Raw genomic sequence first — 56,194 nt, 5'->3', positions numbered from 1 at the left:
CACATTACTCCACTTTCCACCACAGTCAACGCAAAACAGGCCAATATTCCCCCATTTCTGGCCCTTGTCCCCCAAATGGCGCGGGAGCGGGCGGTGGATGGAAGTGGAGGACCCGGCGCTGTTTCGGCGCGAACCTGACTGCCCGACGGCGGTGCCAGGCCGCCGTCGGGCTCTCATCTGACGCGGGCCGCGGGTCCGCGGTCCCCGGGCTCCCCAAACGAGGTAGCAGCGGTAGCCGGCTTGGGCGCTCAACAGACCCCCGGCGCTACCTGGCTCCGGGTTAAAAGCAGAAGACCCGCCGGGGCGGGTCTTCTGCTGCGGTCATACTGACCGTGGGGAGGGAAATGGAGGACGGCACGGCCTATCGCCGTGGAACCGTTCCCGCAGGCGCTGCCTTAGGATTCGTCGCGGCGACGCTCGTCCCAGCGTTCTTCGAGGCTGGACATAAAGGAACTCCGGGGCTTCCCGGACTTACCAGCGCCAGATGCGGAGCGCTGCTTGCCACCGGACGCGTTACGCATAGTGGCGAAGTACACACCTGCGCCCATAACCACGAAGCCCAGGACACCGACAAAGATGTTCGGGACTGTAACGCCGACCAGGAGCACGGCGATCCCCGCGAGGGCGCAGAGCACCCCAATCACGATGTGACGGGTGGACCACGTCCGCCCGGGATCCGAACCCATGGAATTCGCGAACTTCGGATCGTCCTCGTGCAGCTGCTTCTCCAGCTGCTCCAGCAGCTTCTGTTCGTGCTCCGAGAGCGGCATCACGACCTCCTTAAGTAGGCCAACGTCCGGGCTGGTCCCATCCCGTACTACTGCTCCGATAACGACCGACATGCCCGGGAGGTTCCCGCCCCGCCGACGATGGCGGAACGCGAACACCGGCATACGGGCCATTGGAACTGCAGCATGTCCAAGAAGTCCGGCAATAACTGAGAACTATGTACATATAAGGATAGTTTGTCGGGGGCTGTTCTGAAAGACGGCCATCACCTCCCTGAAACCCGCAGGCAGCGTGCCGGCGTCCTGCTAGGACCCGTTTCCGGAATCCAGCAGACTCGCCGGGAGGACGGATTTGCTTCCGAACTTCCGGCTGACCTCGTCCAGGGTCTGTTCTGCTGCCCGCCAGTTGTCATCCCGACGGTCAAGGCTCAGCTGGAGGGACGTATTGGCGGTGTCTTCAAGCTGCTCAGCCCGGATGCCAACCAGCCGCACAGTCATGGGACGGCTCCCCAATGACTCCAAGAGCTGGATGGCCACGGCATAAATCAGCTGGGCGCTGTCGACCGGTGTGTGCACAGTGCGGCTCCTGGTGATGGTGGAAAAGTCGGCGTAGCGGAGTTTCAACGCCACCGTCCGTGCCACCATCCCCGAACTCCGCAGCCGCCCTGCCGTCCGGTGGGAAAGCCGCAGCAACTCCCGCGCGATCAGCGCGTGATCGCCCGTGTCCACGGCGAACGTCTCCTCAGCCCCGATGCTCTTCTCGAGCCTCACGGGGGTCACAGGCCGCGGATCGATCCCCCACGACAGACGGTATACGTGCTCACCGGTGGCGCCCAGCATTTTCTTGAGGGAGGACACCGGCGTGGCCGCCACGTCCGCCACCGTCCGGATGCCCATCCGGGCAAGGACGTCAGTAGTCTTCGCGCCGATTCCCCACAAGGCCCCGACAGGCAGGCTGTGGAGGTAGGGCACTGTCTCGTCGGGTCCAATCAGCAAGAGCCCGTCCGGCTTGCAACGCGTGGACGCAATCTTGGCCACGAACTTGCTGGCTGCAATGCCCACGGAGGCCGTAATGCCCAGTTCGGCAGCCACCCGGCGCCGGATCAATTCACCGATGACGCGCGGGGGTCCTAACCGGCGGATGGCGCCGCCGACGTCCAGGAAGGCTTCGTCCACACTCAGCGGTTCCACGAGATCGGTGATGGACTCGAAGATTTCCATCAGCTGGGCGGAAACCTCGTAGTACAGCTTGTGGCGCGGTTCAATGATGACCGCTTGGGGGCACATCCTGGCGGCGACCACCATGGGCATGGCGGACTTCACCCCGAACGCGCGTGCTTCATACGACGCCGAGAGGACCACTGATCGGTCCGCGGGAAATCCAACGATCACCGGTTTGCCGCGAAGTTCCGGCCGCGTGCGAAGCTCCACGGAGACGAAGAAGGCGTCCATGTCCACGTGCATGATGCAGTTACGCCGGAGCTCACGAAGACCCGCTTCGGTGTACTGGATGTTCCGCTCAGGCCCCACACCGGCAATTGTATCGGTTGGTACTGACTAAACTGGAGGCTGAATCCGGCATCAACACCAGGAGGACAGTCCCTGTGACCGTCATGAGAAGTCTTAAGCCAACAGGATTAGCGGCACTGGCCGCGGGCGCTCTGCTGGCCCTCGCTGCCTGCAGCCCCGCGGAGCCCGGAGTGACATCATCCTCCCCGGTTACCTCCTCACCGGCGTCGGACGGCGCCAGCATCACCGCGTCCGCCAGTCCGACGGCGTCGCCGGGAACTTCCGCCACCGTTGGGACAATCGTCGCAGGGTTCCCCGAAGCGCTGCTTCCCCTGATGCCCGGCGCCACGGTTATTTCGAGCAGCTTTGACAAGACCTCAACGCCGGCCACCGCGGCACTCGTGGCAAGCATCAATGCCCCGACGGCCGCCGTCGTGGATTTTTACACAAAGCACCTGGAAGCGCAGGGATTTAAAGCCGTCCCCGGCGACGCGGTGGGCGCTGTTGCTTCCAAGGACTTCGTCCGGAACGACTCCGAGACGGTCAACATCGCCGCCGTCGAAGCGGCCGGTGTCTCCACGTTCACCATCGGCGCCAACGTGGCTGCTGAGTCGGCCAAGTGAGCGTTTCGGAGCAGCTAAGGGTTGAACAGACTGCATTCGTCGCCGCCGTGGCCGGTGAGCTGACAGACTTCCTCACCACGCGGCAATCCCTGATGGCCGCCATATCACCCGATATCGATCCCATTGTGGGTTCCATTTCCAACCTGGTGACCGGAGGCAAAAGGCTCCGTGCGCTGATGTGCTACTGGGGATGGCGCGGCGCGGGCGGCGAGCCGGCGGCCCAGGAAATCGTGACGGCGGGATCGGCCCTGGAGCTTTTCCAGGCAGCTGCCCTGATCCATGACGACATCATTGACCGCTCGGACACACGGCGGGGCGGCCCCAGCGTGCATCGCCGGTTTAGCCAGCTGCACCACGCGCAGGGCTGGGCTCTGGACAGCGAGCGGTTTGGGCAGGCAGCCGCGATCCTCACCGGGGATCTTTGCCTCTCGTTCAGCGAGGAGGCCTTCACGGACATCGGCGCACAGGCGGCTGCCGGCAGCAGGGCACGGCTGATCTTCAACCTCATGCGTGCCGAGGTGATGGCGGGGCAGTATCTTGACATCCTCGAGGAAGTGGCCGGACCTGTCCGGGACCGGGCCGGAGCGGTGACACGGGCACAGTCCATCATCAGGTTCAAGTCCGCCAAATATTCCACTGAGCACCCGCTGGCGCTTGGCGGCGCCTTGGCGGACGCTCCGGACGAGTTGCTCCGGGGCTACTCGGCCTTCGCGTTGCCGCTGGGCGAGGCGTTCCAACTGCGCGACGACGTCCTGGGCGTCTTTGGAGACCCTGTCACCACAGGCAAGCCGGCAGGTGACGATCTCCGCGAAGGCAAGCGGACCGTACTCATTGCCCTCGCGCTGGGCCAGGCATCAAGCGCAGAATCGGCGTTTATCGATGCGAGGTTGGGCAGCCCTGACCTGGGCGACGCCGATGTGGCCGAGATCCGCCGGATCATCGAAGAGTCGGGGGCGCTTCAGGCCACTGAAGTGCTGATCAACGAATTTGGCGCCGCGGCGTATGACGCACTGGAACAGCTGCCGCTGGAAGAACTGCCCAAGACTGCCCTGCGGAAGCTGGCGGAAGCGACGGTCAGCCGCGCATCCTGACGTTGGCGCCCGGCTTGGCCACGTCCGCGGGCCCGGCGCCGTCCGTGCCCTCGGTGCTGCTTACCAGGCCAGGGTCTGGGCCCGGCGCCTGATTTCCGTCTTGCGGCCTTCCCGCAATGCATCAATCGGCCGGCCGCGGAGCGACTCGTCGGGGGTAAACAGCCAGACGATGAGATCCTCGTCGGAATAGCCGGCGTCCGCCAGGACCACAATGGTCCCTTTGAGGCTGTCGACAACCTGGCCGTCCAGGATAAACGCGGCCGGAACTGAACGTATCCGGCGCTCCCCGACCCGCAGGGCCGCCAAAGCGCGTTCATCAATAAGGCCATGGACTCTCGTAATCGAAACGTCCAACAACTGCGCGACATCCGGCAGGGGCAGCCACTCGCCCACAAGGCTTTCTACGTTACTCACGGATCAAGGTTGCCACGGCCGGAGCCCTGCCGCCTAGTCGGGATTGGCCGCCACTGCCGCCAATCGCCCGACACTCCATAAAACTCTTCATTCTGCGTGGGGCGGAATTCTTGTGCTATGCGAACTTTCGTGAGAGATTCACATAGATCACATTTGAAACATCAATAACTTAAGTAACACTAGTATCAATAGTCACATCGCATCTCCCGCCCACGGCAGTTGAAGAAGAGGATTCTTTCCATGACGACGTCCCGCTCGCCAAAGCAGCCCTCCAGGCAGAGCCTGCCCATGATTGCTGTCACCACAGCAGCGCTTCCTGCGGTTGTCCTGTCGTCGTTGGCCCTCGCCCAGCCTGCTGCCGCAGAGGCCCCTGCCCGCGTTATCCCGGCAACCCTTGCCGCCGCGATGAAGGCCCAGGCCGCCGAACCTAAAGCTGCCCTGATCCCGGAGGCCTCGGTTTCCACTACTATTCCGGCTGCCTTCCAGCCCATGCAGCCGGCGGCTCCCGCGGAATACACCATTGCCCGGGGCGACACCATCAGCGGAATCGCCGGCAAATTCGGGCTGGACACGTACGAGGTCCTTAAGCTCAACAACCTTCAGCCGAACACCATCATCTACCCCGGCCAGAAAATCAAGCTGTCAGGCACGGGTTCCGCCCCCGCCCCGGCTCCTGCGGCCCCTGCCGCGGCCGCTCCGGCCAACGCCGGAGGCAGCTACACCGTAAAGTCCGGCGATACGCTCGGCGCCATCGCGGCCCGGCACAATGTCAGCCTGTCGGACGTTTTCCGCTGGAACGGCCTGAACATGCGCTCCATCATCTACCCCGGCCAGAAGATCACAGTCGGCGCAGGTGCTCCCGCAGCCCCGGCTGCACCGGCTTCGGCCGTGCAGCCTACCTCCGCTCCCGCAGCGCCCGCTCCCGCTCCCGCTCCCGGCGGTTCATACACGATCAAGGCCGGCGACACCCTGTCAGCGATCGCCTCCCGGCACGGCGTCAAGCTCTCGGACATTCTGGCGGCCAACCAGCTGAGCATGACTACTGTCATCTACCCCGGCAACAAGCTGGTCATTCCCGGCGCCTCCCTTCAGCCCGCTTCGTCCACCGCGGCCGCCCCGGCCGCCCCGGTGGCGCCCGCCGCCCCGGTGGCGCCCGCCGCCCCGCTGGTGCCGAGCTCCTTCCTCGGTTTCACCTACCCCGCTGCCGTTGTAAGCTCTGCCAACGAGAACAAAGCCTTGCTGAACGCCTCTCCCGTACCGTCCCGGGCCGAGATGCGCGCAATTGTGGCCGACACGGCACGCCAGATGGGAGTGGACCCCACCCTGGCCCTGGCCTTCGCACACCAGGAGTCCGGCTTTAACCAGCGTGCGGTGTCACCTGCCAACGCGATCGGCACCATGCAGGTCATCCCGTCCTCCGGGCAGTGGGCCTCAGACCTTGTAGGGCGGAAGCTGAACCTGCTGGACCCCTACGACAACGCGACGGCCGGCGTGGCGATCATCAAGCGGCTTATCGCCACCAGCAAGGACCTCGACACGGCAATTGCGGGGTACTACCAGGGCCAGTACTCTGTCAGCAAATACGGCATGTACGACGACACCAAGACCTACGTAGCTGCCATCAAGGCGCACCAGAAGAACTTCGGCTAAAGAGCCACCGCGCCATGATTCCCCGGGCTTGCTGAAGCCGGCCCAACGGGGTAACGATAAGGGTCCGGACCGCACGTCGGTTCGGACCCTTTTCCATGCGGGATTAGGATCGTAGGGTGCAGGAACAAGTGTCAGACCGTCTCGTTGGAACGCTGGTGGACAACCGCTACGCCGTCCGCTCCAAACTCGCGCGCGGAGGCATGTCCACCGTATATCTGGCAACGGATCTTCGGCTGGAACGCGATGTTGCCCTGAAGGTCCTTCATCCCCACCTCGCCACCGACGAGACGTTCCTGGACCGGCTGGGCCGCGAGGCGAAAGCCGCCGCGAAGCTGTCGCACGCCCATGTGGTGGGGGTCCTTGACCAGGGTAACGACGGCCAGACGGCTTATCTGGTCATGGAACACATCAAGGGTCACACCCTCCGGGACGTCATCAGATCCAAAGGTGCGCTGCCTCCCCGCCTGGCCCTTGCCCTGATTGATCCGGTAGTGCAGGGACTGGGCGCAGCCCATGCGGCAGGGCTGATCCACCGGGATGTGAAACCGGAGAACGTCCTGATCGCGGACGACGGCCGGATCAAGATCGGCGACTTTGGACTGGCCCGGGCAGTAACGACGTCCACGAGCACCGGGACGCTGATCGGTACGGTGGGTTACCTCTCCCCCGAGCTTGTGCTGGGAAAGCAGGCTGACACCCGGAGTGATATCTATTCAGTGGGCATCATGCTCTATGAGATGCTGACCGGCCAGCAGCCGTACGACGGCGAGGTCCCCATCCAGGTTGCCTACAAGCACGTGAATGAAACGGTCGGTCCGCCGTCGGCCTTGGTGCCCGGCCTCGCCGCCGAGGTGGATGAACTCGTCCAGTGGTGCACCGCAAACGATCCCGAGAACCGCCCGGTGGACGGCAACGCCCTGCTGCAGGAACTCCGCCACATCCGGACCAACCTCACGGATGCCGAACTGGACCTCAGGCCGCCTGCCGCGACCCCAGAAGGCCAGCAGAACCAAACCGAGATCATCGCCCGCACCAACAACCCCACCGCCGTGATGTCGTCCTTCTCCCGGCCGCAGCCACAGCACCCGCCGCATGCTCCGCATGCCCTGTATCCGCCTGACGCCGACTACCGGCCAGGCGAACAGCTCCGGCCGGAAGCGCACTACAGGCCAGATGCTCAAGACACCGTCCCGGCAGCGATCCCCCTCAGCAAACGCGCCCGCCGCAAGCTCGACAGGGAGGACGAGAAGGCAAGGTCCCGGGCTGCGGCGACCCCGGTCCGGAGTCTAAGGGAGGGGAACCCGCGGCGCCGCGGCGCCCTCTGGGTGATGGTTCTGGTCATCATCGCGTTGCTTGCCACAGGAGCCGGCTGGTTCTTCGGTATGGGCCCCGGGTCGCCGGGCACCATTCCGGCGGTCGCCAACAGGTCAGTGGCCCAGGCCCAGCAACTGCTAAGCGATGCGGGGTTCCAGTCGCGTACCAACGATGTCTTTGACGACGACGTTCCGTCCGGCCTTGTGGTGGGCTCCGACCCGACTGCCGGCACAGAGACCAGGAAGTTCCAGCTCGTGTCCCTGTTTGTTTCCAAGGGGCCGCAATTGTTCGAGCTCCCGAAACTGACCGGCGGAACACTTGACGATGCGAAAAATGCCCTGAACCGGGCTGAAATGGCGCTAGGTACCGTCACTGAACAATTTGATGACGCCGTTGCCGCCGGCGTTGTGTTGGCCCAGGATCCCGCCGCAGGAACCCCGGCCCGCCATGGCACTCCGGTAGCCCTGTCCGTCTCCAAGGGCCCGCAGCCGATCCCCGTTCCGTCAGTCGTCGGGCTGGAGGAGGACGCCGCCGTCAAAACCATCGAGAAGGCCGGGCTGAAGGCCGATGTCGCGAAGGACAAAGTCAACGACAGGCACGTGCCCAAGGGGTCGGTTGCCGTGCAGTCGCCTGCGACCGGCACGCTGACCAAGGGCGGCACGGTGACGCTGACCATTTCAGACGGACCCAAGCTCGTTGAAGTCCCCAGTTTCATCGGGAAACAAGCCAAGGAAGCCGAAGAGGCGCTGCGTGCGCTGGGCTTCGAGGTACGCGTGAACAATATCCTCGGCGGCTTCTTCGGCACGGTACGGGATCAGGACCCGGTGAAGAAAAAGGTGCTTGAAGGCTCCGTCGTGACCCTCACGGTGGTGTAGCCAGCGGACTGCCGGCCACACCCCGCGGACGTCCGTCTCCGACTGGAGCGCTCAGTGCTTGGCCAGTGCTCCGGCCACCAGGAACGCCATTTCCAGGGACTGCATGTGATTCAGGCGCGGATCGCAGACCGACTCGTACTTGTCGAGGAACGACTCCTGGTCCACCGGATCGGCACCGCCCAGGCATTCGGCGACGTCGTCACCGGTCATCTCCACGTGGAGGCCACCCGGAACCGTGCCCAAGGCATGGTGGACTTCGAAGAACCCGCGTACTTCGTCAATGACGTCGTCGAAATTCCGGGTCTTGTAGCCGTTGGGCGAGGTGACGGTGTTGCCGTGCATCGGATCGGTGACCCAGAGGACCTTGGCGCCGGAGGCGGTCACCTTCTCCACAATGGCGGGAAGCTTCTCGCGGATATTGCCCGCGCCCATACGCGTGATGAACGTCAGCCTGCCCGGCTCCCGCTCTGGATCCAGCTTGTCGATGAGGCGGAGGGCGTCGTCGCCGGTTGTCGATGGGCCCAGCTTCACGCCAATGGGGTTTCGGACGCGTGAAAGGAAGTCAACGTGCGCATGGTCAAGCTCGCGCGTACGCTCCCCGATCCAGAGGAAATGCGCCGACGTGTCATACGGGAAACCGGTCCGCGAATCGATGCGGGTCAGTGCGCGCTCGTAGTCCAGCAGCAGGGCCTCGTGGCTGGCGAAGAATTCCACCCGCTTGAGTGCTTCGAAATCAGCCCCGCAGGACGCCATGAACTTGATGGCGCGGTCGATGTCACGGGCCAGGGATTCGTAACGGGCGTGCGCCGGGTTTTCGGTGAAGCCCTTGTTCCATTGGTGGACGGAGCGCAGGTCCGCGAAGCCGCCCTGCGTAAAGGCCCTGATGAGGTTCAGCGTGGAGGCGGACGTGTGGTAGGCCTTGAGCATCCGGGCGGCGTCATGGCCACGGGACTCGGGGGTGAACTCGTAGCCGTTGACAATGTCGCCGCGGTACGCCGGGAGGGTCACGCCGTCGCGGGTCTCGTCGTTGGAAGAGCGGGGCTTGGCGAACTGGCCGGCCATCCGGCCCATCTTGATGACTGGCATCGCTGCGCCATAGGTGAGTACCACTGCCATCTGGAGAATGGTCTTGACCCGGGCGCTGATCTTATCCGCGGTTGCGGCTTCGAAGGTCTCGGCACAGTCGCCACCTTGCAGAAGGAAGGCTTTGCCCTCCGCTGCAGCCGCCAGCCGTTCCCGGAGAACGTCCACTTCGCCGGCGAAAACCAGCGGCGGGAGAACGGAAAGCTCCCCGACAGACGCGTCGAAAACGTCCTTGTCCTGCCAGCTGGGCTGCTGGGAAACGGGAAGGTCACGCCAATCATCGAGGCCAGGATAATTGGCTGCTCCGCTCTGGGCGGTGCTGGACAGCGAAAAGGCAGGTTTTGCAGATAGCTCAGTCACTATCTAAGACTAATGTGCGCGGCTGGCTTCAGGACACCTGACCGTCACGCGTACCGAGAGCGGCGTCACAGTCAGTCCGCTGCCGGGTCTTTACCCTCGGCATCAGTCCCCTCGGCACCGCCCTCAGGATCGGCGCGTTTCGCGGAGGCGCCCCCAGCCCCGGTTGCTGCTGCGCCCGTGAGGCGGAGCTTCACCACTGCAGCGTACTCGTCCACGTACTCCTGTCCGGAGAGCCGCATCAGCTCGAACATGATTTCGTCGGTGACCTTGCGCTGGACCAGCCGGTCCTCCGCCTGGTCTGCGTACTGGCTGAAGTCCAAGGGTGCACCGAAAATCATGCCGATGCGCCGAATGTTCGGCATCCGCTTGCCGATGGGCTGAACCTTGTCCGTGCCGATCATGGCCACGGGAATCACGGGCACCCCAGCCTGCAGGGCCAGCCTGGCGACGCCCACTTTGCCCCGGTAGAGGCGAGCGTCGGGGCTGCGGGTCCCTTCGGGGTAGATGCCCAGCAGTCCCCCGTTTGTCAGGACATCCATGCCGGCGTTGAGCGAAACAGCCGATGCCGCGCCCCCGGACCTGTCCATGGGCAGCTGGTTGGTGAGCCTGAAGAACATGGCCGTCAGCCTGCCTTTGATGCCGGTGCCGGTAAAGTACTCGGACTTGGCCAGGAAAACAACCGGTCTGCGGACCATCAGGGGCATAAAGATGGAGTCGGAGAAAGAAAGGTGGTTTGAGGCGATAATTGCCGCGCCCTGCGCGGGAACATTGTCCAGGCCCTTGACCCAGGGGCGGAAAAGAAGCCGCAGCACCGGCCCCAGGAAGATCCTCTTCATGACCCAATAGAACACGTGACGAACCTCTCCGGAAACCAGCCGGCCGGCCCTTCGTCGGGCCGGGCGGGCACTGCAGTGCAACCCTACTCTAGTGAGATTTGTCGAGAACAATGACACGATGGTGTTATGACAGAAAGCAGCATCGCGCCCCGGCCGGCCGCTTTCAGCTACCCCGGCCACGGACCCAATGCCACCACCGGGATTGCCATCTGCCACGGCTTTACCGGCAGCCCGCTCAGCGTCCTGCCCTGGGCAGAGAACCTCGCCGCCCAGGGATTCGCCGTGTCAGTGCCGCTCCTGCCGGGCCATGGTACGGATTGGCGGCAGCTCGCCCGCTCGAACTGGCGTGACTGGTACGGGACTTTCGAATCTGCGTACCTGCAGCTGAGCGCCCGGACAGAGAAGTGTTTTGTGGCCGGCCTCTCGATGGGCGGCGCCATAGCGCTGCTGACTGCCGCCAGGCATCCCGTGGCTGGCGTCTCCCTGGTGAATCCCGGCCTCAGCTTCTACGACCGCCGCGTGCGGGTCATCGGCGTTCTCAAGTACTTCCAGCGCACCACGCTGCCCCTTCAGGAGGAGCAGCCGACGGCGGACGTCACCAATGACGGCGACTACTCACGGACTCCGTTGGCAGCCGTGCACGAGCTCAAGAAGCTTTTCGGCACAGCCACCCGCGGGCTGCACCAGGTCACCGCCCCGGTGCAGGTATTCAAGTCCCAGTCGGACGTCGTCGTGCCGGCCACCTCACTCCTGATGTTAAGGCAGCGTCTGGGCCCACGGCTGGTGGAGGTAGTGGACCTGCACAACAGCGGTCACGTGGCCACCCTGGATGTTGATGCGCCCGAGATTTTTGCCCGTTCCAGCGACTTCTTCCTTGCCCATGCGCCCGGCACTGCACCGTCAGCCCGAACCGCCGCCACACCTCACACCACCACGGAGACTTCATGACCGGCGTACCGGACCACAGCCCTTTCAGCAGTACCGCCAACGGCGACGGAGCCCGGATCGGGGTGGTCCTCTCACACGGATTCACGGGCAGCCCGCACGGGCTGCGCGCGTGGGCCCAGTCGCTTGCCGACGCCGGCTTCGCGGTACGCATGCCGCTGCTGCCCGGGCACGGCACCAGTTGGCAGGACCTTGCGCGCACGCGCTGGCCGCAGTGGCACGGAGCCCTGGACGACGCCTACCTGGAGCTCGACTCCCACTGCGACCACGTCTTCGTCGCGGGGCTGAGCATGGGCGGTGCCCTGGCCCTGAGAATTGCCGCAACCCGGCCCGTGGCGGGGGTGATCGTGGTAAACCCCGGACTGGTGATTGATGATCCCCGCGCTCCACTGGCCGGCATCCTGAAACTGGTCCTGAAGAGCACCCCGGCCATTGCCAATGACATCCTCAAGCCCGGGATGGACGAGGGCGCCTATCCGCGGACGCCTGTAGCTGCCGCCCACGAGCTGAACAAGATGTTCAAGGACACCGTCCGCCTGCTCCCCCGCATTACCGCACCCACCCGGGTCTTCCGGTCCACCGTGGACCACGTTGTCTCTGACACGAGTGTGGCAGCCCTGCGCCGCGGCCTGACCAACGCTCCATTGACACTGACCACCCTGGAGAACAGCTACCACGTGGCAACACTGGACAACGACGCCGAGGAGATCTTCCAGGGGTCCGCCGACTTCATCCGGGCGGTGGTTGCCGGCACGGCAGCAGCCCAGGTTCAGGAGGGCACCGCCCATGAATAGGCCCGACTCCGGCTCACCGGACCAGAGCGCAAACCAGGACGATGCTGTGTGGCTGGACTTGGTGGCCCGGCTCGAAGAGAAACCTGCCACCCCGGCCGGCACAGCGGACGCCTCCCCGGGGCCCGCCGCCGCGGGCATTGACCCTGAAACTCCTGGTCCGGCCGGCCCGGAGGCCGTGGCCGGGACGGGCAGGTCCGCGACGTTCCGCGACTTTGATCCGCTGGGTCTGGCGGGAACAGCCCCCACCGAACGGTCCGCAGCCGAACGGCAGGCGGCGACGCCGGGCGCCGGTGACGGCGGGCAGGTCGACGCCGGCGAAGGGACCGGCGGTTACGGCCAGGACGGTACCGCCGCCTTCGGCCCGCGTGACTATGGCGTGGAACACGACGCCGGGGACTTCGTTCCGGAAGAGCCGCCAAGCCTAGCCGGGACGGATCCCCTGACCATGCTTGCCTGGCTTGGCGCAATTGGTGCGCCCATTGCCTTGCTGCTGGCCGTCATGTTCTGGCGGTCCGCGCCGCTGCTGGCGATTGTGGGCATGGTGGCGGTGTTCATCCTTGCAGTGGTGTACCTCATCATGAAGCTGCCCCAGGAAAAAGACGAGAACGACGACGGCGCCCGCGTCTAAGGAGCGTCCGTCACCGCATGCGGCTGCTGACGCGGGACAGGTCGGCTGCCCCGATAAGACCCGCGTTGGGTCCGAGCGCTGCCAGTTCGATGCCGGCCGCCGGACGGAAGCCGCGGCCCGTAAGGTTCCGGGCGAAGGCTTTGCGGGCGGGCTCCACCAGCAGGTCACCTGCCGAGCAGAGTCCCCCACCGATCACAAACAGTCCGGGATCCAACGATGCCGCCAGGTTCGCCAGTCCCAGGCCCAGCCATTCGCCCACTTCAACAACGAGTTCGCGGCAGGCCGCGTCACCGGCGAGTGCCAGTTCGGTGACAATCGCCCCGGTGATCTGCTCCGCATCACCGCCGACGGTGGCCAACAGTTCCTGGGCAACCGGAGAATTGGCGCGCGCCAGGATCCTCGCTTCCCGGCCCAGGGCGTTGCCAGAAGCATACTGTTCCCAGCAGCCCCGGTTCCCGCACTCGCAACGCTGCCCGCCGGGCATGATGATCTGGTGGCCGAACTCGCCGGCTACACCAAACCGGCCGCGCTCAACCCGCCCGTCCATCACCATGGCGCCGCCGATACCGGTACCGAGGGTGATGCATACCAGTCGGTCCTCCCCCTGCCCCGCACCAAAGCGCCATTCCGCCCAGGCCGCGGCGTCGGCGTCGTTCGTCAGCAGCACAGGACGCCGCAGGAGTCGCTGAAGGTTTGCCCGCAACGGCTCGTTGCGCCAGGCGAGGTGCGGACTGAAAAGCACGGTTCCGCCGTCCAGATCCATCCAGCCGGCCGCACCGATGCCCACTGACCAGACCCGGTGGCCGGCTCCCAGTTCGTCCACGAGCTCGACGATGACCTGCTCTACCGCACGCGGGTCGCTGCCGGGGGTGGACCGCCGGGCCTCGCTCAGGATCCTTCCGTCGGCGTCCACCACGCCGGCGGCGACCTTGGTGCCGCCGATATCGATGCCGATTGCCAGCCCCTTACGCCCGAGCCGCAGGTGCTCGCGGAACGTTTCCACTTGCCGGGGCCGGGGCCTCAATCCCAGCGGCCGCCGCCGCCAGGGGGCAGGACGTCGGAGCGGAGCGACTGGCTCGCCGGGGGGCGTTACATACATAGTGCTTCATTCTAGGCCGCCCGGGGCGGGCAGAGCCGGAGGCCGGGCCCGTGGCCGCCCCACTCCTCTTTGACTCCTATGTTACTGGCCAGTAGGTTTATTTCTGCACGGCCAAGTTGCAGGGCGTATTAGTCTTTAGGCATACCCTGTGCGGGTCTATGGATATCAAAGGAGCTATAGTGCGCGAATTCAGTGTTCCGCCCCTGGTTGTTGTCCCACCGGAAACCAACATCACCGATCTTGTGCTTCGGCAGGCAGCCAAGCCCAGCAACCCGGCACTCTTCTCGCGGCTGGACTCCGCAGGCACCTGGCGGGACGTCTCCGCCACGGATTTCCTGGCGGACGTCCAAGCCCTTGCAAAGGGCCTGATGGCCAGTGGCGTCGGAGCCGGCGACCGGGTGGGCATCATGTCCCGCACACGCTACGAATGGGCCCTCATCGACTTCGCCATCTGGTTCGCCGGTGCCGTCTCAGTGCCCATCTACGAGACCTCATCGCCGTCGCAGGTTGCCTGGAACCTTGGTGACTCCGGTGCAGTGGCCGCGTTCGGCGAGGCTGCCCACCACGAGGACATCATCCGGCAGGCGGCCACTTCGGAAGGCCTCACCGCCCTCCAGCACGTCTGGCAGCTCGAAGGCGGCGGACTGGACGCCGTCCGCGAGGCCGGCCGGGACGTCAGCGACGCCGACCTTGAGGCCCGCCGCTCATCGGCGCGGCTCAGTGACGTTGCCACACTGATCTACACGTCCGGCACCACCGGTCGGCCCAAGGGCTGCGAGCTGACCCACGGCAACTTCGTTGAGCTGTCCGACAACGCGCTGGCACTGCTTGGCGACGTGGTCAACGAGCAGGCAAAAACCATCATGTTCCTGCCTCTGGCGCACGTCTTTGCCCGCTTCATTTCGGTGCTGGCCGTGGCCGCCGGGGCCACCGTGGCGCACACCCCCGACATCAAGAACCTGCTGGCTGACCTGCAGAGCTATCAGCCCACGTTCATACTGGCCGTGCCGCGCGTCTTCGAAAAAGTGTACAACTCGGCCCTGACAAAGGCAGAGGACGGCGGCAAGGGTGCCATCTTCCACAAGGCCACGGAGACCGCCATCGCGTTCTCCAAAGCCCGCCAGGCCGGGCACGTTGGCCTGGGGCTGAAACTCAAGCACACAGTGTTCGACAAACTCGTTTACGGCAAGCTGCGCGCTGCGATGGGCGGGAACGTGGCCCATGCTGTGTCCGGCGGCGGTCCGCTCGGCGAACGGCTGGGCCACTTCTTCCAGGGCATCGGCCTGCAGATCCTTGAAGGGTATGGCCTGACCGAGACCACCGCCCCGATTTCCGTCAACACGCCGGCCCTGATCAAGATCGGTTCCGTGGGGAAGCCCCTGCCGGGCAACTCCGTCAGGATCGCCGAAGACGGCGAGATCCTGGCCAAGGGCGTCTGTGTGATGCGCGGCTACTACAAGCGCGATGACCTGATGGCGGAGACATTCACCGATGACTGGTTCCGCACCGGCGACATCGGACGGCTCGACGAGAGCGGCTTCCTGTGGATCACCGGCCGCAAGAAGGAAATCATTGTCACGGCCGGCGGTAAGAACGTGGTTCCGGCCCTGCTGGAGGACCAGATCCGGGCGGATGCGCTGGTCTCCCAGGTCCTGGTGGTGGGTGACAACCGGCCGTTCATCGGCGCCCTTGTGACACTGGACCAGGAGGCGCTGCCGGGCTGGCTCCAGCGGCATGGACTGCCGGCCACCACTACGCTCGACGAAGCGGTCGAGAACCCGGTGGTCAAGGCAGCCGTGCAGGACCTGATCACGCATGCCAACGCCTCGGTGTCGCAGGCGGAAGCCATCAAGTCGTTCCGGATCGTCGCATCGGACTTCACGGAAGCTTCCGGCCACCTGACGCCGTCGATGAAGGTGAAGCGGGCCCAGGTGATGAAGGACTTCGAGACAGTCATCGAGGAAATGTACGGCGCGCCGCGCGACTAGCGGATATCCATCCCCAGCAAACAACAGCGCGGGGTCACTTCCCGCCCCTCCGATGCACTCGGACGGGCGGGAAGTGACCCCGCGTTGTTTCTAGGGTCTACTCGACGACCAGGAGGAGGTCCCCGCCCTGGACCTGCTCCACCGCTGAAATGGCGAGCCGCGAGACTTTGCCCGCCGTCGGCGTCGTGATGGAGGCTTCCATCTTCATCGCTTCGATGGTGGCCACCGTGTCACCGGCGTTGACCGTGTCACCGGCCTTGACGGTCACCGTGACGGCACCGGCGAACGGCGCGGCGACGTGGCCCGGCTGGGCCGGGTCTGCCTTCTCGGCAGCCTTGACGTTGCTCACCACGGAGCGGTCACGGACCACAACGGGGCGGGACTGGCCGTTCAGGGTGCACATGACCGTCCGCATGCCCTTTTCGTCGGGCTCGGAAACAGCTTCCAGCGAGGCAATGAGCCGGACACCCTTCTCCAGCTGGATCTCGTGCTCGGCGCCGCGCTGCAGGCCGTAAAGGTAATCGCGGGTGTCGAGGACGGAAATGTTGCCGTACGTCTCCACGCTCTTGAGGTAATCCTTGGTGGGTCCCTCGAAGAGCAGGCGGTTCAGCGTGCTCTGGCGGGTCTTGGAATCACCCTGGAGCGCGGCGCTGTCCTCGGGGCTGAGGTCAACGTCGCGGACCTTGATGCTGCGACCCTGGAGCGCCTTGGTGCGGAAAGGTTCCGGCCATCCTCCGGGCGGGTCGCCAAGTTCGCCGGACAGGAAGCCGATGACGGAGTCCGGGATGTCGTAGTTCTGCGGGTTTTCGTTGAAGTCCGCCGGATCTGCGTTGAGGCCCACGAGGTGCAGGGCGAGGTCGCCCACCACCTTGGACGACGGCGTGACCTTCACCAGGCGGCCCAGGATCCGGTCCGCCGCGGTGTACATGTCCTCGATCGCCTCGAAGCGCTCCCCCAGACCCAGCGCCATGGCCTGCTGGCGCAGGTTTGACAGCTGGCCGCCCGGGATTTCGTGCTGGTAGACGCGGCCGGTGGGGCCCGGCAGGCCTGATTCGAACGGCGCGTAGACGCGGCGCACGGCTTCCCAATACGGTTCAAGGGAGCTGACTGCGTCAAGGCTCAAGCCGGTGTCCCGCGGGGTGTGCGCCAGCGCCGCCACCAGGGCGGAGGCGGACGGCTGGCTGGTGGTCCCGGCCAGCGAAGCGGAGGCAACGTCAACAGCGTCCACGCCGGCGTCAACTGCCGCCAGCAGGGTGGCCAGCTGGCCGCCTGCCGTGTCATGCGTGTGGAGGTGGACCGGGAGGTCGAAGCGTTCGCGCAGTGCGGCCACGAGCTTGGCGGCCGCTGCCGGGCGGAGCAGTCCGGCCATGTCCTTGATGGCCAGGATGTGCGCGCCGGCATCCACAATCCGCTGGGCCAGTTCCAGGTAGTAGTCCAGCGTGTAGAGCTTCTCGTCCGGGTTCAGCATGTCGCCGGTGTAGCAGAGTGCTACCTCGGCGACCGCAGTCCCGGTGGCACGGACGGCGCGGATGGCCGGGGCCATCTGGTTCACGTCGTTGAGGGCATCGAAGATGCGGAAAATGTCGATACCTGTGGCGGCGGCCTCATTGACGAAAGCCACGGTCACTTCTTCCGGGTACGGCGTGTAGCCCACCGTGTTCCGGCCACGCAGCAGCATCTGCAGGCAGACATTGGGCAGCGCCTTCCGCAGGGCGGCCAGGCGGTCCCAGGGGTCCTCGCCGAGGAAGCGCAGGGCCACATCGTAGGTGGCGCCGCCCCAGGCCTCAACGGACAGGAGTTCCGGCAGGAGGGCTGTGACCGCGGGACCGGCTGCGACGAGATCGCGGGTACGCACGCGGGTGGCCAGCAGGGACTGGTGGGCATCACGGAACGTGGTGTCGGTGACGGCCACGGCGGTCTGCGCACGCAGGGCCTTGGCGAAGCCTTCGGGGCCAAGCTCCCGGAGGCGCTGGCGCGATCCCGGCGCTGCCTGCCGGTCCCCAACGGCCGGGAGTTTGGCGGCCGGATCCGAGTGCACTGTCAGCTCGCCGTTGGGCTTGTTGACCGTGACTTCGGCCAGCCAGGTCAGGAGCTTGGTGCCGCGGTCCGCGGAGACCCGGGCCTTCAGCAGCTGGGGACGCTCGTCGATGAAGTTGGTGGCGACGTTGCCGGCAATGAAGTCAGCATCGTCAAGCACGGCCTGGAGGAAGGAAATGTTGGTGGACACACCCCGGATGCGGAACTCCGCGAGAGCCCGGCGTGCGCGGGCCACGGCGGCCGGGTAGTCGCGGCCGCGGCAGCTCAGCTTCACGAGCATGGAGTCGAAGTGGGGACTGATTTCGGCACCCGAGTACACGGTGCCGCCGTCGAGCCTTACACCGGCGCCGCCGGCGGAGCGGTAGCCGGTGATCTTCCCGACGTCGGGCCTGAACCCGTTGGCCGGGTCCTCGGTGGTGATGCGGCACTGCAGCGCTGCGCCCTTAAGCTGGACCGTCTCCTGGGAGAGGCCAAGGTCCGCGAGGGTCTCGCCGGAAGCGATCCGAAGCTGTGCCTGCACCAGGTCAACGTCCGTCACTTCCTCAGTGACGGTGTGTTCGACCTGGATGCGGGGGTTCATTTCGATGAAGACGTGCTGTCCGGCGCGTTCGCCGACGGTGTCCACCAGGAACTCTACGGTTCCGGCGTTGACGTAGTTCAGGGCCTTGGCGAACTTCACCGCGTCACGGTAAAGGGCCTGGCGGATGCCTTCGTCCAGGTTGGGCGCGGGGGCGATCTCGATGACCTTCTGGTGGCGGCGCTGGATGGAGCAGTCACGTTCGAAGAGGTGTATGACGTTGCCCTCGGCGTCGGCCAGGATCTGCACCTCGATGTGGCGCGGGCGGAGCACGGCCTGCTCCAGGAACATGGTGGGGTCACCGAATGCCGCATCGGCTTCGCGCATGGCGGCCTGCAGGGCCTCGGGAAGGGCTTCCCTCGTGTCGACGCGGCGCATGCCACGTCCGCCGCCGCCGGCGACGGCCTTGGCGAAGATGGGGAAACCGATCTCGTCGGCTGCCGCGATCAGCTCATCCATGTCCTTCGAGGGTTCACTCGATTTCAGGACCGGAACACCGGCCTCACGGGCAGCCTTCAGTGCTGCCACCTTGTTTCCGGCCAGCTCAAGCACCTCAGCCGGGGGCCCAACGAAGGTGATGCCGGCTTCCTGGGCTGCGCGGGCGAGATCGGGGTTTTCCGAAAGGAAGCCGTAGCCGGGGTAGATGGCGTCGGCGCCGGATTCCTTGGCGACGCGGACCACTTCGGCAACGTCCAGGTAGGCCCGGACGGGATGCCCCACTTCGCCGATCAGATATGCCTCATCGGCTTTCTGGCGGTGGATCGAGTTTCGGTCCTCATTGGGGAAAACGGCAACGGTCTTGGCGCCCAGCTCGTAGCTGGCGCGGAAGGCCCTGATCGCGATTTCGCCGCGGTTGGCCACCAGAATCTTGGAAAACATAATTCTCCTGCATCATTGCGGGTGTGTCGGTAAGTGGTCACAGTGTCTAAGACCCGCGCTTAGAAATACAAATCATTGTGGCCACAGTCACAGAAACTTCCGTCATGTCCCGCGTGCATCGACGGAGGCTGGCAAACCGGCCACCCATACCATCGCCGTGCCATGCCGCGTCCCCATAAGACGGGATTCACCGGCGCAGCCACATATGATGAGTAAGGCGGCTCGAGCCGCCGGCTTCGGCAGTGCCGGAGCAAACATTACCCCCAACACGGCAGCGGGCGTTAGGTTTTGGTCTCACAAGTGCAAGTAGTCAGCATCAGCAGCCTCAAGGGCGGAGTCGGCAAGACGTCCGTCACCACAGGATTGGCGTCTGCGGCGCTTGCCGCGGGCATCCCCACACTGGTGGTGGACCTCGATCCGCATGCGGACGCGACCACTGCCCTGGGCGTCCAGCCCGGCGACCAGCTGGACATCGGCAGGATGCTCAAGAGCCCCCGCCGGGCCAAGCTCGCGGACAATGTCGCGGGCAGCTCCTGGACGGCTCGGGCGCATACCAACGGATCCGGACCGGCCGTCCTGGACGTAGCCGTGGGTTCGGCGTACACGGGCATCTACGACCGTCCCGACCTTGGCCGCCGGGATCTTCGCAGGCTTTCCGCGGTCTTGGCCGGCGCGGACCGCTACGAGCTGGTCCTCATCGACTGCCCGCCGTCGCTGAACGGGCTGACCCGGATGGCCTGGTCCGCGAGTGACAAAGTAGCCCTCGTGGCCGAGCCGGGACTGTTCTCGGTGGCGGGGACGGAACGGACCATGCGCGCCATCCAGCTGTTCAAGCAGGAATTCGCGCCGAACCTATCCCCCGCAGGGATTGTGGCCAACCGCGTTCGCACCGGCTCCTCCGAACACACGTACCGGCTCGCGGAAATGGAATCGATGTTCGGTGACCTGCTGCTGAGCCCACGCATCCCCGAACAGGCGAACTGGCAGCAGATCCAGGGCGCGGCCCACCCGGTGCACCACTGGCCCGGCGAATCCGCGAAGACATCCGCTGCGTTGTTCGACGCGCTCCTGGTCAACCTTCTGGCGACCGGAAGCGGCCTGCGAAACCGAACCCAGCGTTAGTCCCTGGGCAGCCCCCGCTGCTGCTGCCCAGGGTTCCGAGGACAACAGGAAGAGGCCACCCCCGCCGGGGGTGGCCTCTTCCTGTTGGTGTTGTGCAAGCCTGTTGTCAGCCGATCTTGCGGGAAGCGCGCCGCTTGCTCAGCTCGTCGTCGGGAAAGGACTGTTCGGCGGCGTGTTCGCTCGGCAGGGAAGCCAGGCTGCCTTCGACTTCGCGCCACACCCGGCCCACGGCGATGCCGAAAACGCCTTGGCCACCCTGGACAAGATCGATGACCTCGTCGGCGGAGGTGCATTCGTACACGCTCGCGCCGTCGCTCATGAGCGTGATCTGTGCCAGATCCTCCACGCCGCGTTCGCGCAGGTGTTCCACTGCCGTGCGGATCTGCTGAAGGGAAACACCGGTGTCCAGAAGCCGCTTGACTACCTTGAGGACGAGAATGTCCCGGAAGCCGTAGAGTCGCTGCGAGCCGGAGCCTGCGGCGCCGCGGACCGCGGGCTCAACCAGCCCGGTGCGTGCCCAGTAGTCCAGCTGGCGGTACGTGATGCCGGCCGCCTTGCAGGCCGTGGGGCCGCGGTAGCCGGCGTCCTCGTCCAGAACGGGAAGGTCTTCGGTAAACAGGAGGCCCTGGGCACCGCTCGCGGGCACAGCCACACCAGCCGTTGTGGGCTGCTTCAGCCCGCCTGCTTCGCCTTTGGGACTCACCTGGATCCTCCTTGTCATAAGCTCCCGGGGACCACTGCATCAGCCGGTGCACACATGAAGTCCATGCATGTAATTTCGCGGGGTCGTACTTTTACAGTGTGACTTGCGCGGCTGCTGTAAGCAATGGGAGCTTGATACCTTCGACGTTAGGCCCGCCGTGCCCCAAGGTCAAAGATCTAGGCCGCTTGGCACTGGCGTGTCGGAACTTTCAGGCTCAACTTTAACCTTAACGTGACCTCAGCCGTCGAAGTCCTCGGGCTCCACATCGTCCAGGAACTCACGGAAGCGCCGCAGTTCGCGCTCCTCGTCCACGGTGGGGCCCGGGTCAGTGTCCTCCCCCTCGTCATGCTCGGTAATACGGACTCCGGCTTCATCCATTACCGAGTCGGCACACCAGATGCGGCATTTGGCCCGCAACGCGATCGCGAGGGCGTCCGATGCCCGCGAGCTGACGGTGGTGCCGTTCTCGAACTGGAGCTGGCCATAAAAGATGTTGTCCTCAACGGCCACAATGTTGACGCTGACAACCGAATGGCCCAGGGACTCCACCACGTCCACCAGGAGGTCGTGGGTCATCGGGCGCGGAGGCACTACCCCTTGCTGGGCCAGGGCGATGGCACTTGCCTCTGGAGTCCCGATCCAGATGGGCACGTGCCGTTCGCCGTGAATCTCGCGCAGCAGGACGAGCGGCTGGTTGGACGGCAGTTCGATGCGAACGCCTACGATCTCCACTTCGATCATCAGATGTCCATACGTGAGATACGGTCCTGGACCAGTGCCCGGTGCAGGACCAGGCAGAGGTCGCTGATTTCGCGGGCCGCTTCAGCAGCCCGCGCCTGTGACGCGGAATCGCGCCGGGACGCGAGCGGCGCAACTGCCCGCTCCACCAGCCCGAATTCACGTTCCGCGGCGGCCTGGAACGGCCGCAGGTGGCGGGGTTCAAGGCCGTGGCTCTCCAGCTGCACGCAGGCACGGGCCACTTGGAGGGCGTGCTCGTCGAACTTGCCGTTGCTGTGGCTGATCAGCCCGAAGCTCAGCAGCGATTGGAGTAACGGAATGCTGGCGCCGGACTCGGTCCGCAGCTGTTCCTCGCTGAATTTCCGGCCGCGGTTCTGAAGCTCCACGGCAAGTTCATCCGAAACGATCCGCGGCGAAACCACGACGCCGGGCGGCAGGTTCTCCGGCCGCTCTCCCCTGTCGATCGCATCAAGGTAGTCCTTGATGACCTTCAGTGGAAGGTACTGGTCCCGCTGCAGTGCCAGCACAAAACGGAGACGTTCGACGTCACCGTCCGAGTACTGCCGGTATCCGGCCGGAGTACGGCGCGGATTGATCAGTCCCTTTTCCTCGAGGAACCTGATTTTCGACGCGGTCATTCCTGGAAAGTCGCCGCTGAGTTGCGCGAGGACTTCCCCGATGTTCAAAACTTGGGGCCCCCGGCGTTCCGGTTGTGCCATTGCCACGGGCACGTGTCCCGGGATCAGGCGCGGCCTGCTGCGCGGGCAGGGCTCAGGTAGAAGGTGAGTCGGAACTTGCCGATCTGGACTTCGTTCCCGGACTTTAGCTCAACGCTGTCCACGCGGTCGTGGTTAACGTAGGTGCCGTTGAGGCTGCCGGTATCCACCACTTCAAAGCTCCGCGCTGTACGGCGGAACTCGACGTGGCGCCGGGATACGGTGACGTCATCAAGGAAGATGTCGGCGTCAGGATGCCGGCCAGCCGTGGTGATGTCCGTGTCGAGCAGGAAGCGGGCGCCCGCGTTCGGGCCGCTGTGGGCAACCAGGAGCGCGGAACCGGCGGGCAACGCCTCCACGGATGAACGCTCGTCCATGGACAGCTTGGGGGCGATAGTGGGCTCGTCGGAGACGGGAGTCAGATGGATCGAGGTGGTCTCCGAAGCCCTGGCCGCGCCTGTGGCGTACTCGCCTTCGGCAGGGTCCTGTTTGTGGCCAACCATGGATTCCTCCTCTTTCGCTGCAGCTCTCACGCCTGCAATCAACTTTTGCCCTGACGGATCCGCCTCGCGGATCCGATGCCGGGCCCCGATCCGGCCACTGACGTGCGAAGACGCCCGTTGGCCGGACCGGATGAACCCGTTAGCTTCAGCCTACCTGCTGTTCGTACTCGGATGCACTGAGCAGGGATTCCACAGCGTCCGCTTCTGCCAGCCGGATCTCGATCAGCCAGCCGTCACCGTACGGATCGGAGTTGATCAACGCCGAATCGGTGTCGAGGGATTCGTTGCGTGCCACGACTTCGCCGCTGACCGGAGCATAGATGTCACTGACGCTCTTGGTGGATTCGACCTCGCCCACGACTTCGTTTGCGGTGACTTTGGTGCCGGCTTCCGGCATCTGGGCATAGACAACATCTCCGAGTGCGTCCTGCGCGAAGTCGGTGATGCCCACCCGGACCACGCCGTCGGCGCTCGGTGCGGATACCCACTCGTGCTCGGCGGTGTAGGACAGGTCTTCGGGAATGTTGCTCATCAGAGGCCTTTCATCGGGTCAATCACCAATGTCAACGGGGCCTGGAAAACAAGCCGCCGCTGAAAGTATAGGCACAACTCCACGGGCGTTCGAGGAGGATTCTGACATGATGAGACTCATGAGATCACATGCACAGGAATCGCCCGCGAAAAAGGCGAACTGGGCTGCGCGGATCATCCTCGTTGCGGTGGCGTTGGTGGTCCTCACCATCGCTTACTTTGCCTTGGCGGCCATCCTCCCGGTCTGGTGGGCGAATGTTATCCGCAACCAGGTCCAGGGCAATCTTGGGGCGGGCATCCTGGTGGGGATGTTTTACGGGTTCGTTTTCACGTTCGTCCCCCTCCTCGTGGCCTGGCAGGCCACACGCAAATCCGTGAGCTGGCCCTGGAAGCTGACCATCCTCGTGGCCGCTGTGGCTCTCGCGTCCCCGAACCTGCTGACCGCCGGGATCATGTTCGGCAGCTCGCAGGCCGCCCATAACGGACAGCGGATCCTTGGCACAGAGGCAACCTGGTTCCCGTTGTGGACACAGATCTCAGCCATCGCCGCCGTCGTGATCCTTGTGGTTGGCCTGATCCTGTGGAGGGTCTGGCGGCAGCGCGGCAAAAAGATGAAGGTGCTCAAGAAGGCAGTTGCCGAGCGTTCCCTGGCTGCGAAGGCCGCCAATGACTCCGCGGCCAGCTCACCTGCTCCCGAGGCGCCGGCCGCACCCGACAGCCAGGCTGACCGCAGGTAAAGCCATGCCGGAGCTTCCCGAGGTTGCAGGCCTGGCCGGTTTCCTGGACGAGCACCTGCGCGGAGCGGTGGTGCGGAAAGTCCAGATCGTTTCCTTTGCCGTGCTGAAGACAGCGGATCCGCCGTTCACAGCGTTGGAGAACTGCACCGTCGCCGGCGTGCGGCGGTTTGGGAAGTTTGTCAGCATTGACACAGACGGGCCGTCGTTTGTCTTCCACCTCGCCCGGGCAGGCTGGGTCCGCTTCACGGACTCGCCCACAGACACCCAGCTCCGGATGGGAAAGGGCTACATCGCCGCCCGGCTGGCGTTCACCGGGCCTGACGGTGCCCATGGCATGGATCTCACCGAGGCGGGGACCAAGAAGAGCCTAGCCGTGTACGTGGTGCGCGACCCCCATGATGTGCCGGGCGTCGCGGCGCTGGGCCCGGACCCGTTCAGCGCAGCGTTCGACGCCGACATGCTGGCGGAAATTCTCGGCTCCACGTCCCAGCAGATCAAGGGCGTCCTGCGGAGCCAGAGCGTGATCGCGGGGATCGGGAACGCCTACAGCGACGAGATCCTGCATGCTGCGAGGATCTCCCCCTTTGCCACTGCCAAGTCCTTGGACCGCGGCACGGTGCAGGTGCTTTATGACGCCATCCACAGCGTGCTCGGAACAGCCCTGGCCGAAGCCGAAGGCAAGCCGCCCAGCGAGCTCAAGGACGTCAAACGCAGCCACCTGCGGGTCCATGCCCGCACCGGCGAAGCCTGCCCGGTGTGTGGTGACACAGTCCGGGAGGTGTCTTTCGCGGATACTTCCCTGCAGTACTGTCCCACCTGCCAGACCAAGGGAAAGATCCTGGCGGACCGCAGGACGTCGAAGTTCCTGAAATAGGCCAGGCCGCGAAACATCCGAAAGGACGGCACAAAACAGAAGCGTCCCGGAGAAAATTCTCCGGGACGCTTCTGTTTTGGTCGGGCTGACAGGATTTGAACCTGCGACCCCTTGACCCCCAGTCAAGTGCGCTACCAAGCTGCGCTACAGCCCGTTAGTTCCGCCGTTCTCCGCTGCGTTTACTCCTGATGTTAGCCAGGATTTCAACTCAGCAGTCCGGCCGAACCACCTTGAAAAGCTTACACGATTCCGGAGGGTGCAAGTGACACTTTGCCGCCTGCACGCCGCCGGTGTGTCCTAATTAACGCTTCTTGCCGCGCTTTTCGCGGACACGCATGTTGACCTCGATGGGCGTGCCCTCGAAACCGAACGTCTCACGGAGCCGACGCGTGATGAAGCGGCGGTAGCCCGGGTCCAGGAATCCGGTGGTGAACAGCACAAACTTCGGCGGCCGGCTGGACGCCTGCGTGCCGTACAGGATGCGCGGCTGCTTGCCGCCGCGGACCGGGTGCGGGTGCGCCGCCACAAGCTCGCCGAGGAAGGCGTTGAGCTTGCCGGTGGGAATGCGCCTGTCCCAGTTCTCCAGGGCCAGGTCCAGGGCGGGAACCAGGCGGTCCTTGTGCCAGCCCGTCAGTGCGGAGATGTTGACCCGGGGCGCCCAGGCCACGTGGGCCAGGTCCTGTTCGATTTCGCGTTCCAGGTAGGTGCGGCGTTCGTCGTCGAGCAGGTCCCATTTGTTGAAGGCCAGCACCAAGGCGCGGCCCGACTCGATGGCCAGCTGCAGGATGCGGACGTCCTGTTCGCTGAGGACCTCATCCACCGCGAGAAGAACGACGGCGACCTCCGCCTTTTCGAGCGCGGCCTGCGTCCGGAGGGAGGCGTAATAGTCGGCGCCCTGCGCCATGTGCTGGCGGCGGCGGATGCCTGCCGTGTCCACAAAGCGCCACGTGCGGTCGCCGAGCTCAATGAACTCGTCCACCGGATCACGCGTGGTGCCGGCGGTGTTGTCCACTACTACACGTTCGGATCCTGCCAGCTTGTTCAGCAGTGATGACTTGCCCACGTTCGGGCGGCCGATCAGTGCGATGCGGCGGGGTCCGCCCGAGCGTTCCAGGCCCTCAATGGTGGAGAACTCCGGCAGGGTGTCCATCACGTGGTCCAGGAGGTCGGCCACGCCGCGTCCGTGCAGGGCCGAGACGGGGTATGGCTCGCCAAAGCCGAGGCCCCACAGGGTGGCGGAGTCCGCTTCCTGGGCGAAGTCGTCCACCTTGTTGGCCACCATGATGACCGGCTTCTTGCTGCGGCGGAGCATCTTCATGACGCCCTCGTCCGTGGCGGTGGCGCCCACCGCGGAGTCGACCACGAAGAGCACGGCGTCGGCCATTTCCACGGCCATTTCCGCCTGTTCGGCCACCCGTGCGTGGATGCCGCGGGCATCGTGCTCCCAGCCGCCGGTGTCCACCAACGTAAAGTTGCGCCCGTTCCAGTGTGCCGAGTACATCACCCGGTCCCGCGTCACGCCGGGAGTATCCTCGACCACGGCTTCGCGGCGGCCGAGGATGCGGTTCACAAGGGTGGATTTGCCCACGTTGGGACGGCCGATGATGGCAAGCACGGGATCGAGCTTGACCGGACCGTCGAAGTCCTCGTCGTCGTAGTTCCCGCTCAGCAGGGCGGCGTCTTCCTCGTCAAGCTCGTAGTCGTCCAAGCCGGCGCGGAGTGACGCGGCACGCATCTCCGCTTCGTCGTCGTCGATGGCGGCCAGCCGCTCGGCGACCTGGTCCGTGCCGGTGGGCGTGTATTCGTCTTCGCCGGCGCCGGAGTGGCTGGAGGTTTGAGTCGTATCGCTCATTGCACTTTCCTTAGTGGTCATCTGCCGGCGTCCCGGCTACTGCTGTGAAGTTCGTGCGGAAATCCGCGTGGGGCAAAGGCTGCCCACTGTGTTGGATGGTTTCCTGGACGTGCCCCGCAAGCGCAGCGCGGATTTCCATTCCCGCCCTGTCCATTGAAGCACGGCCCGTTTCGCCGGGGTTTCGGCTGAGGGTCAGTGCGCTGCCGAAGCTGACGTGGAACCGCCGCCCGGGTCTGGGTACTGTGTCGAGGTGTTCGCTGCCCGTCCGGGTGCCGAGGATCGCTACGGGGACCACCGGGGCGCCCGAGTTCAGCGCCAGCCAGGCCACCCCGTTGTTGATGTCTATTGCCTGGCCGCTCCCCCGGGTTCCTTCCGGAAGAATCCCGATGCAGCGGCCGGCGTCGAGCATGTTCTTGCCCAGCAGCAGCGCAGCCCGGTCCCCGGAGCGGTCAACCGGCAGCTGGCCGGAGGCCCGAAGGACCCGACCCAGCAAACCCTTGAACATCTCCTTCTTGACCAGGATGTGCATGGGACGCGGCGACGCGCCGAACATCACCGGCCCGTCCAGGAAACTAATGTGGTTGCCGGCAAAAATCACCGGCCCGCCCGTAGGCACGTTGTCCCGGCCAGTGACGGACGTCCGGTACACCACGTGGTCCAGGAGCCAGCCGACGGGCCGGCTCCAGGTCATGGTCAGGCGGGAGGGACGCCGCACGCTGCGGTCAGTCACGGTTAAGCACCTTCGTGACGATCACGAGCGCCGCGTCCACGGTCTCGGCGAAGTCCAGATCGGAAGAATCCAGGGTGACAACACCGTCGGCAGCCTGGGTGAAGTTCACCACCGTGGAATCCTTGGCGTCACGGTGGGTGACCTGGGCGGCGAGCTGCTCCGCATTCTGCGTGCCGCCCAGCTGGATGCCGCGGCGGCGAAGCCGGGCCTCCTCACTGGCAGTCAGCAGCATGCGGACTTCCGCGCCCGGGGCCACGACCGTAGTGATGTCCCGGCCCTCCACCACGATGCGGCGGTGGTGCTTTTCAATAAGCTCACGCTGCCGGCGGATCAGTTCGGTCCGGGCACCCAGGGTGGTTGCCACCGCACTGACCGCCGACGAAATTGCCGGTTCACGGATGGCGTCCGTAACGTCGACGCCGCCCACGCGGACGTATTCCTCCCGCGGCGTGGTGCTCAGTTCCAGGACCAGGTCCCGGGAGGCCTGCTCCACGGCGGCGGCGTCGCTCAGGTCAATTCCGCTGGTGACGCAGAACCAGGTCAGGGCACGGTACATGGCGCCGGTGTCCAGGTAGGCAAGGTGCAGCCGGCGGGCCACTTCCTTGCTCACGCTGGACTTGCCGGAGCCTGACGGCCCGTCGATGGCAACCACCAGGGGCCTGCCGACGCGCAAGGCCGGAAGGGTGTCAAGAAGTTCTTGTGTCATTACTGCAATACCCGCCATCCGCGGTCGTTGAGTGCTTCGATCAGATGGTCATGCTTGTTCGGCAGCACGGACAGTTCCACCATGCCCACGTTCTGGCCCGAGGAATGGTCCAGCCGAAGGTCCTCCACGTTCACGCCGATCTCACCGATTTCGGTGAGGAGCTGCGCGATCTGTCCCGGCCGGTCATCCACGAGGACCGTCAGCCAGGAGTAGGCCTGCGGCGGGCCACCGTGCTTGCCCGGAATACGGGCCTGCCCGGCATTGCCTTCGCTGATCAGCTGGGCCAGGTCAAGCCTGGCGCCGGGCGCAAGCGGCTCCTCGAGCGTACCGATGAGCCGGTTCAGGTCCTCGCGGACTCCGTACAGGATCTCCACGACCTTCCCCGCGTTGCCGCCCAGGATCTGGACCCACAGCGTGGGATCGCTGGCGGCAATCCGCGTGGTGTCCCGGAGCCCGTTGCCGGCGAGGGACAGCGCATGGAGCGGCGTCCCCTGCAGCCGGCTGGCCAGCAGGGAGGACATGATCTGGGGCAGGTGCGACACCAAGGCGACGGCTTCGTCGTGTTCGTCGGCAGTGAACTGGGAAACCACAGCTCCCAGGTCCGTGGCCAGGGAACGCGCAGTCTGCACGGCAGCCGCGGATGACTCCGGGCCCGGACAAACCACCCACGGCATGGACGTGAAGAGCTCGCCGCGGGCCGCAACCGGCCCGGACTTTTCGCGCCCTGCCATCGGATGCGTGCCCACATAGCGGGCGAGGTCCGCGCCGCGGCCGCCCAACTCCGCCAGGATGGCGGCCTTGACGCTGGCGATGTCAACCACCACGGAATCCGGGTAGTCGGCAAGCGCACGGGACACGACGTCGGCGGTCACATCCGGCGGTGCTGCCACCACCACAAGTTCCGGCGCCTCGTCCCCGAGCTGGTCCAGGGGCTGGCCGGCACCGATGTCGACGGCCACCGCCTGGTTGGTCGGCGACGGGTCAGACAGGAACACGGGCACGCCGCGCCCACGCAGGCCCAGCCCGATGCTGGCACCGAGCAGGCCGGTGCCAATCACCAAGACCGGCCCATTGAGATGCCCCCGCCCGTGGGAGCGAAATGCGGACATGCCTCAGAGTCCTACGGATGCCAGCAGGTGGCCGACTTCCTGCTTGCCAAGGTTGCGGATGCTGCCCTGGCGCTGGTCGCCCAGGCCAATGGGACCCACCTTGACGCGCACCAGCCGCAGGACCGGGAACCCGACGGCGTCGAACAGGCGACGGACAATCCGGTTCTTCCCCGAGTGCAGGATCACTTCGATCAGCACGTGGCCCGGAGTCGAGTCCACCAGCTTGAAGGAGTCAACCGAGGCAAAGCCATCCTCGAGTTCCACACCTTCCCTGAGCTGGGCGCCGACTCCCTGCGGGAACGGGCCGCGGACCTGGACCAGGTAGGTCTTGGGGACCTCGTAGGACGGGTGGGTCAGCCGGTTGGCCAGTTCGCCGTCGTTAGTCAGAAGCAGCAGACCTTCGGTGGCGACGTCCAGCCGGCCCACGTGGAACAGGCGTTCGCCCTGGTGGGTCTTCCGTACAAAATCGCTGATGCAGGGACGGCCATCGGGGTCTTCCATGGTGGACACCACGCCCTTGGGCTTGTTGAAGACCATGTACACGAGGTTTTCATCCAGCTGGATGCGCAAGCCATCAACGTGGATGACCGCTGTCTTGGGGTCCACGCGGACACCAAGCTCAGTGACCACCTGGCCGTCGACCTCTACACGACCTTCGGCGATCATCTCTTCGCAGACGCGGCGCGAAGCCACGCCGGCCTGGGCCATGACCTTCTGCAGGCGGGTGCCGTCGGCGTCGTGCATTTCCGACTGCTGAACGTCACCGCGGGGTCCGCGCTTGCGGGCAGGCTTCCGGACGGGGCCAAGGTTCTGGCCAAACCGTTCGCTGCCGAAGGCGCGTGACGCCGCCGCTCCGGGCCTGCCGGTGCGCGGCTTGGGCTTGAGTGCGCCGGGGGTTCCGGGAGCCTTGTTGGCGCCCGGTTTGCGGGCAGCAGGCTTGCGTGCCGATGTGCTGCCGGCTGGCTTCCATTCGGAGGCACCGCGTCCGGCCTGTGCCGACGCCGGGGCGTCGCCGGGATCCACAAATGGCTCCTCGCGAGGCCTCGGGGCCTTGTACGGCCGGTCGCCGCCGGCGAATCCGGCGTTACGCTTGCCTGCGCCGGCGCGGAATCCGCCGCCCGCCGCGCTGGGGCGGCCGCTGCCGCCCTGTGCAGGGTTCCGGCTTGCGCCGCCCTGCGCCGGATTGCGGCCGGCCGCCGGATTGCGGCTGGCCGCTGGATTGCGGCTGGCGCCGCCCTGTCCGGCATTGCGTTCTGAACTGTTGCGTCCCGAACTGTTACGTGGTGAACCCTGGCGTCCCGCCTGTGTCATGACCCGTCCTTCGTTATTTGGCCGGTTGGTTGTCCAAGAACAACCCTAGCCAGCCATGCAGAAATTATCTGCCCTTATGAATATTCGTGTGTGCACGCGGGATTTCCCGCCTACATTCTGTCTGCGTCGTAGAACTCCGCGATGCCCTCGAGCCCCGGAAGATGGGGTGAGAGCTGGGGCAGTTCCGCTGCGGAGCCGATTCCCATCCGTTCGAGGAAATACGACGTGGTCCGGTAGAGGATGGCTCCCGACTCGGGATCGTGTCCTGAATCTTCGATCAGCCCGCGCTGGGTCAATGTCCGTACGACAGAATCGACATTGACTCCTCGAATTGCAGACACCCTGGCCCTGGAGACAGGCTGGCGATACGCGATGACAGCCAATGTTTCCAAGGCCGCCTGCGTGAGCCTGGCCGTCTGACCCTCAAGCACAAACCGTCCGACGATCTCGGCGAAGTCTGCGCGGGAGTAGATCCGCCAGCCACCGGCGATGTTCCGCAATTCGAAACCCCGGGGGCTGGCGCTGAAACCAGCATCGCTGGCACGGTCCATGTCCGGGGCTTTAACAGTATAGCCGCTATACTCCCGCTGCAGTTCCGCCAGTAACTGCTCGACGACGGCGACGGTCAGGTTAAGCCCGGCCGCCAGCTCAGTAGCGCTGGCCGGTTGGTCCAGGACCATCAGGACCGCCTCGAGTGCAGCCTTGGCACCGCCGGGAAGATCCCGGACGTCCAGGACCGGCTCCGCTCCGGGCTCCGGAAGTTCTTGGCTCACGACAGTTCCTCGTATTCTTCGCTTAGGTTTTCTGTTGACCAGTCCCGGCCATCCACCATCCAGTGCACGGTGAGATCGCCCAGGGGCGACACCTGGTCGAAGGAGACTGCCCTGTCCCGGAACATCTCCAGCAACGCGAGGAACCTGGCCACCACTACGAGCGTGGAATCGGCGTCGGCGATCAACGCGCGGAACGACAGGGGCTTCCCCAGCTGGAGCCGGAGCCCCAGGATCTCCGCCTGTTCCTTCACGCTGACGGTACCGCCATGCAGGTGGGCAAGGCCCACCTCGGTGGGCTGTGGCATCTTGGGCTTCAGGGCGGACTCGGCCAGGCGGGCGAACTGGTCCGGCGAGTGCTTCCACACCAGTTCCGGGAGCATGGCGGCGAAGTGCTCCTCCAGCGCAACCTGGCGCGGAAACCGGCTGGCTTCCTGTTCCAGGGTTCCGGCCATCAGGGCTGCCACCTGTTTGAAGGCCTTGTATTGGAGGAGCCTCGCAAAAAGGAGGTCACGCGCTTCCAGCCGGGCGATGTCCTCATCGTCCTCGACTTCACCGGCGGGCAGGAGCCGTGCCGCCTTGAGGTCCAGGAGGGTGGCGGCGATGACCAGGAATTCGCTGGCTTCATCCAGCGCCCATTCCTCACCGAGCTTCTGGAGCTTCCTGATGTACTTGATGAACTCATCAGTGACGGTGGCAATGGCCACCTCAGTGATGTCCAGCTGGTGCTTGGCGATCAGGCCCAGCAGGAGGTCGAACGGGCCGGTGAAGTTGGCCAGCCGCACCTCAAAGCCGGGTTTGGACTCGGCCACGCGTAATTAGGGTGCGCCGCCGCGCGAAATCAGCTCTTTGGCCAGGCGGCGGTAGGCATCGGCGCCGATATGGCTGCCGGCGTAGCTGGTGATCGGCTCGGCCGCGACGGTGGCGTCCGCGAACTTGATGGAGCGTTTGATGACGGTCTCGAAGACTTTGTCGCCGAAGGCTTCCACCAGGCGGGTGATGACTTCGCGGCTGTGCAGGGTGCGGGCGTCGTACATGGTGGCCAGGACACCATCAACCTGCAGGCCGGGGTTCAGCCTGTCCTGGACCTTGTCGATGGTTTCCACCAGCAGGGCGACCGCACGGAGCGCGAAAAACTCGCAGATCAGCGGGATGATCACGCCGTGGGCGGCGGTCAGGGCGTTGACCGTCAGCAGGCCCAGGGAGGGCTGGCAGTCAATCAGGACGACGTCGTAATCGTCTTCGACTTTTTTCAGCGCCCTGTCCAGGACCTGCTCACGGGCGACTTCATTGACCAGCTGCACTTCTGCGGCGGAGAGGTCGATGTTGGCCGGCAGCAGGTCCACGTTTTCGACGCCGGTCTGGTGGATGGCGTCGCGGATGTCCACCTTGCGGTCCATGAGGACGTTGTAGACCGTCAGGTCCAGTTCGTGCGGGTTGATGCCCAGGCCCGCGGACAGCGCGCCCTGCGGGTCGAAGTCAACCAGCAGCACCCTGCGGCCGTATTCAGCAAGGGCCGCTGCCAGGTTGATGGTGGATGTGGTTTTGCCAACGCCGCCCTTTTGGTTGACCATGGCGATCACGCGCGCGGGACCGTGGGACGACAGCGGGGCGGGTTCCGGAAATTCGCGGTGGGGGCGCCCGGTGGGACCCATCACGGCGTCTTCCAGATCGAGTTCCGTGCCTTCCAGAGTTGCCGAACCCTGTTCGCTGCTCACGTATCTATCCACACTTTCGATGACGGTGATTTTCCTGCCGCTGGAGCTCCAGCGCCGATCCTGCTTTCCACCTAGGCTACAGGCCCCGACACGGTATTCGAGGGAACTTGACTTTGCATGGATTCTGAGCCTTTACCTTCTGGTAGAGGTCGAAGGTTGGCCTCCCGCACGCAGGAACCGCCCGCACAGCCGGGGCTGTGCGGGCGGTCCGCAGCTTGGTCAGGATTCCGTGCCGGTCGCCCCTAGGCGTTGGCCAGGGCCGGTGCCTTGGCGGAATCGGCCACCGGCTCGCCGTGTCCGGCGATCATGGTCTGCTCGTCGAAGGGGGCTCGGCCCGAGAGGACCTCGCCCACCTGCTTGGTGTCGATTTCCTTGACCCAGGTACCGATCAGCACCGTGGCAACCGCATTGCCCGTAAAGTTGGTCAACGCCCGGGCTTCGGACATAAAGCGGTCAATACCAACGATCATGCCCACGCCGCCCAGCAGCTCCGGCTTGTGTGCCTGGAGTCCTGCAGCCAGAGTTGCCAGGCCTGCACCGGTCACGCCGGCTGCGCCCTTGGAGGCAATGATCATGAAGATGAGCAGGGATACCTGAGCACCCAGGTCCAGTGGCGTACCCATGGCATTGGCCACGAACAGCGACGCCATAGTCAGGTAAATTGCGGTGCCGTCCAGGTTGAAGGAGTATCCCGTGGGTACGGTGACGCCAACGACCGGCTTGGACACACCCAAGTGCTCCATCTTGGCGATCAGGCGTGGCAGCGCTGCTTCGGAAGAGGAGGTGGAGAAGATCAGGAGGTATTCGCGGCCCAGGTACTTCATCAGCTTGAAGATATTGACGCCGGTCACCATCTGCAGCAGGCCGCCGAGGATCACCACGATGAAGAGGGCGCAGGTGATGTAGAAGGCGGCCATGAGGGTGAACATGCTCACGATTGCCTGGAAACCGGTAGCTCCGACGACGGCGGCGATGGCACCGAAGGCGCCCACCGGAGCAAGCCACATGATCATGATGAGGATCCTGAACACAACTACCTGGCCGTGGCCGATGGCTTTGAGGACAGGAGCACCCTGCGCGCCCATCTTCTGGAGGGCGAAGCCTACGAGGATGGCGGCGAAGAGTGTGGGCAGAACGGGAATGTCGCCCGGAATAATGCCTAGGAGGAAAGCAACCGTGCTGTCCACTTCGGCCTTTTTATTGGGGTCGTACGCCGCCAGCTTCAAACCCTCACCCGGGTGGATGAGGTTGCCTACCACCAGGCCGATGCCCAGGGCGAACGTGGACATGAGCACAAAGTAGCCCAGGGCCAGGCCGCCCACCTTGCCGACCGTAGCGGCTTTGGCGATGGAGCCGATGCCCAGGACGATGGTGCAGAAAATGATCGGTGCAATCATCATTTTGATGAGCTTGATAAAGCCGTCACCGAGGGGCTTCAGTGATTTGCCGACCTCGGGGAAAAGCAGGCCGACGAGGGCGCCCAGGATCACGGCGGCAATAACGGCAATGTAAAGATAGTGTGATTTGTCCAAGCCCTTGCGCCGCGTCTTCACGGTGCCGAGCGACTCTCCTCGTTGAGAAGCCATGATGTGTCTCCTTATGGATAATCTGGTAGACGCTGCGGCGCATTCTCTGGGCTCATCGCGTCGGTCCGGTGTGATATCCATCATTGGCCACCCCGTGACTTAGCTCACTGTTGCGTTCATATTGGTCATGGGAGGTGCTTGATGTTCCACCGCTGGAGTATCGCCCGCAGGCTGTTCGTGGCGAATCTGCTGATTGTGCTGGCCTTCATTGCGGTGGCGGGCACCGCAACGTTCGTCGATGCCAGGGACCGGAGCTATGAGGAAGCCGGCCGGCGGATGGCCGGTGTTGCTGCCGCCGTCGCCGCTAATCCGCTGGTCCTCCAGGCCGCGGACCGAACGGATCCGTCGGCGTTGCTCCAGCCCTACGCACTGGACGTCATGGCCGGATCCGGAGCGGACTTCCTCACCATCATGGCGCCGGACAGAACGCGGTGGACGCACCCCCGGGACGAGGAGCTGGGCAGGCCGTATATCGGCTCCATCGAGGCGTCGCTGCGTGGCGAAGTGTTCACCGAGGTCACAGCAGGAACGCTGGGGCCGTCGGTGCGGACCGTTGTTCCGGTCAGGGATGCCGCGGGCAACGTCAAGGCGCTGGTTGCCGCCGGGGTCACGGTCCGGACAGTTGACGTTGCACTCTCCGGCCGGCTGCCCGCACTGCTGGTCCTCGGCCTGGCCCTGCTCGGGGGCGGATCCTTGGCGTCCTGGCTGTTGGGCCGCTACCTGCGCCGCGTGACCAGGGGGTGGGGGCCGGAGCAGCTGGCGCAGCTGTTCGCCTACTACGAATCGGTCCTGCATTCGGTGCGTGAGGGGCTGATCCTGATCGACACCAAGGGCCGGGTGGTCATGTACAACGACCAGGCCGCTGAGCTGTTGGGACTGGAACCACGCGATTCGGAAGACGATCCGTCCAGGCCGCCCTCCCTGAAGGACCTCCCGCTGTCCCCCAGCTTGAAGGAACTCTTTGAATCCGGCCGCACGGCCCACGACGAAATCCACCTGACGGGCCCGCGGATCGTGGTGGTGAACCAGGGTCCGGCCGTCGGGCCCGACTCTCCCGGCCTCCGCCGCCCCGCGGTGTTCGGCACCGTGGCCACCATCCGGGACCGGACGGAGATCGAATCCCTGGGCAGTGAACTCGAAACGATGCGGACGCTGTCCGACGCCCTCCGCGCCCAGACCCACGAGCACGCCAACCGGCTGCACACCATGGTTTCCCTGCTGGAACTGGGCCGAACCCGGGAGGCCTTGGAATTCGCCACCAAGGATCTCGAACTGAGCCAGCAACTGACCGACGAGATGGTGAGTTCCGTGGACGAGCCGGTTCTCAGCGCCCTGATCATGGGGAAGGCCGCCGAAGCGAATGAGCGCGGAGTGAAGCTGACGCTCTCCACCGAGGGGTCCGCGTCCGTTGCCGGCCTGGCTGTCCAGGACCTTGTCACCATCCTGGGAAACCTCTTGGACAACGCGATCGACGCCGCCGCGGATGGCGCGGCTCCCAGGACAGTGGAGCTGACCGTGGAGTCCGATGCCGAGGGCCTGGACATCACCGTGGCGGATTCCGGCCCAGGCGTGGACCCCGCCGCCGTGGAGGACATTTTCCGGCACGGCTTCAGCACCAAGGCGTCCGGTCCGTTCGGACGCGGCATTGGCCTGGCCCTCGTCCGCCAGGCCGTGCAGCGCCTGGACGGTACCATGACCATCACAGGCAAGGACGGCGCACGCTTCCATGTCTTCCTGCCGGCCATGGCCGCCGGGACCGACAAAGAGGAGCAGTTCCAGTGACCGATATCCGAGTCCTCGTGGTGGAGGACGAACCGGTGGCGTCGGCCGCGCACTCGGCCTACGTGGGGAGGATGGCAGGGTTCACTGTTGCCGGGACGGCCCCTGACGGCCAGTCTGCGCTCAGGATCCTGACAGATCTGGCGGCAGCCGGCCAGCCGGTGGAACTGGTCCTCCTCGACATGAACCTTCCGGACCTGCATGGCCTGGACATCGCCCGCCGGATGCGTGCGGCAGGAATCCTGGCGGACATCATTGCCATCACCGCGGTCCGGGAAGTGGCGATTGTCCGCAGCGCCGTCGCCATCGGCGTGGTCCAGTACCTGATCAAGCCCTTCACGTTTGCCACGTTCGAAGACAAGCTTTCCAGCTACCGGCTGTTCCGGCAGCAACTGGCTTCCCCGGAGGCCGGTGCCGGCAGGACCGGCGCCTCCCAGAGCGAGGTGGACCAGGCCTTCGCAAGCCTCCGGGCGCCGTCGGAACTGCCCCTGCCCAAGGGCCTCTCAGTCTCCACTCTCGACTCAGTCCAGGCGTACCTGAAACAGCATTCGGAATCTGTTTCAGCTACGGAAGTCATGGCCGCCCTGGGCATGTCCCGCGTGACAGCCAGGCGCTACCTCGAATACCTCGCCGACGCAGGCCGCGTTTCCCGGGCCCCCCGCTACGGCACGCCCGGCCGGCCGGAGAACGAATACGGCTGGAAGCGGCCCTGAGCCTACAGGGTGCGGCTAGGCAGCGGAGATGGCTTCCTTGAGGGCCCCCAGCACCAGAGTCACTGATGCGGCGTTTGCGTTCGGGCCCATCATTCCGATCCGCCAGACGCTGGAAGTGTATTTGCCCGCCCCTGAGCCAATCTCGATGCTGAAGTGCTCCAGCAGATGGCGGCGTACGGCCGCGGAGTCGACGCCGTCCGGGACCTTGACAGTAGTAAGGCTGGGCAGCCGGTGGCCCTCGGCCGCGAACAGCTCAAGTCCCATCTCCTGGATTCCCGCCTGCAACGCGGCCCCTGCCGCGCGGTGGCGCGCCTGAACCGCATCCAGTCCCTCGGCCAGGATTCTTTGCAAGCCCGCCTCGAGACCGGCGATCATGGTGACCGGCGGCGTGTGGTGGTAGGTTCTGCCGCTGCCGCTGGCGGCCCCGACGTAACCGCCCAGCAGACCGACGTCCAGGTACCAGGAGCGGGGATCCTTGATCCTTCGCTCGAAGGCCTCACCCGACATGGTGAAGGGCGACAGCCCTGGCGGCACGCCGAGGCATTTCTGGGTGCCGGCATAGCCGACGTCGATTCCCCAGTCGTCTGCCAGGAGTTCCAGTCCGCCGATGGATGTCACGGCGTCCACAATTAACAGCGCATCACCCTTGTTCTGCCCGAGCGATGCGACGTCGGACAGCACGCCAGTCGACGTTTCGGCGTGGACGGCCGCAATCACCTTCGGCCGCGGGTGGGCCGTCAGCACGCGTTCGACGTCGATGGGCGTGCCCCATTCGTGGTCTACACGAACCACGGTGGCACCGCAGCGGCGGGCCACCTCACACATGCGCTCACCGAAGAGGCCGTTGACGGCAATCACTGCCACATCGCCGTCGTCCACGGTGTTCACAAAAGCCGCTTCCATGCCGCCGGAACCGGTGACGCTCAAGGGCAGCGTGCGGGCATTCTGAGTCCCCCAGACCGTGCGGAGGCCTTCGCAGGTGTTGTCGAGCCGTTCAATGAACACCGGATCCAGGTGCCCGATCACCGGATGCGCCAACGCGGCGGTCACTTCCGGGTAGCAGTTGCTCGGTCCCGGACCGAACAGGAACCGCGAGGTCAAAGCCTGTGGCATTGGAACTCCTTCGTTGGGGGCTCTTGCGCTTGGGGGCCGGTCAGTGCTTCGGTGCGACGGCGATGTGCTCGCCGTCGACGGCCTCGAACGGCGTGTGGCGGTCCATGATCAGCAGGTAGGTGACGGCGGCCAGGATCGCGCCGACGAACCAGGAGAAGCCGGAGATATAGGTGAACGCCGGGACTAGGGCCAGCACCAGCGCGACGATGGCAGCCGGTGTGCCCGCGATGACGGCCTTCCGGTTGACGCCACGGGTGTAGGCATACGCCCCGTCGGGGGAGTCCGAGTACAGATCCGGAATGTTGACCCTGCCCTTACGGACCAGCCAGTAGTCGGCCATGATGACGCCGAACAGTGGTCCCAGGAGGGCGCCCAGGCCGCCGAGGAAATAGACGATGACCACGGGCGAGTTGTACAGGTTCCAGGGCAGGATCACCAGGCCGATCAGTGCGGAGACCATGGCAGCGCGGCGGAAATTCAGCGTCCGCGGGAAGAGGTGGGCCAGCGTGTATATGGGTGCCACGAAGTTGGCCATGAGGTTCACGGCCACCGTCAGGATGATCAGGGCCAGGCAGGCCAGCACCAGCAGGAGCGTATTCGGGATGGCATTGACGACGTCGGTGGGCGACTCGATAACCCTTCCGTCGATCCTGTACTGGGCGCCGGCGAGGACAACGACGATCGCGGCGAAGAAGAGCATGTTGATGGGGATGCCGAAGAAGTTGCCCCGAACCACGGACCGCCCGGACGGTGCGCCCCGGGTGAAGTCGCAGAAGTTCAGTACGAACGTCCCGTAAACGACCACCCACAGCGCGGCCGACTGGAAAATCCGCACCCACATCACCGGGCCTGTCAGCGAGTCGGCGGTGGACCAGGCGATGGTCCCGCCGGCTTCCACCAACATCCAGACGGCCAGCGTGAGCATCGTGACCAGGATGATGGGGCCAGCGAACGCCTCGTACTTGCGGATCATCTCCATGCCGAAGCTCACGATCACCGTCTGCACCGCCCACAGCGAAACGAACGATATCCAGCCCAGCGTCGAGAGCCCGAGAAACGAGTCTGTATCGAGCGGTGCCAGCGACGGCGCGAGGGCCAGGATCAGCACACGGAGCACCACGGAGGCCAGATAGGTTTGGATGCCGAACCAGGCGACGGCCACGGCGCCGCGGATGATGGCGGGGATATTGGAGCCCCGGATGCCGAACGCGATCCTGCTCATGACCGGGAACGGCACGCCGGTCCGCTCGCCCATAAACCCCGAAAGGTTCAGGAGAAGGAACAGCAGGACGGCGCCGAGCAGGAAGGCGAGCATGATCTGCCAGGCGCCCAATCCCAAGGCGAACAATCCGATGGCAAACACGTAATTGCCCAGCGAGTGCACGTCGTTTGCCCAGAGCGTGAAGATGCTGTAGGCATGCCAGGTGCGCCCCTTGCGCGTGGTCGGCGCCAGGTCCTCGTTGTAGAGCCGGGGGCTTACGCCCGCGGGCACCTGGACCCGGGCGGCTGGCTCCCCCCTCACGATTTCCTCGACCGCGGGGTCACCGGTACCCCACGGCTCAGGGTCAATCAGATGCGGATGCCCGTGCTCGTCGTGGGCGCCGGGACCATGGTGATGGGACATGATGCAGACCTCCGTAGGACGGAAACGGCATTGCTGGACATGGCGCCAACTGTAGTCCGCCGGCGCGCAGTCAACGAGCCCCATCTTGTATCGCTGGGCCGTGCTGGACGAGGCGTCGAATGTATTTGTATACACAGATGACCTACTCGTGCCGGTTTACGCCAATCTGCTGGGCTAAATGGCAATTTGTGTATACACTGATCCTGAGCAGCGGATTGAAGGAGGGACCATGCGGGCCAGCGACAAAGCCTACGCAACGCTTCGCGAAGACATTATCGAATGGCGCCTGGCACCCGGGACGGTCCTTGCCGAGGTGGAACAGTCGGAGCGCCTGGGCGTCTCACGCACTCCGGTCCGGGAGGCGCTGAGCCGGCTCAGCGCGGAAGGACTGACGACGGCGGCGGGCGGCCGCGGCGTCGTCGTCACCGACATCTCGCTGGAGGACATCGATGAGATGTTCGAGCTCCGCGAAACACTGGAGGGCAAGGCAGCCGCCCTCGCTGCCGAACGCGGCGAGCGCGCGGTCTTTGAGAAACTCCACGCAGAGCTCCTGCGGGCGCAGGAGCTGATCAGCGACGCCGATCCCGCCCGGCACGAGTACTACGCCCTGGTGGGCCGGTTGGATGAGGCGATCGACGCCGCCATCTCCAACTCCTACCTCGCCCAGGCGATGCGCAGCCTGCGTGTCCATCTGGTCCGGGTCCGCCGCCTCGCCGCCGATGACGCCCCGCGACTGAACGCGGCCGCCGTCGAACACGCGGCCATCGCGGAGGCCATCGCAGCAGGCAACGCCAGGCTCGCCGAGGCAGCCACCACCCTGCACCTGCACCGCAGCCTTTCCCACGTCAAAGCTACCCATTCACAGCACTAAGAAGGAGCACCATGGTTAAGCTCAACCACGTCCGCGTCTACAAGAGCGAAGAGAACCTCCCCCGCGAGGAGCAGCTGGCGCACAAGATCGCCGTGGTCGCCGCCGACGCCGTCGAGGTCACGCCCGAAGTCACCGAGATGGTCATCAACCGTGTCATCGACAACGCCTCCGTGGCCGTCGCCTCCCTTAACCGCGGCCCGATCGTGGCTGCCCGCGCCCAGGCGCTGACCCACGCACCGACCACCAACGGCAAGGGCGCCGGCGTGTTCGGCATCACGGACCGGGTCTCCCCCGAGTGGGCAGCCTGGGCCAACGGCGTGGCTGTCCGCGAGCTCGACTACCACGACACGTTCCTGGCGGCCGACTACTCGCACCCCGGCGACAACATCCCGCCGATTCTCGCTGTGGGCCAGCATGTCGGCGCCAGCGGCAGGGACCTGATCCGCGGCATTGCCACCGGCTACGAGATCCAGGTCAACCTGGTCAAGGCCATCTGCCTGCACAAGCACAAGATCGACCACGTGGCGCACCTCGGCCCGTCCGCCGCCGCCGGTATCGGCACGCTCCTGGGCCTGGACGTCGAGACGATCTTCCAGTCCGTCGGCCAGGCGCTGCACACCACCACCGCCACCCGCCAGTCCCGCAAGGGCGAAATCTCCACGTGGAAAGCCCACGCACCGGCGTTCGCGGGCAAGATGGCGGTGGAAGCCGTGGACCGCTCCATGCGCGGCCAGACCTCCCCCGTGCCGATCTACGAAGGCGAAGACGGCGTGATCGCCTGGATGCTGGACGGCCCGGACGCCTCCTACGACGTCCCCCTGCCCGAGGCCGGCGAAGCCAAGCGCGCCATTATGGACACATACACCAAGGAACACTCCGCGGAATACCAGGCCCAGGCCTGGATCGACCTGGCCCGCAAGCTCCACACCGAGCACCCCGAGGCAACGGACCCGGCCAACGTGGCGTCGGTCCTGATCAAGACCAGCCACCACACGCACTACGTGATCGGTTCCGGCGCCAACGACCCGCAGAAATACAGCCCCACGGCCAGCCGGGAAACCCTGGACCACTCCATCCCATACATCTTCACCGTGGCACTCCAGGACGGCTCCTGGCACCACGTTGACTCCTACAGTCCTGAGCGTGCCGGCCGCGCCGACACCGTGGAGCTGTGGAACAAGGTCAGCACCGTCGAAGACCCCGAGTGGACCCGCCGCTACCACTCGCTGGACATCGCCGAGAAGGCCTTCGGCGGTTCCGTGGAGATCACCCTGAACGACGGCACGGTCATCACCGACCAGATCGCCGTAGCCGACGCCCACCCGCTCGGCGCCCGGCCGTTCGCCCGCCAGCAGTACATCAACAAGTTCCGCACCCTGGCAGCCGGCCTGGTCGCCGAGGCGGAAATCGAGCGTTTCCTCGCGGCCGCCGAAAGCCTCCCGGACCTGGGCCCGGGCGAACTGGACCAGCTGAACATCACCGCCGCTCCGGGTGTCATCGACCTCAGCAACGCACCCGCCGGCCTCTTCTAGGCTCTGCTCACCCACCCCGCACAGGAGAACCAGATGCTGTATTCCAAGACAACCCCGGAACAGAAGCGGATCGCGCTGCGCGACATGCTCGCGTCCGGCACCATCCAACAGTTCCCGGGTGCGTTCAACCCGCTCTCGGCGCGGCTGATCGAGGAAAAGGGCTTCGCCGGTGTCTACGTCTCCGGAGCCGTGCTGGCCAATGACCTTGGCCTGCCGGACATCGGGCTGACCACCCTCACCGAGGTGGCCACGCGTGCCGGGCAGATCGCCCGCATGACCGACCTGCCCACGCTGGTGGACGCGGACACCGGCTTCGGCGAGCCCATGAACGTGGCCCGCAGCATCCAGGAACTGGAGAACGCCGGCCTGGCCGGCTGCCACATCGAGGACCAGTTCAACCCCAAGCGCTGCGGGCACCTCGACGGCAAGAACGTTGTGGACCAGGACACGGCCACCAAGCGCATCCGTGCCGCGGCCGACGCCCGCCGCGATCCGAACTTCCTCATCATGGCCCGGACCGATATCCGCGCCGTGGAGGGAATCGAAGCCGCCAAGGACCGGGCACGGGCCCTCGTGGAAGCCGGTGCTGACGCCATCTTCCCGGAGGCAATGAAGGACCTGTCCGAGTTCCAGGCCATCCGCGACGCCGTGGACGTACCGATCCTGGCCAACATGACCGAGTTCGGCAAGAGCGATCTGTTCACCGTGGACCAACTGCAGGGTGTGGGCGTCAACATGGTCATTTATCCGGTGACGCTGCTGCGCATTGCCATGGGCGCAGCAGAGCGTACTCTGGAATCGATCAAGGCAACAGGGTCGCAGGAAGCACAGGTGGAGAACATGCTCACCCGTGCGCGGCTTTATGACCTTGTGGACTATGAGGCCTACAACCACTTCGATACCGGCGTTTTCAACTTCCAAATTCCCGGCGTCCGCTAGGACCCGGGAGCTATCAAGGAGACTGCAAGCACTCCGGCACATCCGGGCTTGCCCAATGAACGAAGGAGGACAGCATGGAAGCTGTTGATATCAAGAAGGGCCTGGCCGGCGTCGTGGTGGACTACACCGCGGTTTCGAAGGTCAACCCGGACACCAATTCGCTGCTGTACCGCGGCTATCCCGTCCAGGAGCTCGCCGCCAAATGCAGCTTCGAGGAAGTGGCCTTCCTCTTGTGGAACGGCGAACTGCCCACCCCTGAAGAGCTGTCCGCGTTCTCTGCCCGCGAGCGCGCCGGCCGCGCCCTTGATCCTGTGGTGAAGAAGATCGTCGACACGATTCCCACGACCGCCCACCCGATGGATGTCTGCCGGACCGCAGCATCCGTCATGGGCGCCCGGCACCCCCTGGCCGAGGACTCCTCGCCCGAGGCCAACATGGCCAAGGCCGTGGACCTCTTCGCCGCCATGCCCGCGGTGGTCGCCTACGACCAGCGACGCCGGCGCGGCCAGGAAGTCGTGGAGCCCCGGGATGACCTGGGCTACTCGGAAAACTTCCTGTGGATGGCGTTCGGCGAAGACCAGGTCCCGGAGGTCGTGGAGGCCTTCAACGTCTCGATGATCCTGTACGCCGAGCACTCCTTCAACGCCTCCACTTTCACCGCCCGCGTGATCACCTCCAGCCTGTCCGACCTCCACTCGGCAGTAACGGGGGCAATCGGCGCACTCAAGGGCCCGCTGCATGGCGGCGCCAACGAAGCCGTGATGCACACCTTCGACGAGATCGGCATCCGGCCCGAGGAATCACTGGACGAAGCCGCCGCCCGGGCAAAGGCCTGGATGGAGGACGCCCTGGCCCACAAGAAAAAGGTCATGGGCTTCGGCCACCGCGTCTACAAGCACGGTGACTCCCGCGTCCCTACCATGAAGGCCGCACTGGACAAGATGATCGCCCACTACGGCCGCCCTGAACTGCTGGGGCTGTACAACGGTCTCGAGCAGGCCATGGACGAGGCCAAGGCCATCAAACCGAACCTCGATTACCCGGCCGGCCCCACCTACCACCTGATGGGCTTCGATACAGCCACGTTCACTCCCCTGTTCGTGGCCAGCCGCATCACCGGGTGGACCGCCCACATCATGGAACAGGCAGCCAGCAACTCCCTGATCCGCCCGCTGAGCGAGTACAACGGACCGGACGAACGGCACGTTCCGTAATACCTCTGAACGCACGACGGCGGGCCGGTCACCTTTGCAGGTGGCCGGCCCGCCGTCGGCCGTTCCTCCGAGTTTTTGTCCAGATGATCCATCCAAACCGCCGCCCTAAAACCGCCGATAAGTGGACAAAACAACTCAGAGGGATGAGTAGTCCAGCACCTCGCGGACGGTCTCGTTGTCTTCGTTCAGGACCACTGTCAGGCGCAAGAAGGACCCGGCAAGCGCGAGCGGCAGCCAGTGCGCTGCGTCCTGCCACATCCGGTCCACCGGCAAGGCGCCGACGTCGAACCATTCCGGCCGGATCTCGGCACTTTCGGCCGGCTGCCCGGTCCAATTCGCTGCGACAAAGAGCCGCGAACTCATGTTCCACTCCGGGCGGGCAGGAAAATCGAAGGTCACCACGCCGGCGTCGCGCAGATCCTCCTGCCGGACCACAATCCCGGCTTCCTCGTGGACTTCGCGGCAGGCAGCCTCTGCATCCGTCTCCCCCGGCTCGACATGGCCGCCAAGGCCCACCACCTTGCCGCGGCCGAAGCCGGTCTTCTTCAGGCCGAGCAGGACCTGTGGCACACCGGCGGACTCACGGGTGAGGAAGCACAGGGTGACAGCGGTAAACGTCATGCCCCCAACCCTATAACCTGGCCGCCGGCGTCAGCCCAGCGCCCGGGGGTGGGCTGCTGCGTAGATTTCCCTCAGGGTGTCAGCCGTAACCAGGGTGTAGACCTGCGTTGTGGTAACTGAGGCGTGCCCCAGGAGTTCCTGCACCACGCGGACATCAGCGCCGCCTTCGAGCAGATGCGTCGCGAAGGAGTGCCGCAGTGTGTGCGGGGAAACATCCTTGGTGACGTTGGCTTTGTCCGCGGCCGCCTTCAGGATAGTCCAGGCGCTTTGCCGGCTGATTCTGCCACCGCGGGCGTTCAGGAACAGGGCGGGCGTTCCCTTTCCCTTCGCCGCCAGCAGTGGACGGCCGCGCACCAGGTATGCGTCCACAGCACGCGCCCCATAGGATCCCAGCGGCACCAGCCGTTCCTTGGATCCCTTGCCGAACAGGCGGACCACGGCGGGCCCGGATTCAGCCTCGTGCAGGGCGATGTCGTCAACGTCCAGGCCCACTGCCTCGCTGATCCTCGCCCCGGTGGAATAGAGAAATTCGAGCAGGGCGCGGTCCCTGAGCCCTGTGGCAGTGTCCGTGCCCGCGGCTTCAAGGATCCGGGTGACTTCGTCCACGCTGATGGCCTTGGGCAGCCGTTTGCCCGGCATCGGCGGGTGGACATCGCTGGCGGGGTCCGTCGGTGTGATCCCCTCCAGAGCCCAGAACTTGTGCAGTCCCCGGACGGCCACCACAGTCCTGGCAGCAGACCGGACGCCGAGTGCCGTGCCGCCGTCTGATCCGTCGTTGAGGGCCATCAGGAACCCTGTCACGTGGTGGCGGGTGATCTGGCCCGGGCCCTGGCAGCCCTCCGACGTCACGTAACGGGAATAACGTGCCAGGTCACGGCGGTAGGCGGAGAGTGTGTTGGCTGCCAGGCCGCGTTCCACGCCCATATGTTGCAGATACTCGGTGATGGCACGGTCGATGGCCGTCTGTGGCAGGACGGGCGGCGTCGGGGCTTCCGCCTCAGTGCTCGCCGTCATCAACGCTGGCTGGGGTGCGCAGGCCAGGGTGCATCCGCTGGACGCAATCCGGCAAAGCCGTCAGCTTTCGCCGCCGCGGCGGCCAGGATTCCGACGACGGCGGACGGGTTGTGCAGCCTGCCTTCCAGGACCGCGGCCACGGCGTCGTCCAGGGCGATCCAGTGGAACTCAATCTCGGCCTCCTCATCGGTCCGCTCATGGCGTTCGTGGTGAGGCACGTCCGTGAGGTCCCGGGCGAGGTAGATGCGGATGGCCTCGCTGGAGGAGCCCGGCGAGTTGAAGAAGTCCACCAGGACGTTCCATTCGCCGGCCGCGAGGTCCGCCTCCTCGGCGAGCTCGCGGGCAGCACCCGCCACAAAATCCTCGCCCTCCACATCCAGCAGGCCGGCCGGGATTTCCCAAAGGTCCATGCCCACGGGGTGCCGGTACTGCCTGATCAGCAGAACCTCGCCGGCACCGTTCATGGGCAGGACGGCCACGGCGCCAGGGTGGTCGATGTAGTCCCGGGTCAGGGACTCCCCCGCTTCGCTCAGCTGGAAGCTGTCGCTGACTACATCCCAGATCCGGCCTTCGTAGACCTTCTCCGTAGACAGCAGACGGCGCGGGCTCGGTGCATCCGAAACCTGCCGTGCAGCTTGGGGGGTTTCAGGTGTGCCGGGCATCGCGCCGTCCTCTACGTATTCGGTTTTATTTTGCGGCAACCGTACGCAACGGCTTGGCTGCCGGCGCGTCCTGTGCGTTCTGGTGGTCCAGGGCGGCCTTGATGAGCCCGGCGAAGAGCGGGTGCGGCCGCGTGGGCCGTGAGCTCAGTTCGGGGTGCGCCTGGGTTGCCACGTAGAACGGGTGGACCTCGCGGGGCAGCTCAACGAACTCCACGAGCTTGCCGTCCGGTGACGTTCCCGAGAACACGAGGCCCTCGGCAGCGATCTGGTCGCGGTACTTGTTGTTGACCTCGTAGCGGTGCCGGTGGCGTTCGCTGACCGTGGTCTTGCCGTAGGTTTCCGCGATGACCGAGCCGTCGTCGAGCTTTGCCTCGTACAGGCCCAGGCGCATAGTGCCGCCAAGATCGCCCTTGCCGTCCACGATGTCCAGCTGTTCTTCCATGGTGGCAATCACCGGGTACTTGGAATCCGGTTCGAACTCGGACGAGGAAGCCCCTTCGAGGCCCACCACGTTGCGCGCATATTCGATGACCATGCACTGCAGGCCCAGGCACAGGCCCAGGACCGGCAGCTTGGTTTCGCGGGCGTACTTCAGGGCGCCCAGCTTGCCTTCGAGGCCGCGGATGCCGAAGCCGCCGGGAACGCAGATGGCGTCCACGCCGTCCAGGGACGCCACGGCGCCTTCATGGGTTTCGCACTCATCCGACGGAACCCAGCGGATCTTGACCTTGGTGTCGTTGGCGAAGCCGCCGGCACGCAGGGCCTCGGTCACGGACAAGTAGGCGTCAGGCAGGTCGATGTACTTGCCCACCAGTGCGATTTCCACGTGGTGCTTGGGGTTGTGGACTGCTTCGAGCAGCTTGTCCCAGCTGGTCCAGTCAACGTCCTTGAACGGCAGGTCCAGGGCGCGGACGATGTAGGAATCCAGTCCCTGGGTGTGCAGGGTCTTGGGGATGTCGTAGATGCTGGGGGCATCCGGGCATCCGATGACGGCTTCGATATCGACGTCGCACATGCGGCCGATCTTGGCGCGCATGGGCTCGGGGACTTCGCGGTCCGAGCGGATCACGATTGCCTCGGGCTGGATGCCGATGGAGCGCAGGGCTGCCACGGAGTGCTGCGTCGGTTTGGTCTTCAGTTCCTGCGAGGGTCCGATGTAGGGCACCAGGGAGACGTGGACGAAGAAGACGTTGCCGCGGCCGATGTCCTGGCGGACCTGGCGGGCCGACTCGAGGAACGGCTGCGACTCGATGTCGCCGACAGTGCCGCCGATTTCGGTGATGATGACGTCCGGGGCGTTCTTGCCTTCGGCCGGAAGCCGCATGCGCCGCTTGATCTCATCGGTGATGTGCGGGATGACCTGGACCGTGTCACCGAGGTATTCGCCGCGGCGTTCCTTCGCAATCACCGTGGAGTAGACCTGGCCGGTGGTCACGTTGGCGGAGCCCTCGAGGTTTTCGTCGAGGAACCGCTCGTAGTGTCCGATGTCCAGGTCCGTCTCGGCGCCGTCGTCGGTGACGAAGACCTCGCCGTGCTGGAAGGGGTTCATCGTGCCCGGATCCACGTTCAGATAGGGATCGAGCTTCTGCATAGTTACAGACAGGCCGCGTGCCCGCAGGAGGTGGCCGAGGCTCGAAGCCGTCAGCCCCTTACCGAGCGAGGACGCCACACCACCGGTTACGAAGATGTGTTTGGTCGTCTTGGACGAGCCCGGGAACCGGGAATTTACACGGGAATTTGATCGCTGCACCACGGAATTCGAGCCTATCATCAATTGAGCCTTTCCCCGATCAGGAACTGTCTCCCCAAATGATCCAGTGTGCAGGGCGAGGCGCCCTGCGATCAAGGGGTATCCGCCGTCAGGCCCGCAGCGGCAGCAGTTTTGCGTCGTCCAGCAGCTCCTGGGCGTGCGCCTGGGCCGATTCCGAATCCTCCTGGCCCGCCAGCATCCGGGCGAGTTCCCGCACACGCTCCGGGCCGTCGAGGAGGCGAACATCACTGGACGTGAACCCGGTGGCGGTGCCGCCGTCGGCCCCTCTGACGGATGTCTTGGTGACGGTGATGTGCTGGTCCGCGAAGGCTGCCACCTGCGGCAGGTGCGTGACCACCAGGACCTGCACGTGCTGTGCCAGCATGGCCAGCCGGCGGCCAATCTCGACGGCGGCCCGCCCGCCGACCCCGGCGTCCACCTCATCGAACACAAACGTAGGCACCGGATCCACGGCGGCCAGCACCACCTCGATGGCCAGCATCACGCGGGACAGTTCGCCGCCGGAGGCGCCCTTGCCCAGCGGACGGGCCGGCGCTCCGGAGTGCGGCTGGAGCAGGAACGTGATCTCGTCCGCTCCATGCGGTGTCAGCTGGGCGGACGCCTCACGGGTGATCACCAGGGTGGCGTCGGCCATGGCGAGTGCCTTCAGCTCCGCGCTGACCCGGCCGGACAGGTCCTTGGCAGCCTTGGCCCGGATCTTGCTGACGGCGGCTGCCTGCTTCTGCAGCTCCGCTTCGGTCTTGACCACGTCCGCGTCCAGGGCTTCGATCCGGGTGGAGTCGTCCTGCAGCTCGTCGAAGCGGACGCGGGCCGTTTCCGCCCACACCAGGACTTCGTCAATGCTGGGGGCGTACTTGCGGACCAGCGTGGCCAGGGCGGCCCGCCGGTCCTCGATCTCAGCGAGGCGTTCGGGGCCCTCCGAGTCCAGGCCGGCCTGGTAGCTGGCCAGCTCCGTGGCGATGTCGTTGAGCAGGAACCCCACTTCGGCCAGGCGTGCTGCGGCGGACCCGAGTTCGGCGTCATGCTCGGCCACGTGCTCCAGGGTCCTTTTCGCGACGTCCACGAGGGTGGTGGCGTCGCCCGCGTCACCGTAGTCCTCCGCGATGAGCGCCTGGTGCGCCGTGTTCGCCGCAATCCTCAGCTCTTCCACGTTGGCCAGTTTCACAGCCTCCGCCTTAAGGGATTCGTCCTCCCCCGGCTGCGGATCCACGGTGCTGATCTCGGCCAGGGCGACTTCCAGCGATTCTGCCTCGCGGAGCCTGTCGCGGGCGGCGCTGCGCAGGGTTTCCAGCTCCGCCTGGCTGGCCTTCCAGTGGCCGTAGAGCGCCTGGTAGGAGGCCATCGGGCCCGCCAGTGCATCGCCGGCGAATTTGTCGAGGGCGCCGCGCTGGGCGGCCGCCCCCTTCAGCCTGATCTGGTCCGACTGGCCGTGGACCACCACGAGGGTTTCACCGATCTCCGCCAGGACGCCCACCGGGGCGGCGCGCCCGCCCAGGAAGGCCCGGCTGCGCCCGTCCGCACCGAGGCGGCGCGCGAGAATAAGCTCAGCGCCGCCGTCGAACTCCTCCACGTCGGCACCCGCTTCCACTGCCCGGGCAATCGCCGGATGCCCGGCGTCGAGCTTGAGGACGGCCTCCGCCGTGGCGCTCTTCGCGCCGCTCCGGACCGCGCCGGCGTCGGACCTCGCCCCCAGCAGGAGGCCGACGGCGGTGACCACCATTGTTTTGCCGGCTCCGGTTTCGCCGGTGACGACGCTCAGCCCGGGGCCCAGCGGCAGCGTGGCGTCGGTGATGACGCCCAGATCGCGGATTCTCAGTTCTTCAAGCATGGTTCACTTTGCGGTCGCGGGATCGGTATCGTCCTCCGGCTGGTCGCCGGAGGCAAGCTGGAGCGGCGGCCTGGGCCGCGGCGTCCGGACGATCGGGATGGGTCCGGTGTGGATGGTCTCCGACTGCGGCACGGGGCCGCGCCAGCCGTGAATGGGGAGTTCGAATTTGCGGACCAGACGCGCTGAAAAGGGCGTCTGGTGCGTCCTGGCCAGCCGGACCGGAGTGGCGGACTTGGTCACTTCAACCCGGGCGCCGGGCGGCAGGTCCACGGAGCGCCGGCCGTCGCACCAGAGCACACCCTGGGCACCGGTGCGGGTGAGGACTTCCACGGCCAGCCGGGACCGGGGCGATACCACCAGCGGTTTGGCAAAGAGCGCGTGGGCGCTGATGGGAACAATCACCAGGGCCTCGACCTCCGGCCACACGACGGGCCCGCCGGCGGAAAACGCGTACGCGGTGGAGCCCGTGGGGGTGGCCACGACCACGCCGTCGCAGCCGAAGGAGGTCAGCGGGCGCTCGTCCACTTCGGTCACCACCTCGATCATGCGTTCGCGGTTGGCTTTTTCGATTGCGGCCTCGTTCAGGGCCCAGGTGTGCCAGATCTTCTGGCCGCGGACCCAGACCTGGACGTCGATGGTCATGCGCTCTTCCACCGTGTAGTCCCGTCGGGCAATCCATTCCACCGTTTGGGCAAGGTCCGCCCGCTCGCTCTCGGCCAGGAAGCCGACGTGGCCAAGGTTGACGCCCAGCAAGGGTACGTCCACCTCCCGCACCAGCTCCGCGGCGCGCAGGATAGTGCCGTCACCGCCCAGGACCATCACCAGCTCGACGTCCGGCAGCTGTACGTGGTCGTGCAGGATCTCCACCGGCTGCGTGAGCTGCCCGAAGAATCGTTCCATGTCACGCAGCTCGGACTCCTGCATGACAGGAACAATGCCGGAGTCATGCAGTTGGGCGCAGGCTTCCCAGGCGGCCTTCAGTGACTCCTCGCGGCCAGTGTGGGCAAGGACAAGTACTCGCCTGCTCATCGCGTTCCGCTTTCTAGTGGTTCGGCCAGATTCGGCCAAGCAATCCGTCAATGGCTGCGAGGCGCTCTTCGATCTTAGGCAGTTCTTGGGTCATCCTGCGCTTTATCCACAGGAAGTATTCGACGTTTCCGTCCTGGCCCGGCAGCGGACTGGCCGCCAAGCCGCATAAGTCCAGTCCGGCGTCGAGCGCCGCATTGGCAACTTTTTCCACTGCCATCCGGCGTTCGCGCTCGGAGGTGACGACGCCGGTGCGGCCCAGCCGGTCCTTGCCGATCTCGAACTGGGGCTTCACCATCAGCACCAGGTCGCCGCCGGGCTGCGTGCACAGCGCCAGGGGCAGGACCACCAGGGTGAGCGAGATGAAGGAGAGGTCGGCCACCGTCAGTCCGGCCTGGCCGCCGATGTCCTCCGGCGCCATGTACCGCACGTTCATGCCTTCGTGCACGGCTACGCGGTCATCGGCGCGGAGCTGCGGGACGAGCTGGTCATGGCCGACGTCGACCGCCACCACGTGTGCCGCACCGCGCCGCAGGAGCACCTCGGTGAAGCCGCCGGTGGAAGCGCCGGCGTCCAGGCACCTTTTGCCCGCAACCGTGACGTCCGGGAATACGTCCAGAGCGCCGGCGAGCTTGTGCCCGGCCCGGCTGACGTAGCTGTCCTCTTCCGTGTGCTCGACCGACAGGTCCTTGCCGTCGTCGACCTGGAGGGACGCCTTGGACAGGACCTGCCCGGCCGAGCTCACCTTGCCCTCGGCAATCAAGGAAGCAGCGTGTGTCCGGGACCTGGCCAGGCCGCGGGCGACGAGCGCCTGGTCAAGTCGTGCCATGCTCAAGCTTCTCCTTCGCCGTTTAGGGCCTCTTCGTTCAACGCGTGCAGCAGGGCATCGTGGAGGTCGCCGTAAACAGCCTCATGCTCAGACACGGGCAAGCGTTCGACACCGTCCAGCGCGGCCATTATCGCCGCAATGGTTGGATCGGTGGTTGCCGGCGCCGCCGTGTCCGGCCATTCCGGCGTTGGCTGGGCTGCTTCCGGATGGTGCGGTTCGTTCAGCTCAGTCATTGGACCAGTCTAATGATTGCGCCACTCGAGTTTGGGTCCGGTGGGCAGTGCGGCGTCGGGGACCGCAGTCCACCAGGCGGCGCAGGCGGCCCGCCACGAATCCAGGTCACCTTCGCTGCCGCTGACGTGGATGGTGTCACCGCTGACCCGCGCAGTGGAGGCCCCGCAGCGGTGGGTTCCGTCAGTGTGGTCCAGCGCCGGGTAGGGGCGGTGGAGGTCGCTGAGCTCGCTGATGATGTAGTCCGGGCGCTCCGCAGTGCGTGCGGCCAGTATGGTTTCCCGGGTGTCGACGCCGGTCAGCACCGCCACCGTGGCAAACCCGGCGTTGTTGCCGCCGAGGATGTCGGTGTCCAGACGGTCGCCCACCACCAGCGGGCGGTCCGCCGCGAGCCGTTTGGCGGCTGAATGGAAGAGCGGGGCCTCCGGCTTGCCGGCAACCCGCGGCGTCTGTCCGGTGGCGGCGGCTACTGCAGCCACCAGGGTGCCGTTGCCCGGGGCTATGCCGCGTGCCTGCGGAATTGACATATCGGTGTTGGTAGCGATCCACAGTGCTCCGGCCGACACGACGTACGCCGCCTCGGCAAGATCCTTCCAGCCGATCCCGGGATTGAATCCCTGGACCACGGCCACCGGATCCTCGTCCTGGCTGTAGACAGGCGTCAGTCCCACCAATTCGATTTCCTGCGCCAGAGCGGGGCTGCCGGTGATCAGCACCCGCGCTCCGGGGGCGACGAGTGACGCCAGAAGTTCGGCCGAGGCCTGCGAGGAACTGACCACCTGGTCGTCGTCCGCCGGTGCACCCAGTTCACGGAGATGCGCCGCTACCTGCGCCGGGGTGCGGGAGGCATTGTTGGTGACATACCCCAGGCCAATGCCCAAACCCTCCAGTTGCCGCAGCGAGTCCACGGCGCCGGGGATGGCGTGCTGCCCGGCGTAGACCACGCCGTCCAGGTCCGCCAACAGGGCGTCGAACAGGGAAATCAGTGGAACTTCAGTCATAGCGGGCTAGCTGTCCCGTCCGTCAGAGTGGCCATCGACGCCGTTGCTGCTGTCGTCCGCTTCGCTGTGCTCTTCCCCATCACGCCCGGCTTCACGGTGCTCGGCTTCATTGTGCTCGGCGTCGCCGGCTTCCAGCTCATCTGCTTCGAGGGAATCCTCGTCAGACTCGGCGTCATCGGACTCGAAGAAATCCGCTTCCACGTCGTCGATGTCTGCATCCACGGCGGCTGCCTCAACGGCAGTCTTGTCCGCGGCTGCTTCGGTTCGGGCAGCAGGCGTGGCAGCAGCGGCTTCGGCTCCTGCGGCAGCGCGCTCCAGCAGGCGCCGGCGCTGGGCTTCCTCGCGGGCTTCCTCTTCCTCGTCCCAGCCGAGGTCCACGATGTCGGGTTCCTCATCGACGCCGAGGCCCAGGGCATTTTCAGCCACAACTGCCTGCTTCTGCCATTTTGCCGCCTCATCTTCGCGGCCAACGGCCGACAGGGCGTTGGCGTACGCCCGGAACAGCCGCGGGCTGTAGGAGAACGCCCGGTTAATATCCAGCTGGGCAATTTCAAGTTCTGCTACGGCAGCGTCCAGCTGTCCGAGGTCAGTCCGTGCACCTGCCGCGACGATGGCCAGTTCCACTTTGCCGGGGGCGTCCAGGTCTTTGGCTTCCTCGGACCGCACCACGTCAAGGGCACGGTCAGGCCGGCCGAGTCCGCGTTCGCAGTCTGCCATCACGGGCAGGTGGACGTTTGAACCGCTGATGCGGCGGTAGGTCCGGAATTCGCGCAGTGCTTCGCCGTAGTGTCCTGCCGCATAAGCGGTGAGTCCGACGGCTTCACGGACGGCAGCCAGCCGGCCACCACGCCGGCTCGCGGCGAGGGCATGCTGGAAAGCCAGCTCGGGCTCTTCGTCGATCAGGCGTCCGGCCATTACCAGGTGGCGGGCAACCCACTCGGCGCTCTTGTCTTCCAGGGTCTTGATCTGGTGCTGCGTAGCGCGGTCAAGCTCCTTGCCCGTGACATCCTCATCGATTTCCGGGGAACGTTCGCGGTCCGGGCGGTTGGCGCTGCGAAGATCACGCGCATTGGGTACACGGACCGGGCGGTCTTCCGCACGGTCCCTGCCGAACTGCCGGGGGCCGGAATCACCGCGGTCGAAACTGCGGGGGGCACGGTCCTGGCGGTCACCAAAAGGCTTGCGGTTGTCGCCACCGGAGAACCCACGACGCTCACCGTCACCTTCGCGGCGCGGACGGTCACCGTAGGGCTTGTTGTCACGGTCACCATAGGGTTTACGTTCGCCGCCGCCAAAGCCGCGACGCTCACCGTCACCCTCGCGGCGCGGACGATCACCAAAAGGCTTGTTGTCACGGTCACCGTAGGGTTTACGTTCGCCGCCGCTGAACGGTTTCCGGTCTCCGCTGCCGAAGCTGCGACGCTCGCCATCGCCCTCGCGGCGCGGACGGTCACCAAAAGGCTTGTTGTCACGGTCACCATAGGGTTTACGTTCGCCGCCGCCAAAGCCGCGACGCTCACCGTCACCCTCGCGGCGCGGACGATCACCGAAAGGCTTGTTGTCACGGTCACCGTACGGCTTCCGCTCACCACCGCCGCCGCCTGTGAACGGTTTCCGTTCTCCGCCGCCGGTGAATGGCTTGCGCTCTCCTCCACCGAAGGTCCGACGCTCGCCATCACCTTCGCGGCGCGGACGATCACCAAAAGGCTTACGTTCGCCGGAACCAGGCGTGCGCTTCGGAGCGTCTGGGTTACGGTCTTCGCGGGAACGGAATCCGCGCGGGTCGCCGCCAGAATTGTTGTTGCCGCGGAAAGGACCGCGGTCCTTGCCGCCGCGGTTGCCGCCGTTGTGCTCAGCCATGGGGATTCCTCCTGTTATGAGCCGACCACTGGCGCAATCGCAGCCGCTCGTTCCGTGTTTCGTTATCCTACGCAACCCGAAATCAAGCGCTTCGAAGTCCGTACATCTCAGTCAATTCTAGGCGAGACCCCGCCAACAGATGACATGGATCCGTCTCCAGACCGCCTCCGTGGGAATGTTCACACTCCCCGGCGGACGCTCTCGCACGTTCTGCGGGTTTCCGGCGGACGCTCTCGCAGTTCCTGTGTGTTTGGGCCGTGAGGGGCCGTTAAATGGGAGTGCCCCCCAACCTGGTGGTTGGGGGGCACTCGACCTGTAATGATGTTCCGGCGGTGACCTACTCTCCCACACCCTCCCGGGTGCAGTACCATCGGCGCTGTGGGTCTTAGCTTCCGGGTTCGGAATGGGACCGGGCGTTTCCCCCACGCTA

Annotated in this window: 50 protein-coding genes, 1 tRNA gene, 1 rRNA gene and 1 pseudogene; 18 read left to right on the top strand and 35 right to left on the bottom strand. The window is 65.5% G+C overall.

The window, feature by feature from the left end:
• Nucleotides 1–395 precede the first annotated feature (395 nt).
• Together NFC73_RS10560 and dinB are read right to left on the bottom strand one after the other, a co-directional pair.
• Nucleotides 396–770, bottom strand: a complete 375-nt coding sequence (locus NFC73_RS10560) for an SCO2097 family morphological protein (RefSeq protein WP_254750281.1) — start codon at nt 768–770, stop codon at nt 396–398.
• Nucleotides 771–1,034: 264 nt separating this feature from the next.
• Nucleotides 1,035–2,192 (bottom strand): DNA polymerase IV, encoded by a 1,158-nt coding sequence (gene dinB / locus NFC73_RS10555; protein WP_254750279.1) that lies wholly within the window; start codon nt 2,190–2,192, stop codon nt 1,035–1,037.
• A gap of 140 nt (nt 2,193–2,332) precedes the next feature.
• Between dinB and NFC73_RS10550 the strand changes: the two genes are divergently transcribed.
• A complete protein-coding gene (locus NFC73_RS10550) occupies nt 2,333–2,860 on the top strand; it encodes a hypothetical protein (RefSeq protein ID WP_254749978.1) in 528 nt (175 codons plus the stop codon).
• Nucleotides 2,857–3,951 carry a polyprenyl synthetase family protein gene (locus NFC73_RS10545; RefSeq protein ID WP_254749976.1) on the top strand — a complete coding sequence of 365 codons (1,095 nt, stop codon included), beginning with the start codon at nt 2,857–2,859 and terminating at the stop codon, nt 3,949–3,951. Before NFC73_RS10550 ends, NFC73_RS10545 begins: the two co-directional genes overlap by 4 nt.
• Nucleotides 3,952–4,011: 60 nt before the next feature.
• Here NFC73_RS10545 and NFC73_RS10540 read toward each other — a convergent pair whose 3' ends face one another.
• On the bottom strand, nt 4,012–4,365 hold the full coding sequence (locus NFC73_RS10540) for an Rv2175c family DNA-binding protein (protein WP_058929391.1): 354 nt from the start codon (nt 4,363–4,365) through the stop codon (nt 4,012–4,014).
• A gap of 240 nt (nt 4,366–4,605) precedes the next feature.
• On the opposite strand from NFC73_RS10540, the gene NFC73_RS10535 reads away from it, so the two are divergent.
• Nucleotides 4,606–6,015 (top strand): LysM peptidoglycan-binding domain-containing protein, encoded by a 1,410-nt coding sequence (locus NFC73_RS10535; protein WP_254749974.1) that lies wholly within the window; start codon nt 4,606–4,608, stop codon nt 6,013–6,015.
• Between the two features lie 116 nt (nt 6,016–6,131).
• A complete protein-coding gene (pknB, locus tag NFC73_RS10530) occupies nt 6,132–8,204 on the top strand; it encodes a Stk1 family PASTA domain-containing Ser/Thr kinase (protein WP_254749972.1) in 2,073 nt (690 codons plus the stop codon).
• 51 nt (nt 8,205–8,255) lie between these two features.
• Here pknB and NFC73_RS10525 read toward each other — a convergent pair whose 3' ends face one another.
• Complete coding sequence (locus NFC73_RS10525; RefSeq protein WP_254749970.1) at nt 8,256–9,647, bottom strand: class II 3-deoxy-7-phosphoheptulonate synthase; 1,392 nt, start codon at nt 9,645–9,647, stop codon at nt 8,256–8,258.
• A gap of 71 nt (nt 9,648–9,718) precedes the next feature.
• Entirely contained in the window at nt 9,719–10,498 is a 780-nt protein-coding gene (locus NFC73_RS10520; protein WP_254749968.1) for a lysophospholipid acyltransferase family protein, read from the bottom strand.
• A 111-nt stretch (nt 10,499–10,609) separates the two neighbouring features.
• Between NFC73_RS10520 and NFC73_RS10515 the strand changes: the two genes are divergently transcribed.
• Genes NFC73_RS10515 through NFC73_RS10505 form a run of 3 tightly spaced genes read left to right on the top strand, consistent with a single transcriptional unit; the run spans nt 10,610 to nt 12,850 of the window.
• A complete protein-coding gene (locus tag NFC73_RS10515) occupies nt 10,610–11,431 on the top strand; it encodes an alpha/beta hydrolase (protein WP_254749967.1) in 822 nt (273 codons plus the stop codon).
• A complete protein-coding gene (locus tag NFC73_RS10510) occupies nt 11,428–12,222 on the top strand; it encodes an alpha/beta hydrolase (RefSeq protein ID WP_254749966.1) in 795 nt (264 codons plus the stop codon). Before NFC73_RS10515 ends, NFC73_RS10510 begins: the two co-directional genes overlap by 4 nt.
• Entirely contained in the window at nt 12,215–12,850 is a 636-nt protein-coding gene (locus NFC73_RS10505) for a hypothetical protein (RefSeq protein WP_254749964.1), read from the top strand. Before NFC73_RS10510 ends, NFC73_RS10505 begins: the two co-directional genes overlap by 8 nt.
• Before the next feature lie 10 nt (nt 12,851–12,860).
• On the opposite strand, the gene NFC73_RS10500 is transcribed toward NFC73_RS10505, so the two are convergent.
• Nucleotides 12,861–13,949, bottom strand: coding sequence for an ROK family glucokinase (locus NFC73_RS10500; RefSeq protein WP_254749962.1), 1,089 nt, complete (start codon nt 13,947–13,949; stop codon nt 12,861–12,863).
• A gap of 179 nt (nt 13,950–14,128) precedes the next feature.
• On the opposite strand from NFC73_RS10500, the gene NFC73_RS10495 reads away from it, so the two are divergent.
• Entirely contained in the window at nt 14,129–15,937 is a 1,809-nt protein-coding gene (locus NFC73_RS10495) for an AMP-dependent synthetase/ligase (protein WP_254749960.1), read from the top strand.
• Nucleotides 15,938–16,034: 97 nt separating this feature from the next.
• On the opposite strand, the gene NFC73_RS10490 is transcribed toward NFC73_RS10495, so the two are convergent.
• On the bottom strand, nt 16,035–19,430 hold the full coding sequence (locus tag NFC73_RS10490) for a pyruvate carboxylase (RefSeq protein WP_254749958.1): 3,396 nt from the start codon (nt 19,428–19,430) through the stop codon (nt 16,035–16,037).
• Nucleotides 19,431–19,730: 300 nt separating this feature from the next.
• Here NFC73_RS10490 and NFC73_RS10485 point away from each other — a divergent pair, with 300 nt between their 5' ends.
• Nucleotides 19,731–20,552 (top strand): ParA family protein, encoded by an 822-nt coding sequence (locus NFC73_RS10485; RefSeq protein ID WP_254749956.1) that lies wholly within the window; start codon nt 19,731–19,733, stop codon nt 20,550–20,552.
• A 106-nt stretch (nt 20,553–20,658) separates the two neighbouring features.
• On the opposite strand, the gene NFC73_RS10480 is transcribed toward NFC73_RS10485, so the two are convergent.
• The 5 genes from NFC73_RS10480 to gcvH all read right to left on the bottom strand — a co-directional run bounded on the left by NFC73_RS10480 (nt 20,659) and on the right by gcvH (nt 23,744).
• Entirely contained in the window at nt 20,659–21,255 is a 597-nt protein-coding gene (locus NFC73_RS10480) for a MerR family transcriptional regulator (protein WP_160669851.1), read from the bottom strand.
• A gap of 237 nt (nt 21,256–21,492) precedes the next feature.
• Nucleotides 21,493–21,996 carry a bifunctional nuclease family protein gene (locus NFC73_RS10475; protein ID WP_056342311.1) on the bottom strand — a complete coding sequence of 168 codons (504 nt, stop codon included), beginning with the start codon at nt 21,994–21,996 and terminating at the stop codon, nt 21,493–21,495.
• Nucleotides 21,996–22,712 (bottom strand): transcriptional regulator FtsR, encoded by a 717-nt coding sequence (ftsR, locus tag NFC73_RS10470; protein ID WP_254750277.1) that lies wholly within the window; start codon nt 22,710–22,712, stop codon nt 21,996–21,998. The genes NFC73_RS10475 and ftsR overlap by 1 nt, the downstream gene beginning before the upstream one ends.
• Nucleotides 22,713–22,735: 23 nt before the next feature.
• Entirely contained in the window at nt 22,736–23,212 is a 477-nt protein-coding gene (locus tag NFC73_RS10465; RefSeq protein ID WP_254749954.1) for an FHA domain-containing protein, read from the bottom strand.
• Between the two features lie 145 nt (nt 23,213–23,357).
• Entirely contained in the window at nt 23,358–23,744 is a 387-nt protein-coding gene (gcvH, locus tag NFC73_RS10460; RefSeq protein WP_056342321.1) for a glycine cleavage system protein GcvH, read from the bottom strand.
• A 118-nt stretch (nt 23,745–23,862) separates the two neighbouring features.
• Here gcvH and NFC73_RS10455 point away from each other — a divergent pair, with 118 nt between their 5' ends.
• Both NFC73_RS10455 and NFC73_RS10450 read left to right on the top strand, forming a co-directional pair.
• Entirely contained in the window at nt 23,863–24,480 is a 618-nt protein-coding gene (locus NFC73_RS10455) for a hypothetical protein (protein ID WP_254749952.1), read from the top strand.
• Between the two features lie 4 nt (nt 24,481–24,484).
• A complete protein-coding gene (locus NFC73_RS10450) occupies nt 24,485–25,354 on the top strand; it encodes an Fpg/Nei family DNA glycosylase (protein WP_254749950.1) in 870 nt (289 codons plus the stop codon).
• Between the two features lie 77 nt (nt 25,355–25,431).
• On the opposite strand, the gene NFC73_RS10445 is transcribed toward NFC73_RS10450, so the two are convergent.
• The 10 genes from NFC73_RS10445 to NFC73_RS10400 form a co-directional block, all read right to left on the bottom strand.
• Nucleotides 25,432–25,508 (bottom strand) — tRNA-Pro (locus tag NFC73_RS10445).
• A 147-nt stretch (nt 25,509–25,655) separates the two neighbouring features.
• The gene (gene der, locus NFC73_RS10440; RefSeq protein ID WP_141140079.1) at nt 25,656–27,206 is read right to left on the bottom strand and encodes a ribosome biogenesis GTPase Der; all 1,551 of its coding nucleotides are present in this window, start codon (nt 27,204–27,206) and stop codon (nt 25,656–25,658) included.
• Nucleotides 27,207–27,216: 10 nt separating this feature from the next.
• The gene (locus tag NFC73_RS10435; protein WP_254750275.1) at nt 27,217–27,897 is read right to left on the bottom strand and encodes a lysophospholipid acyltransferase family protein; all 681 of its coding nucleotides are present in this window, start codon (nt 27,895–27,897) and stop codon (nt 27,217–27,219) included.
• A 31-nt stretch (nt 27,898–27,928) separates the two neighbouring features.
• Nucleotides 27,929–28,642, bottom strand: coding sequence for a (d)CMP kinase (gene cmk / locus NFC73_RS10430; protein WP_254749948.1), 714 nt, complete (start codon nt 28,640–28,642; stop codon nt 27,929–27,931).
• Entirely contained in the window at nt 28,642–29,751 is a 1,110-nt protein-coding gene (locus NFC73_RS10425; protein WP_254749946.1) for a prephenate dehydrogenase, read from the bottom strand. The genes cmk and NFC73_RS10425 overlap by 1 nt, the downstream gene beginning before the upstream one ends.
• A 3-nt stretch (nt 29,752–29,754) precedes the next feature.
• Complete coding sequence (locus tag NFC73_RS10420) at nt 29,755–31,062, bottom strand: pseudouridine synthase (RefSeq protein ID WP_254749944.1); 1,308 nt, start codon at nt 31,060–31,062, stop codon at nt 29,755–29,757.
• A gap of 110 nt (nt 31,063–31,172) precedes the next feature.
• Nucleotides 31,173–31,742 carry an SMC-Scp complex subunit ScpB gene (gene scpB, locus NFC73_RS10415; protein WP_254750273.1) on the bottom strand — a complete coding sequence of 190 codons (570 nt, stop codon included), beginning with the start codon at nt 31,740–31,742 and terminating at the stop codon, nt 31,173–31,175.
• A gap of 89 nt (nt 31,743–31,831) precedes the next feature.
• Nucleotides 31,832–32,644 (bottom strand): segregation and condensation protein A, encoded by an 813-nt coding sequence (locus NFC73_RS10410; protein ID WP_254749942.1) that lies wholly within the window; start codon nt 32,642–32,644, stop codon nt 31,832–31,834.
• A 6-nt stretch (nt 32,645–32,650) separates the two neighbouring features.
• Nucleotides 32,651–33,550, bottom strand: a complete 900-nt coding sequence (locus NFC73_RS10405) for a ParA family protein (RefSeq protein WP_056342349.1) — start codon at nt 33,548–33,550, stop codon at nt 32,651–32,653.
• 242 nt (nt 33,551–33,792) lie between these two features.
• Nucleotides 33,793–35,136: a cation:dicarboxylate symporter family transporter gene (locus NFC73_RS10400; protein WP_254749940.1), complete on the bottom strand. Its 1,344-nt coding sequence runs from the start codon at nt 35,134–35,136 to the stop codon at nt 33,793–33,795.
• A gap of 141 nt (nt 35,137–35,277) precedes the next feature.
• Between NFC73_RS10400 and NFC73_RS10395 the strand changes: the two genes are divergently transcribed.
• On the top strand, nt 35,278–36,918 hold the full coding sequence (locus NFC73_RS10395) for a sensor histidine kinase (protein ID WP_254749938.1): 1,641 nt from the start codon (nt 35,278–35,280) through the stop codon (nt 36,916–36,918).
• The gene (locus tag NFC73_RS10390; RefSeq protein WP_254749936.1) at nt 36,915–37,628 is read left to right on the top strand and encodes a response regulator; all 714 of its coding nucleotides are present in this window, start codon (nt 36,915–36,917) and stop codon (nt 37,626–37,628) included. The genes NFC73_RS10395 and NFC73_RS10390 overlap by 4 nt, the downstream gene beginning before the upstream one ends.
• A 15-nt stretch (nt 37,629–37,643) precedes the next feature.
• On the opposite strand, the gene NFC73_RS10385 is transcribed toward NFC73_RS10390, so the two are convergent.
• Both NFC73_RS10385 and NFC73_RS10380 read right to left on the bottom strand, forming a co-directional pair.
• Nucleotides 37,644–38,741, bottom strand: a complete 1,098-nt coding sequence (locus NFC73_RS10385) for a pyridoxal-phosphate-dependent aminotransferase family protein (protein WP_254749934.1) — start codon at nt 38,739–38,741, stop codon at nt 37,644–37,646.
• Nucleotides 38,742–38,781: 40 nt separating this feature from the next.
• The gene (locus NFC73_RS10380) at nt 38,782–40,365 is read right to left on the bottom strand and encodes an NCS1 family nucleobase:cation symporter-1 (RefSeq protein WP_254749932.1); all 1,584 of its coding nucleotides are present in this window, start codon (nt 40,363–40,365) and stop codon (nt 38,782–38,784) included.
• A gap of 229 nt (nt 40,366–40,594) precedes the next feature.
• Here NFC73_RS10380 and NFC73_RS10375 point away from each other — a divergent pair.
• From NFC73_RS10375 to NFC73_RS10360, 4 genes and pseudogenes are all read left to right on the top strand, one after another.
• Nucleotides 40,595–41,255 (top strand): annotated as a pseudogene (locus NFC73_RS10375) (GntR family transcriptional regulator).
• Complete coding sequence (locus NFC73_RS10370) at nt 41,248–42,768, top strand: MmgE/PrpD family protein (protein WP_254749928.1); 1,521 nt, start codon at nt 41,248–41,250, stop codon at nt 42,766–42,768. Before NFC73_RS10375 ends, NFC73_RS10370 begins: the two are co-directional and overlap by 8 nt.
• 33 nt (nt 42,769–42,801) lie before the next feature.
• Entirely contained in the window at nt 42,802–43,707 is a 906-nt protein-coding gene (gene prpB / locus NFC73_RS10365) for a methylisocitrate lyase (protein WP_058929419.1), read from the top strand.
• A gap of 74 nt (nt 43,708–43,781) precedes the next feature.
• Complete coding sequence (locus NFC73_RS10360; RefSeq protein ID WP_141140071.1) at nt 43,782–44,921, top strand: bifunctional 2-methylcitrate synthase/citrate synthase; 1,140 nt, start codon at nt 43,782–43,784, stop codon at nt 44,919–44,921.
• A 135-nt stretch (nt 44,922–45,056) separates the two neighbouring features.
• Here NFC73_RS10360 and NFC73_RS10355 read toward each other — a convergent pair whose 3' ends face one another.
• The 10 genes from NFC73_RS10355 to NFC73_RS10310 form a co-directional block, all read right to left on the bottom strand.
• Nucleotides 45,057–45,542: an 8-oxo-dGTP diphosphatase gene (locus tag NFC73_RS10355; RefSeq protein ID WP_254749926.1), complete on the bottom strand. Its 486-nt coding sequence runs from the start codon at nt 45,540–45,542 to the stop codon at nt 45,057–45,059.
• A 30-nt stretch (nt 45,543–45,572) separates the two neighbouring features.
• Nucleotides 45,573–46,556 carry a site-specific tyrosine recombinase XerD gene (xerD, locus tag NFC73_RS10350; protein ID WP_254749924.1) on the bottom strand — a complete coding sequence of 328 codons (984 nt, stop codon included), beginning with the start codon at nt 46,554–46,556 and terminating at the stop codon, nt 45,573–45,575.
• Nucleotides 46,556–47,218, bottom strand: coding sequence for an NUDIX domain-containing protein (locus NFC73_RS10345; protein ID WP_254749922.1), 663 nt, complete (start codon nt 47,216–47,218; stop codon nt 46,556–46,558). Before NFC73_RS10345 ends, xerD begins: the two co-directional genes overlap by 1 nt.
• Before the next feature lie 25 nt (nt 47,219–47,243).
• Nucleotides 47,244–48,989, bottom strand: coding sequence for a CTP synthase (gene pyrG, locus NFC73_RS10340; RefSeq protein ID WP_254749920.1), 1,746 nt, complete (start codon nt 48,987–48,989; stop codon nt 47,244–47,246).
• A gap of 88 nt (nt 48,990–49,077) precedes the next feature.
• Nucleotides 49,078–50,817 (bottom strand): DNA repair protein RecN, encoded by a 1,740-nt coding sequence (recN, locus tag NFC73_RS10335; RefSeq protein ID WP_254749918.1) that lies wholly within the window; start codon nt 50,815–50,817, stop codon nt 49,078–49,080.
• Between the two features lie 3 nt (nt 50,818–50,820).
• Nucleotides 50,821–51,846 carry an NAD kinase gene (locus NFC73_RS10330; RefSeq protein ID WP_254749916.1) on the bottom strand — a complete coding sequence of 342 codons (1,026 nt, stop codon included), beginning with the start codon at nt 51,844–51,846 and terminating at the stop codon, nt 50,821–50,823.
• A 13-nt stretch (nt 51,847–51,859) separates the two neighbouring features.
• A complete protein-coding gene (locus NFC73_RS10325; RefSeq protein ID WP_254749914.1) occupies nt 51,860–52,672 on the bottom strand; it encodes a TlyA family RNA methyltransferase in 813 nt (270 codons plus the stop codon).
• A gap of 2 nt (nt 52,673–52,674) precedes the next feature.
• Nucleotides 52,675–52,905 (bottom strand): hypothetical protein, encoded by a 231-nt coding sequence (locus NFC73_RS10320; protein ID WP_254749912.1) that lies wholly within the window; start codon nt 52,903–52,905, stop codon nt 52,675–52,677.
• A gap of 9 nt (nt 52,906–52,914) precedes the next feature.
• Complete coding sequence (locus tag NFC73_RS10315) at nt 52,915–53,904, bottom strand: HAD-IIA family hydrolase (RefSeq protein WP_254749910.1); 990 nt, start codon at nt 53,902–53,904, stop codon at nt 52,915–52,917.
• A 6-nt stretch (nt 53,905–53,910) separates the two neighbouring features.
• On the bottom strand, nt 53,911–54,819 hold the full coding sequence (locus tag NFC73_RS10310; protein WP_254749908.1) for a tetratricopeptide repeat protein: 909 nt from the start codon (nt 54,817–54,819) through the stop codon (nt 53,911–53,913).
• Here NFC73_RS10310 and NFC73_RS10305 point away from each other — a divergent pair.
• Nucleotides 54,772–56,025, top strand: a complete 1,254-nt coding sequence (locus tag NFC73_RS10305) for a hypothetical protein (protein ID WP_254749906.1) — start codon at nt 54,772–54,774, stop codon at nt 56,023–56,025. The two genes, NFC73_RS10310 and NFC73_RS10305, sit on opposite strands and share 48 nt — an antisense overlap.
• A gap of 63 nt (nt 56,026–56,088) precedes the next feature.
• On the opposite strand, the gene rrf is transcribed toward NFC73_RS10305, so the two are convergent.
• Nucleotides 56,089–56,194, bottom strand: a 5S ribosomal RNA gene (gene rrf / locus NFC73_RS10300); the annotation flags it as partial.

The sequence above is a fragment of the Pseudarthrobacter humi genome, assembly GCF_024294965.1.
Classification (GTDB): Bacteria; Actinomycetota; Actinomycetes; order Actinomycetales; family Micrococcaceae; genus Arthrobacter; species Arthrobacter humi.
This window is presented reverse-complemented; position numbering and strand designations above follow the sequence as displayed.

What these genes read in the sequence shown, in the direction of transcription:
- NFC73_RS10490 (WP_254749958.1), bottom strand. Translation starts at nt 19,430, where the DNA reads ATGTTTTCCAAGATTCTGGTGGCCAACCGCGGCGAAATCGCGATCAGG.
- NFC73_RS10450 (WP_254749950.1), top strand. Translation starts at nt 24,485, where the DNA reads ATGCCGGAGCTTCCCGAGGTTGCAGGCCTGGCCGGTTTCCTGGACGAG.
- NFC73_RS10500 (WP_254749962.1), bottom strand. Translation starts at nt 13,949, where the DNA reads ATGTATGTAACGCCCCCCGGCGAGCCAGTCGCTCCGCTCCGACGTCCT.
- NFC73_RS10360 (WP_141140071.1), top strand. Translation starts at nt 43,782, where the DNA reads ATGGAAGCTGTTGATATCAAGAAGGGCCTGGCCGGCGTCGTGGTGGAC.
- NFC73_RS10305 (WP_254749906.1), top strand. Translation starts at nt 54,772, where the DNA reads ATGCTGGAAAGCCAGCTCGGGCTCTTCGTCGATCAGGCGTCCGGCCAT.
- NFC73_RS10515 (WP_254749967.1), top strand. Translation starts at nt 10,610, where the DNA reads ATGACAGAAAGCAGCATCGCGCCCCGGCCGGCCGCTTTCAGCTACCCC.
- NFC73_RS10435 (WP_254750275.1), bottom strand. Translation starts at nt 27,897, where the DNA reads ATGACCTGGAGCCGGCCCGTCGGCTGGCTCCTGGACCACGTGGTGTAC.
- NFC73_RS10420 (WP_254749944.1), bottom strand. Translation starts at nt 31,062, where the DNA reads ATGACACAGGCGGGACGCCAGGGTTCACCACGTAACAGTTCGGGACGC.
- NFC73_RS10380 (WP_254749932.1), bottom strand. Translation starts at nt 40,365, where the DNA reads ATGTCCCATCACCATGGTCCCGGCGCCCACGACGAGCACGGGCATCCG.
- NFC73_RS10510 (WP_254749966.1), top strand. Translation starts at nt 11,428, where the DNA reads ATGACCGGCGTACCGGACCACAGCCCTTTCAGCAGTACCGCCAACGGC.
- NFC73_RS10355 (WP_254749926.1), bottom strand. Translation starts at nt 45,542, where the DNA reads ATGACGTTTACCGCTGTCACCCTGTGCTTCCTCACCCGTGAGTCCGCC.
- NFC73_RS10505 (WP_254749964.1), top strand. Translation starts at nt 12,215, where the DNA reads ATGAATAGGCCCGACTCCGGCTCACCGGACCAGAGCGCAAACCAGGAC.
- NFC73_RS10315 (WP_254749910.1), bottom strand. Translation starts at nt 53,904, where the DNA reads ATGACTGAAGTTCCACTGATTTCCCTGTTCGACGCCCTGTTGGCGGAC.
- xerD (WP_254749924.1), bottom strand. Translation starts at nt 46,556, where the DNA reads ATGACGGCGAGCACTGAGGCGGAAGCCCCGACGCCGCCCGTCCTGCCA.
- gcvH (WP_056342321.1), bottom strand. Translation starts at nt 23,744, where the DNA reads ATGAGCAACATTCCCGAAGACCTGTCCTACACCGCCGAGCACGAGTGG.
- NFC73_RS10385 (WP_254749934.1), bottom strand. Translation starts at nt 38,741, where the DNA reads ATGCCACAGGCTTTGACCTCGCGGTTCCTGTTCGGTCCGGGACCGAGC.
- NFC73_RS10560 (WP_254750281.1), bottom strand. Translation starts at nt 770, where the DNA reads ATGCCGCTCTCGGAGCACGAACAGAAGCTGCTGGAGCAGCTGGAGAAG.
- NFC73_RS10395 (WP_254749938.1), top strand. Translation starts at nt 35,278, where the DNA reads ATGTTCCACCGCTGGAGTATCGCCCGCAGGCTGTTCGTGGCGAATCTG.
- NFC73_RS10475 (WP_056342311.1), bottom strand. Translation starts at nt 21,996, where the DNA reads ATGATCGAAGTGGAGATCGTAGGCGTTCGCATCGAACTGCCGTCCAAC.
- prpB (WP_058929419.1), top strand. Translation starts at nt 42,802, where the DNA reads ATGCTGTATTCCAAGACAACCCCGGAACAGAAGCGGATCGCGCTGCGC.
- NFC73_RS10330 (WP_254749916.1), bottom strand. Translation starts at nt 51,846, where the DNA reads ATGAGCAGGCGAGTACTTGTCCTTGCCCACACTGGCCGCGAGGAGTCA.
- NFC73_RS10425 (WP_254749946.1), bottom strand. Translation starts at nt 29,751, where the DNA reads ATGTCCGCATTTCGCTCCCACGGGCGGGGGCATCTCAATGGGCCGGTC.
- NFC73_RS10370 (WP_254749928.1), top strand. Translation starts at nt 41,248, where the DNA reads ATGGTTAAGCTCAACCACGTCCGCGTCTACAAGAGCGAAGAGAACCTC.
- NFC73_RS10400 (WP_254749940.1), bottom strand. Translation starts at nt 35,136, where the DNA reads ATGGCTTCTCAACGAGGAGAGTCGCTCGGCACCGTGAAGACGCGGCGC.
- NFC73_RS10345 (WP_254749922.1), bottom strand. Translation starts at nt 47,218, where the DNA reads ATGCCCGGCACACCTGAAACCCCCCAAGCTGCACGGCAGGTTTCGGAT.
- recN (WP_254749918.1), bottom strand. Translation starts at nt 50,817, where the DNA reads ATGCTTGAAGAACTGAGAATCCGCGATCTGGGCGTCATCACCGACGCC.
- NFC73_RS10535 (WP_254749974.1), top strand. Translation starts at nt 4,606, where the DNA reads ATGACGACGTCCCGCTCGCCAAAGCAGCCCTCCAGGCAGAGCCTGCCC.
- NFC73_RS10320 (WP_254749912.1), bottom strand. Translation starts at nt 52,905, where the DNA reads ATGACTGAGCTGAACGAACCGCACCATCCGGAAGCAGCCCAGCCAACG.
- NFC73_RS10325 (WP_254749914.1), bottom strand. Translation starts at nt 52,672, where the DNA reads ATGGCACGACTTGACCAGGCGCTCGTCGCCCGCGGCCTGGCCAGGTCC.
- scpB (WP_254750273.1), bottom strand. Translation starts at nt 31,742, where the DNA reads ATGGTCCTGGACCAACCGGCCAGCGCTACTGAGCTGGCGGCCGGGCTT.
- NFC73_RS10310 (WP_254749908.1), bottom strand. Translation starts at nt 54,819, where the DNA reads ATGGCCGGACGCCTGATCGACGAAGAGCCCGAGCTGGCTTTCCAGCAT.
- der (WP_141140079.1), bottom strand. Translation starts at nt 27,206, where the DNA reads ATGAGCGATACGACTCAAACCTCCAGCCACTCCGGCGCCGGCGAAGAC.
- cmk (WP_254749948.1), bottom strand. Translation starts at nt 28,642, where the DNA reads ATGACACAAGAACTTCTTGACACCCTTCCGGCCTTGCGCGTCGGCAGG.
- pyrG (WP_254749920.1), bottom strand. Translation starts at nt 48,989, where the DNA reads ATGATAGGCTCGAATTCCGTGGTGCAGCGATCAAATTCCCGTGTAAAT.
- NFC73_RS10455 (WP_254749952.1), top strand. Translation starts at nt 23,863, where the DNA reads ATGAGATCACATGCACAGGAATCGCCCGCGAAAAAGGCGAACTGGGCT.
- NFC73_RS10465 (WP_254749954.1), bottom strand. Translation starts at nt 23,212, where the DNA reads ATGGTTGGCCACAAACAGGACCCTGCCGAAGGCGAGTACGCCACAGGC.
- dinB (WP_254750279.1), bottom strand. Translation starts at nt 2,192, where the DNA reads ATGCACGTGGACATGGACGCCTTCTTCGTCTCCGTGGAGCTTCGCACG.
- ftsR (WP_254750277.1), bottom strand. Translation starts at nt 22,712, where the DNA reads ATGGCACAACCGGAACGCCGGGGGCCCCAAGTTTTGAACATCGGGGAA.